Source organism: Bradyrhizobium sp. CCBAU 53340 (genome assembly GCF_015291645.1).
GTDB lineage: Bacteria > Pseudomonadota > Alphaproteobacteria > Rhizobiales > Xanthobacteraceae > Bradyrhizobium.
This window is the reverse complement of record NZ_CP030056.1, coordinates 861,834-919,504: the sequence shown is the minus strand read 5'-3', so window position 1 is coordinate 919,504 and position 57,671 is coordinate 861,834. Positions and strand designations below refer to the sequence as shown.

The following is a 57,671-nucleotide window of genomic DNA, read 5'->3' as shown; positions in this document are numbered from 1 at the left end:
CATCAAGGCCTATGCAGAAGGTCAACGGCGCGGCCTGCTTCTGGGGCACGTCGGCCGCGGGACGTTTGTCGCGTCACAGAGGCCGACCCCTGCGTCCGGTGGCAAGGTTGTCGATCTCAGCCTCAACATCCCAGGGCCGGCGTTACTGCCCAAGGTGCTAGCTGAGAGCCCATCTACGTTTCCAACGGCTGACATCTCCGACTACGTGGGATACCTCTCCCACTCTGGTGTTGCCGAACACCGGGCCCAGCTCGCCGGCCTATTTCGTCAATCGGGCTTCGAAGCCAATCCGGACAACCTCGTTATTACGAATGGAGCACAGCACGGGATAGCGCTGACCTTCAGCTCGATCTGCCAGCCTGGTGACAAAGTCTTCGTCGAGGCCGGCACTTATCACGGCATGAAGTCCTATGCTCATTTCGCAAAGCTCGACCTTATCGGGCTGCCGATGGATGGCGAAGGATTGCTGCCGGGCGCTTTCGACAAAGCGGCGGCAAGCGGGGCAGCGCGGGTGCTTTTTGCTATTCCCACCATCCAGAGCCCAACCGCGAGAATCATGAGCGCGGCACGCCGGCGAGAGATCGTGCGGATCGCGCGTAAGCGGGACATCCTGATCATCGAAGATGACGCATACGGCTTCCTGGACGAGACCAGCGAGCCGCTCGCCTCATTGGCGCCGGAGCGGACCTTCTATGTCAATACGCTGTCGAAGTGCCTGGCGCCGGGTCTGCGCATCGGAATGCTCGTCGCGCCCGAGCCTTATCTTTCGCAGATTCATCAATCTATGCGCGCGACCTGCTGGATGGCCTCGCCGATTTCAACCTTCATCGTATCCGAATGGATCCGCACGGGAACAGCCGCGCGCGTGAAGCAGTCTCTGGTCCAGGAGGCGAAGAAGCGCGTGAAGCTTGCCTCCCAAATCCTCCGGCCGCATATACGTGCAGATCATCCGGCCAGCTTTCACATCTGGATGGACCTGCCAAGCGACATTGCTCAACAGGTGGCAGCCCGTTCATTGCAACGGGGCGTCATCACAACGCCGCCCTCGGCGCTCGTGGTTGATCCCTCCTTGATCTCGGGGCTGAGGATATCGATCGGCGTTCCCGAAAACATCGAAGATCTCGAATGGGCGCTCCGCCAGGTCGCAGCTTCGCTCGAAGTCGGCAACGAAGCCAGCATGTCAATCATCTGAACGTGCAGAACTGTTCAACTCGGGCGCTTTCAGGCGGCCGCCATCACGCTCATGGTGGACCTCCATCAAACGCATAGGCTGTCTTCACAGTCGCATAGAACTCTGCAGCGTAGCGCCCTTGCTCACGTGATCCATAGGACGAACCTTTGCGGCCGCCGAAGGGCACGTGATAGTCGACGCCCGCCGTCGGCAGGTTGACCATCACCATGCCAGCCTCCGCGTTGCGCTTGAAATGGCTGGCATAGTTCAGACTTGTGGTGCAGATTCCGGAAGATAGTCCGAATGGGGTGTCGTTGGCGATCTCAAGGGCCTCGTCATAATTTCGCGCCCGGATCAGTGCTGCCACGGGCCGAAAATTTCTTCGCGCGCGACCCGCATCCGATTGTCGACTTCTGCAAACAGCGCGGGCGACAAGTAGAAACCGGGCGCATCGCGTTTCAATAGCTCGCCCCCAGCGACGAGCTTGGCCCCCTCGTCCTGGCCGAGGCGGATGTACATCAAGTCTTGCTCCAGCTGCTTCTGATCAACCACCGGCCCAATCTGCGTTCCTGGCTTGCAGGCGTCATCCACGACCAGCGCATCCATCCTTTCCGTGATAGCTGCCAGGAAGGCGTCGTAAATGCCATCTGTCACGATGAGGCGAGATGAGGCCGTGCAGCGCTGGCCGGTCGAAAAGAAGGCGCTGTTGATCGCGCATTCGACGGCCACCTTTAGGTCGGCGTCGTCGAGCACCACCATTGGATTCTTGCCCCCCATCTCCAACTGCATCTTCTTCATGGGATCGGCAGAAATGCAGGTTTGGGCAATGCGCCGGCCGGTCGACAACGAGCCGGTGAAGGAGATCGCGGCCACCTTCGTACTGGCGAGCATTGTTTCGCCCACGACCGAGCCGCTCCCCATGACGAGGTTGAAGACGCCGGGGGGAACGCCGGCGCGCGCAATGATGTCGCAAAGGGCGTTTGCCGAGGCGGGGACCAGTTCTGCAGGCTTGAACACGACGGAGTTGCCATAGGCCAGTGCCGGGGCGATCTTCCAGGCCGGAATGGCCATAGGAAAATTCCATGGCGTGATCGCCGAGCGGCTCGCGGGACATCTCAACGTCTATGCCGGCTCGCACGGAGAGCAGCTTCTCGCCGCTCAGCCTCAGGCACTCACCCGCGAAGAAATGGAAGATCTGGCCGGCGCGAGCGACCTCGCCGATCCCCTCCGGCAAGGTCTTTCCTTCCTCACGTGAGAGCAGGCGTCCGAGTTCGTCCTTGCGGGCCAATATCTCGTCACCCACGGCTTTCAGAACGTCGTGGCGGCTCTGGATCGTCGAACGCGCCCAAGCCGGAAAGGCGCCATGGGCCGCATCGATCGCACGCTTCGCCTCTTCTACAGAGGCTTGGGCGTACTCGCCTACGATGTCGCGAGTATCAGACGGGTTGATGTTCGCGACTGCCTTGGCTGCCGCAATCCATTCACCGGCGATGTAGTTCTTCGTCATCAGGCCCCCCGTCACCAAGCCTTGCAGAACGTCTCAGGACGTCCAACTGCGTCGGCACCTGCTTTTCGGCGGCAGGGAGTGATCCCCTTTCCGGCAGGTGCTGGCCCAAACGCCTGTTCGGCGCCTCGATTCGGCAATCGCATTCAAAGCCGGTTTCGCAGCGCATTGCAATATATCAATTTTATAATGGGATATAGTAATCTTGACGGCGACGATCGCGCGGCATAGTATCGAGCGTTCCAATCTGAGGGAAAGGCCTGTCGTGAGCGATAAAGCAACTGCCTCCGTAGCGCGTGGCGCCCTTGACGGCTTGATCGTTCTGGAAGTCGGCATGGTGATGCAGGTGCCGCTTGCAGGACAGGTGTTGGGGGATTTTGGCGCGGACGTCATCAAGATCGAACGTCCCCAAGGTGACATCACGCGCGGGCTTGATTTTGAGGCCACCCGCGTCGGCGGGATGAGCGCGTATTACGCTGCGATGGGCAGAAACAAGCGGACACTCGCCTTGGATTTGAAGAACCCGGCCGCCTTTGAGATCTTGCTGACCCTGGTCGACCGCGCTGACGTGTTGATGCACAACTTCCGCCCCGGCGTGATGGAGCGGCTGGGCCTCGGCTATAAGGATCTTAGCACACGCAATCCCCGTCTCATCTATGCTGCGGGGTTTGGTTTCGGGGAAACAGGTCCGCTTGCAGATCGTCCGGGCCAGGACATGCTGGCGCAGGCATTTAGCGGGTTGGCACGGGGAGGACTGCAGGAGCACCAGCCTCCGCAGCTGACGAACTCTCCTATTGTCGACTATGGCGCGGCGATGTCGCTCGTCCAGGGCATTCTTGCCGCCGTCATCGAACGCCAGACCTCGGGCCGGGGACAACTGGTGTCGACGTCGCTGTTCGATGTTTCGCTCGCTATGCAGCTGTGCGAAATCGCCAGCGAGAGCATCTATGGTGTGAAAACCGACTGGACGCGTCAGGCGATGCTCGTCAGGACCGCGGACGGTTGGGTAGCCGTTGTAATGCTCTTTCGCGACAACCCGCTTGGCCTGCTTTGCCAGGCGCTCGATCTACCGGACATAAGCACGCGGCCTGAACTCGCTACACGCGAAAAGCAGATCGAAAATCTGACCGCCATTCAGGAATATTGTGCGCCGGCTTTGATGACCTTGAACACTTCGGAGGTACTCGATCGTCTGGCTTCCGTGGATCTGCTCTGCTCACCTGTGAATGAAATTCCAGAAGCGATCAGCCACCCTCAGGCAAGCCAAAACGGCATCATGTGGCAGGTTGAGGTACCCGGGCGAGGAGTCGTTTCGCTCGCCGGACTGCCAGTCCGGCTCTCACGCACACCTCCAGCCGTCCGGATTCACCCCGCGCCGATCGGTGCCGCTACCGAGGAGGTCCTGACTTCCTTTGGCTTCTCGGAGCAGGCGATTCAGGAGGCTCGAAGCAGAAAGGCTTTCGGATAGCCCGCCCAAACCACAATGTGGTGTCTGTTTTTCCTGGCCTTGCTCGCACGATAGCAACCATATCAACCTCGGGTCCTCGGCAGCTTGCCCGGATGAATGGCAGCGAATTGTGTGCAACGCAATGATCTCTCCGAAGCTCGCTGCAAGCCAGCTTACGCAAGGTGCATCCCGATCCAAGTCGAGAAGAAGTTCTGGTTCTTCTCCCATTCTCCAGGAAGAATTCTCTCGTGATCCAAAAATCCGAACTCGTGCTATCCACTTCCCCTCTCCCGCACGTCCGCCTGCTGAGCATGAACAGGCCGGCGAAGCGAAATGCCCTGAGCAATGAGCTTATCGCGGCACTTGCATCGGCCTGCCGAGACGCAATTTTGGATGAGGACGTCCGCTGCATCGTGCTTTGCGGCACCGACACGTTCTTTTGCGCGGGCGCGGATATCAAGGAGATGCAACAACGCGGCTTCGAGGCCATTAACAATCTCGCCCGACGCAATGATTGGCGCGACCTCACCAACTGTCTCAAGCCGATCATAGCTGCCGTAGAGGGCGTTTGTCTTGGGGGCGGTCACGAACTTGCAATGCTGGCCGATATCATTATCGCAGGCGAAGGCGCGCTCTTCGGTCAACCTGAAATCAACATCGGCGTTTTGCCGGGTGACGGCGGAACCCAGCGGTTGACACGCGTGGCGGGCAAATCGCTTGCCATGCTGATGATCCTCACTGGCCAATCAATTTCGGCCCGTGCCGCAATGCAGGCAGGAATGGTCTCCGAGGTTACAGAAACGGGCCAGGCGCGGGCACGCGCGCTCGAGATTGCGGAAATAATCGCACAGAAGCCGCCTCGATCGACGGAGCTTGCGAAGGCTGCCGTTCTGGCCGCCTATCAAACGAACCTCGATGCCGGTGTGGAATTTGAACGGCAAGCGATCCGGGTTGCTTTCACCACTTCTGATCAGCAGGAAGGGATGGACGCTTTCTTCGAGAAGCGGCCCCCAAATTACCAGGGGAAATAGAACCCCTTTGCAGAATTCTGCTCTTAGGAACACAATACAAAGCGAGCAGATTTGCGAGCGCCGCACGAGAGCCGTCGGGCTGCTTGTGGTGCTGAGGCATTGGAAGCTACGATGGCCTAGCCGGATCATCGTTGATCGTCTCGATCACCCTGTCATCTTCGCTCCCGGCGAGAGCCACGAGTTCAATCGGCGGCGCAACCGCGTCGCTCTGAGCTAAAGCTGGCCGCCGGTTTGCTTCTGGTCGCAATGGTCGAATTGCATCGGTACTTAGATATTCTGGGTACGATTGTCCCGGCTGAGAATATCGGGACTGCTAGGAAGGAGAAATACAGACCGCCGCGCCGTATATGCTTCAGACAAGAGGGTGCCCAGTTGGATCTAGTCGATTGAGGCGAGCCAGTCGAAGCTCAGTCGTAAGGCGACTAAGACGATGCGGCATTTGCGACCGTCGACCTTACTCGTTCGCGCGGATCTGTGCGGTTGCAGTAATACATCTCAAAGCGGCTACCGGTTTCTTGGAATAACTTGTGACCTTCCAGCGCCCGTCGGTCACTCAGCGCAAACGCCAGTACGTGACTCGTGATCCCCCGAGATCCCATCGCGCTGTTGGAGCCGTAGCGAGGGGTGCAGATGCCGGGAGAGGCTACCACACTGCCGCTGTCGGGGCGGTGGGCGGAGTCACCATCAGCCGCCGCATTTGCACGTGGGGGACGCGTTAAAGAACCGAGAAGGAGCATGCGGCGCACTGTCGGAGTCACGACACACCCGTTCTACCTGAGACACGTGCCAGATGAGAATAAGAAGGAAACTCAGACTGACGGTTTTGGTATGCTTCTTGAACTCAGAAGCTGACCCGCCGTGTAATGCTCCATCCGAGAATAGGAAATGCTGCAATGAGCGCACCGAATTTGACCAAGCGAGCTAATGCCCTCGGAACCGACAAGGGGAATGAGGTAGGCGACGCCCACGGCTACACCAGCTTCTACTCTTTTCTGTTCGAAGAATTCCGCCAGCAACCTTTCACGATGGTCGAGATTGGATTACAACACGGAAACGGCTCTCTCGATCCCGATGTAGTGGTCGGTCGCAAGGTTGACGACATTCCGTCTATTAAGATGTGGCTGGAGTTCTTTCCCAAAGCCGAGATCATCGGATGCGACGTTGCCGATTTCAGCGCCTTTAAGATGGACCGGTTCCGTTTCGAGCGCCTTGACATGGGCGATACGGTAGCCCTGGAACGCCTAGCGAACTCGCTCCCGCCCGTAAGGATCATCATTGATGACGCTTCGCACGCAGCTTATCACCAGCAGCTTGCTCTAGCGAAGCTGTTTCCCATCGTCGAGCCTGGCGGTTTCTACTTTATCGAGGATCTACATACCACGCACGGGATTGCCGCACGATTGCCTTCCTGCAATTCAACTGAGACCGTAGTTGAGAAATTCGCTCAGACACGTCGGCTCGACATTCCGTTCCTGCCCGCGATCGAGCGTAGAAACCTCGAGACTACAATCAGGAAGATGTTCATTCATCGCGACGACAAGGGGGGTGTCAGCCGCTGGACCATGAAAATGGTGGGATTTGAAAAGTACTAAAGAGTCAACCGAACTTTCCCGCGACCAACATGCCTATCTAGTCGGCGGTCTTCGCTCGCGCACGTGAGACCACTAAAATGTTGATCTCAGAAATATGAATGGGTTCACAATGGTGGAAAAATGGCGATAGAGGTGATTTGCTGGCTGGAGCGGCTTGGCAATTCCCGTGCCTCGCTGCCGCGCGATACGGCGGCTCGAAGTCTTTGTGTTGGAGTTACAAGCTGCGGGCCGTCTAGCTACTTGATCGACGATCGCCAAGCTTTCTCGACAACAACGTTAGATTGAGGCCCTGGCTCTTTACGGACTTCAAGGCCAGGCTGTACAACGAATTCGCTGGCCATGAGCGACACGTCACGCAAGGCCTCGACAGGTGCGCCGACGACGACAATAAATTTGGAGAGGCTGCGCACCTCGAGCCGCCCGTCGACGTCAACATCGCGCCGAGTCGGCCAAATTCCTTCGTCCGCTTGGCCTGCACGCGGTAGCTCTCGATGATCGATGCATCAATGATCTGCGTGTTGCGGTACTTCCGCTGTTGACCGGAGAAGCCAAACCGACCGCCGAGTCCAGTTCGCGGCGGTAGGTCGGATAGCACCTCCCAATTGGCGTAGCGCATGCTTCTGTCCGAAAACACACTCGTCTGATGTCAGGAACCCGCCAAGCAGTTTGCGAACGCGAGAGTCGGCCGAGAAACCGCGAGGGATTCCTGCGATTTGCATTGGTCTAGATCGTGCACTGCGCTACGTGCGGCATCTAGTAATCGGATCGCCGCGCTGGGGTCACGCTGCTAGTGCCGAGACGGTCGTGGGTATGTGGAATGCAACCTTAGACCGACGTCGAGCGCGAGCGGTGCCAGAATCGATCCACGACGATTTCCTATTCGCATCTTTCTAAGTTCGATTCGGTCTTTGTCAATCGAATTGCCGGCATCAGACAAGGAGGCACTATGCGCATCTGCGGTATCAAGCTGACACATGACGGCGGGATTGCTCTTGTTGAGGACGGACGGCTTATCTTTTGTATCGAGCAGGAGAAACGGAGCAACAATCCGCGGTATCAAACAATCGACAACCTCGATGCAATCGTCGTCGCTTTGACCGAACACGGTCTGGATCCGCAAGAAGTTGATCAGTTCGTCATCGATGGCTGGGCGGGGGTGGCGGAGTCGCAGTTCCAGGTTCTCAGCGGGACGACACCGATCACTCTCAAAGGGGCGCCCTATGTTGAACGCCATGCCGACGGCCTTCTCACCTCGTGCGATGGCTCTGGTCTTAGGCTCGATGGCAGCGATTTCCCTTATAGAAGCTATCCGCACGTCACAGGCCATGTAGCCTCCGCATACTGCACCAGCCCCTTTGCCAAAGCTGGACAGCCCGCCTTCTGCCTCGTGTGGGACGGCGGCACCTTTCCACGTCTTTATCACGTAGAACATCGAGGCGCTCAGTTCATCGAATGCCTGTTCCCGGTGATTGGGCATGTCTATGCCGCCGCGGGACTTCATTTTGGACCGTATAAGCAGGCGAACCGCGCTAACTGGGACCTGGGTGGCCCCGGCAAGGTGGACCCGGGCGGTGCCGGCAAGCTTAACCTGGGTGTAGCCGGCAAGCTGATGGCGTATATCGCGCTCGGGTCTGTCATTGAAAACATTGTCACGGTCTTTGAGGAACTCTACCAGGAGCGCTTTGCGGCCGACACGAAACTTGCCAGTTTCCGTACAGACATTGAGAGCATGGAGTCCGCGCTTGCGGCTGTGCATGACTTCTTCGACGCCAGCGCGCGCCACCTAAAGGCCAGGGCCCCCGAAGATGTGCTGGCATCGTTTCATTGCTTCCTCGAGCGTCTCCTCGTCCGCAAAATGGCGCTTGCTTTGCAGCGGCATTCATATCTTGGGGCGCGCAATCTGTGCGTAGCAGGTGGCTGCGGTCTCAATATCAAATGGAACAGCGCACTACGTGCGACAGGCCTGTTCGATGCCGTCTGGGTGCCCCCGTTTCCGAATGACAGTGGCTCGGCAATCGGTGCCGCTTGCTGCGCAATGGTGGTGGAAAAAGGCTTCTCGCCGTTGGAATGGTCGGTATATAGTGGTCCAGCCTTGCAACGTCGAGATGTACCCCCCGAATGGAAGGCCGCGCCGTGTAGTCTGCATGAACTTGCGACCATTCTTGCCGGCAACAAGCCCGTGATTTTTCTTACCGGCCGCGCCGAGCTTGGGCCTCGGGCGTTGGGTAGCAGAAGCATTCTCGCCCCCGCGACCTCGCCGCGAATGAAGGATTATCTCAACGACATCAAACTTCGCGAACACTTCCGGCCAGTGGCTCCGATATGCCTAGAGGATCGTGCGCCGGATATATTTAGTCCCGGAACACCGGACCCTTACATGCTTTTCGATCACCAGACACGACCAGAATGGCGGGACAAAATCCCCGCTGTTGTACATCTCGATGGATCGGCGCGATTGCAGACGATTTGCAGGACCTCTCAGCACAAAGTCGCCGAGCTTCTCGTCGAATACGAAAAGCTCACAGGCATTCCGCTGCTTTGCAATACGAGTGCAAACCACCATGGACGTGGGTTCTTCCCGCATGTCGCAGCAGCCTGCGAGTGGGGACGCGTCGAGCACGTATGGGGCGACGGCATACTGTGGACCAAAGCTCGATAACCGTGCGGCGCGACAATCAGTGACAGTGCTTCCCAACCAGATTGTCGCGCTATAATAGCCTGTTCTAGAGGGCGCACAACGCAATTTGAGTAATACTCGGTAGAGCGGCTCCGGCGACGAATGCAGCCTCCCTGAGCGTCGCCCTCATCCAGCCGCCAGGATTTGACTTGTGTCGCAGTTGGCGCGAGCGATTAGTTTTTGTAAGGCGGCACGAGTACACCAACGTGATCACTTAGAGTTGCGGCATGGCCGCAATCTGACAGTGCAACGCAATACGCACGTGGCCTCGCTTGCCAAGGGAAACGCCAACTGTTTTGGCCGGGATCAGCACAATCCACGCGCTGTAGTAAGCGGATGTGTTCGGAATGGCTTGACGCATATCCGAGTCCGAAAAGAGTACGGCTGCTTTTCGGGTGCAGCAGTCGCAGGACCAACGGCCTATGAGCTTAGCAGGGTGCGAGTGGGCATCCTGGATCCCCGACCTCAGAGGATGACACCTGATACGAATGAAGTTCGCATAGCGCGCTCGGCGATGGTGTTGAGGTGGCGGGTTCGCGCGCTTCGGTGCTTCGGTAGTACCATCGATCGGATCGAGAACGAACGCGGCGCCTCGGTGACCGACAACGTCCCTTGGTCAGCATCCCTCCTGCCGATGAACGAAAGCACGTCTGGGCCGCGCTGGCAGTGACAGTTCAAATTGACGGCAGACCTGATTCACGATTAACCCCCGCCAGCGACCGACCATGTACGGATCGTAAGCGAACAAGCTCACTTGCCGTCCGCACTCGAAGATCCTGTCGTCGCCGATTGTCCTGCTGCACCTGTCTGTGGCCGCAGCAAACCAGAGGACCGCTTAACCCTACATTGCCATCCATGTTGAACGAGCGTGGCTTATGCCGCACCAGAGCTTCCTCTGCGCTCCCCGTTGGAACAAGCCGCCGCCGCTAGTAAGGACTCTTATGGTTCGGATCGAGTTCGATTTTGCAGTTTATGACTGGCCCACGTTAGACGTTTTGAGCTCGACTCTTGAGTGAGACTCACAGCGATGCCCTTATCACGGACCAGATCAGGAGATTGATCGCCAGAAGTGGCGGCATCGCTAGGGCTTAATTTTGAAATAGAGCAATCTCGCCGTTAACAAGATATCGAAAGCCCTATCCGCCGCTTAGCGGCAATGGATGAGGTGAACGACGGACACTCAGCTCAAATTCCTTCATTTCTGATGCGGTTAGGTCCCTGGCTGCCCGCGCCTTAGACCGTTGAGCGCCTCGACGATGCGTTTGAGCCCCATCTCCAATAGCTCCGGTGGAGCACCGAAGGAGAGACGTAGGCCGTTCGCGTCGCCGAAAGCGTCGCCTGGAACACATCCTACATTAGCTTCTTCGAGGAGCACTCGTGCGATGTCATCGGCAGATCGCACTGAGCCTTCAGTCCGCAAAGCAGACAAAAGCCGACTCAGATTGAGATAAAAACAGAACGAACCATCGGCGCGGGATGGAGTTACATCGCGTAGATCAGAAAGGATGTGAAGACCTATGTTGCGAGCGTCGACAAGACGCTGATAGATCTGCTCCTCAAAGCTGCCATCGCTGGCTTGAAGGTGGTGCAGGATCGCCTGCTGCGCGATTACATTCGGAGTTGCGATTGCATGGCTCTGAAGCTTTCTTACCGCGGAAACGAGCTGCGCGGGCGCGGCGAAATAGCCCAAGCGCCAGCCGGTTATCATCAACTCCCTTGAAAACGACTTGACTATGATCGTCCGCGAACGTACCCGGGGGTGCGCCATGACGATCGACTCGTGGTGACGAAAACCAGTGAATACCAGTCCCGAGTAGCACTCATCGGAAATGATCCATATCTGGCGTTCGATAGCGAGTTCGCCGATATCTTGTAGTATCGTTCGATTGTAGACTGCGCCGGTCGGGTTATTTGGCGAATTGATTATTATAGCTTTCGTCTGCGGTGTGACAGCAACTCGGATTGCACTGATATCGGGAATATATCTCGGGCAGCGAGCATCAACGAACACTGGTGCTGCACCAGCGAGAACGACCTGGGACAGCAATATCGGCCGCCAGGGGCGAATAATGATAACCTCGTCGCCCGGCGCTAGGACAGTCACGGCCGCATAGAGCAGCGCTTGCTGCGCGCCCGTAGTGATTACGATCTCTTCCGCACTCCAACCAACGCGCGTTTCGACCGAGAGCTTTTCGGCGACGGCCCTGCGAAGGGGCGTAAGCCCAATGAGATCGACATAGCGGTTCGCTTCGGCGTTGACCGCAGCCATCGCTCCTTCGCACACTGATGAGGACGGCTCGACGACGATTTCGTCGGTTGCCAGATCAATGAACCGGCGCCCAATCACAGCTACCGTGGCTAAGTCGTGGCCGGCTTTTCGGGATCTAGAAAGGAAGGACATCGGGCGCGACGGCATAGGCGCTCTCCTGCAAAGTTGTCGCGCTTGTGAAGTGATCCCAGCCGCGTGACCGGACGTTCCTTGATCTGTTTCGGAGATATCGCTCTTCGGGTTGAACAAGCTCTTCCCAACCGCCGAGAGTTCACCGAAACCACCAAGCCCTTTCTCAATATGCACAACACGTGGTTGCGACTACTCCGGAATTGAAGCCGAACACGCACAAGACGCGGACCAGAGCCAACCGCAGCCGACCTTCAGTAGTATTGGCACGGCGATAATGCTGGGAACAAACAGATCGACTTTTGGACCCCGATGTCGCTCGGCAGGACGCCACCATGCAATGCGGGCTGGTGAGCGCGCCACGAGTCGTGCCATCTGCCAACTTGCCGAAGCTCCTGTCTTCATCAACGAGCGCATGGCAGCGTTCAGCCTCAACACGCCACAACCTCCATGTGATCGTTCTGCGACCCGCCTTGCCGCCTCGACTAGCCCGTTGACGATAGTCGATTGTGGTTGATCTTAATTGCCGACCTCCTCCCATCTGCCTTGCGATCAGCGCGTGATCCGCAGCAGTTACCCACCGTTCATTGCCAAGAAACCATCTCTTGATCAATCACTATTGTTGGTAGTTCATCCGGGCAATACTTCCTTCTGCTGGATGCCAGCAAAGCCCCGCGGCCGGCTTGGCGCGACTCGCATTGGTCATGCTCGCTAATGTGAGGACACTGCCTCGTACCCACGCGCGAGCGTGAGAGTCTCAGACCAACGGTCGGCGCCTGACACTTTTCGGACGAGCTCGTCGCACCTTAGACAGAATGTCGGGATTCGGACACGGAGCTCATCGCGGGTCGCCAAACTGTTTGCGTATCTCGACCTTCGTTGTTGCATCAGCGCGAGCCAGCTCGTCTGAGGAGTGGTACGGCGCTTGCTTAAAGAGAGCAGAGCCACGTCGTCACGCCGTGGTGCATTCGCCAATGATGCGAGCCGGGACATCGGTTCTTCGACAAGAGGGGTAAAGGCATGTCCGGCGTTGCTGCTGCGTTTTTTTGTCCTTCAAGCAATTCGCAGGCGGATGTTTATGATCGACTCGAGCACATGATCCCGAAACTTGCGCTTCGTGGCCAGGCGGCGGTCGGCGTTGCGGCTTTCATGCACAAACAAGGTATTCGATATGGGAGAGCGTTTCAGTCATCGAGCGCTTCAGTGCGCATTGATCCCAACGAACAAGATCGGCGTTTTCGGCCTCATGTTGCAATCGCTCAAGTCCGTAGCCGATGCCGCGAACTCAGTGATGGCGTCGACCTTCAGTCAATTCATAACAATGCAGGCACCAGCCGCCATCTGGCCATTTCTCTGGATGAGGCCTTGGTCAATGCTCGTGAACTCAGGGGAGCCTTTCTTGCCCAGGAGCAACGATCAACCGTCAACACAGATGCTGAGCTCTTGCTCAAGTGTATTGAACGCTGTTGTGAACGACACTACTGGCGCCACGGTCTAGCGGCCAATTACGAAACCGTTTTTCGAGAGATTGACGATCGTATTGACGGCGCTATTAGCGCGCTTTTCCTGGACGGAGACGGAAATCTCATTGCTTACCGCAATCGAAGCGGCTTGCGACCGTTGGAGACCATGCAAACAGATGACGGGTTCTTGCTCTTCGCCTCTGAAAATTGTGCCTTTGCCGCTCTCGAGGGTAAGACGCGGCAGATCTCGCCGGGCCACATAACGTATGTGGACGGAACGACGGGGGGCAGCGTTAGTCGTGCCGTGCACAACGGGCGACATAAAGCCAGGCTCTGCGCGTACGAAGCTCTCTATTTAGGAAGTCCGAATACGTCGGTCGAAGGCCATTCACATTTCGAAACCCGGTACAATATCGGTGCTGCCTTGGGTGGGATTGTTGCGCAGCGACTGCAAGCTGAAGCAGATCCTACCTGCACACTCGTTTCCTCCAAGCCGCGTACAGGTGGTCCGTTCGCCGATGGCCTGTACGCATCTCTCGCGGAATACGGGCTGCTCGCCGAGCGTCGTGAAGTGGTCGCCACGACGTTTCTTCAGCGAACGCTCATCGGCACGACCGACGAGCGAAAGTCCCGCATTTCTCAAAAGTACCGAGTACTGGAAACTGACCTGACTAAAACCAGCGTAGTAATTGTCGACGAAGCACTCATTCGCGGCGATACCAGTCGAGCTGTCACGAGCATGCTCCTTACCGCCGGAGCCAAAGCCGTGCATTGGGCGATCGGTTCGCCGCCTATAGTGGCTCCGAACTACTACGGCATGGGTATCAACACACTCGATGAGCTCGCATTCTGGCAGATTTGGAAACGACTGCCGTCCGAGCAGCGAACGCAAAGCCTTCGCTTTCACAAGATGGAACCCCACGTTTTGAGACTCATCGAAAGCAACATCGCGACATCCATCAACGCAGCCTCGATAACGTATCTGCCCTTCCCACTGCTAGAATCGTTGCTGCCCCTGAGACCGGAGAGCTTCGATCTGTCACCCTTTACATTCGAGATGCCAACTCGGGCGGGACAGGAGCGGGCGGACAGGAATCTGCGCGAATTGGTGGCTGATCTTCCCCGCATGCAATCAGTTCACGCTTGAGGTCATTAATGAAACCCGTTCTCGTCTTTGATTGGAATGGAACGTTGCTCGATGATGCGCACGCACTGCTTCAAACGACTAATGCTATTCTGAACCGCTTTGGTTACGCGCCGATCAATATGGAGACGTTTCGGGAACATTGCGACCTCCCGCTATCTCTTCTTTATCGCAATCTCGGAATGTCGCAGGACGAGGTTGCGGCCGTGGATCGCGATGGCAGCGCTGTCTTTCACAACACCTATGAACCACTTGCGGATCGCGCCGATCTGCGCGAGGGCGCGCGTAGAGTGCTGGAGCTAGCGCACCGAGAAGCAGCTTTGTCCGTCATCGTGAGCAACCATATCGTTGCCCCCCTTCGGTCCCAATTGAGAAGACTTGGAATCCATGACTACATCAACGAAGCTCTCGCCTTTGAAAGCCGCGCCACTCAATACAAATCGATGAGCAAAGGAGAGCGGCTTCGCCTCTACATGCAGAAGTACAGCCTCGACCCGGCGTCGACGTTTATCATCGGCGATATGCCGATCGAAATGGACATCGCACGCAATCTCGCACTCATAAGCATATCGATCACCGGAGGTTTTGTTTCGGACTCGCGCTTGCGGGCGGCAAATCCTGACTATTCGATTAACAACCATCATGAGCTGTTGCCTATCTTACAAAGGCACGGCTTTTTCTAGAGTGCATGAACCATGTTCAGCGAGGCATCATCACCAAACGCAGGTCCTAGCACTGCGAAACAGAGAATAGGTCTTGTCGGCGTCGGGCGAATGGGAACTGGAATGGGTATTAGCCTGATGCGTCATCAAATTGAACTGCATATCAAAGCCAACAAGAATCGTTTCGGTGCGAATCGATTTGCTTCAGCCGGTGCCCGTGAACATCCTTCGATCGCTGAGTTGGCGCAACATGTAAGCGCTGTGGTGTTGTCCCTACCGTCAAGCCGCGAGGTTGAGGCAGTGTGCCTTGGGCAGGATGGGCTTTTTGTCCATATGTCCCGTGGCGGTTTGATAATTGACTGCACGACATCTTATCCTGCTTCGACAGTTACACTGGCGGAGCAGGCTCAAGAACATGGCCTAGGTTTTGTAGATGCCCCAGTAACACGTAGCCCCGAACAAGCTGAGTTCGGCCTTCTCAATGCGATCGTTGGATCGAACGAGACGCTCTTTCCTGTGGCGGAAGGCATTCTTGCTGCATTTTGTGAGACCGTTCTTCATGTCGGAGAAGTCGGACAGGGTCATAAGCTCAAGCTTGTTTACAACAGCATGACTATGGGCATAGCGGCCGTCGCAGCAGAGGTCTGCCAATTCGCAAAGGCTCTTGACATTGATCTTGTAACACTCCGCTCTCTGGTCAGCCGCGGTTCCACTAACAGCGGAATATTCCAAGCCTTCGCTGCCTTTTTGTTGGGCGAAAAACCCGATGTTCTGGCCGTCTCAATTGCCAATTCCGCAAAGGATATTAATTGCGCTGTGCGCCTAGCGGGCGAGAACGTAGTTTCGGTGCCGATCCTAGCTGCGGCTGCGAACAAGTTAAACGCCTCGGTTGCCTCGGGCAAAGGCGAACTGACTCTACCTCATTTGTCTCACTCATAAAGTCTTCGGTCTAATCGAATTTTACTATCTCACTGCCTTTGGAGGTACGGGCGTGTTCCTTCAATGCCGAGAGCGTGGAAGGGTCCCGCCCTTGAGGATTGGCGCGCTCGTTAGCGACACTCGCGCTTCAATGAATGAGATGCCTAGTGTCCTTTAAGAAAAAGCCGCTGTCAGATTTCTCCAACAGCGGCTTAAGTTGAGGGAGGAAGGCAGACGAACCGGTCTGCCAGCGGAGCCGAAGGCTATCGTTAGCAGGCGACAAATCGGATAGTTGGTCGCCCAACGCATCGACATAGGACGCCGGAGACCACCGCGACCAAATTACCGATTGAATTAGATTTTCCTGGTGCCCCCCAGTTCGGAGAGATTCCGGACGAGACGCTGGACCAGGCTGGAGACTTGCGCCGCCACTCTCGCATTCGGAGAGCGAGGGTCGGCACGGGCTTTGGCGCTTGCGCGTGATCCAGACCATTGAAGGTTGCGGTGAAGCGGAACACCTCTTTCCCATCACTGGCGGCCGCGAGATTTCCCCTTAGTGGCCGCGAAAGGATCCAGCGGGTGATTTTTGCTTCAGCTTCAACCAACCACCGACAAGGGTGACGCCGGCTTTCACACGCACGGATTGAAACATTTACAGGCGAGGCTCCATCCGGGACCGACGCTTGGCCGTCCGCCAAATAATGAGACACGAATTTCCTCCCGGAGCATTCTCAACAATAGGAGGTCTAGACCGGGCTGAAGCATTGTATAACATCGGCGATACTTCCGGGTGGGTAAGAATGGGTATAGTCAGCTGCAAGCTTGCCACGCGCTTAACGGCCGCATCTAGAGGCGCGCCCTTGGAAATCTACGCGCCGTCCCTGCGGAGCTTTCCAGCAGACTCGATGCTCGTAATGGCGACTTTACCTGTCGTCGACTGGAATGACTGTCTTTTGCGAGATTTGCGCAGCCTCGACAAGCAAGCGTCCATTCGCGCCTACGCGGCGATGGTCATGATCGATCCCTTTGCCTGTTGGGAGGATTTTGCCGACTTGCTGAAAGAGGCGAGAATCTCCGGCGTCACAAATTTCCCACCTGCATCTATCATTGAGCAGGCTACGGATGGCATGCCAATTAACTCCGGACTGGAGCTCGAACTTCGACGTATGGAATGGTTCGCCAGCCTGGGATTCAAAATCCTGTTTGTTGCTGCCAAGGATTCTGAGATCACGATGGCAGAGACGAGACTTGGAGCGCATCTCGAAGGTATTGTGTATTTGCCCGAAGAGGCTCTTGCGCGTAGGATTTGCGACGAAATGGGGTTGATCAGCCTTGGCCAACAGGCATCGTCGATGCCAAGGTTCTCGTTTTTGCATGCGACTACGTCGCAGCAAACCCGACGCAAGAAATGAGGGTAGGCTATTCTAGGATCCGCAGTTTCTTTATCTTGTTGTAAAGCGTCTTCCTTGAAAGCCCAAGAGATTGTGCGGTCTTGCCACGGTGGAGCCTGTTTCGTTTTAGGCCTTCGATGAACCACTCGCGCTCGGAGAATGCTCCTTTGGGCCGAGCGGGCGACGTCGAGTTCAGAAGCGGCTTGAGGACGTCAGCAGTTATATGCGCGTCTTTCACCATCACCAGTTGATTGACGATCTGGCGCAATTCTCTCAAATTTCCGGGCCAATGGTGGCCCGCTAACGCCAAGAACGCGGACTTCTCTATTGCCAGCGTTTGTGCATTCGAATCCCCCTTGGCTTCGACGGCAAAATGCTGAATGAGCTGTGGAAGGTCCTCCAGACGGTTTGGCAAAGCGGGTTGTTCTATGTCAAGCCCGGCAAAGAAGGCAAGAAGGCGGGGACATAGAACACTTTCCAAGCTTGCTCCGCGGGTCACTGTCGCGGTTGCGATGATCCGGGCGTTTGACCTTACAACGGATACGCCGTTCAGCGGCGTGAAAGTACCCGTCTCGAGATAGTCCGCGAGACGCTCTTGCCCATCTCGCGACAGCTGATCGACATGCGTCAGCAGGAGCGCGGAATCACTTGCGGCTTCGAGGAGCGACAGTTGGCGCCTCCTATTCTCAGCGCTCTCGGCACCGAACAGCGCACCGACCGTGTCGATTGCCGGCCCTCGGCGGCAATGAAACAGCGCGGCCTTCGTGTGTCTCCGATCGCTAAAGGCATGGACGAGGTTCGCTATCCTTCGCTTTCCCGATCCCGCCTCGCCCCACACCAGCACAGAATTGGGATTACTTGCCAAGCGCCTTGCAGTCTCAAGCACGTGCTTCATGATCGAGGACTGCGCGATGACGCCATGCCGGAATCCGCTCAACTGGAGCTGGCGCTCGAGGAGATCGACCTTCTCTCGCAATAAGTGGATGGTCTTAAAGCCCGAGGTTACCTCGAGAACTGACATTTCGAGCGGGATGCGGTCGAGCGACGAACCGCCAATGAAACCCTGCACACCCGTTTCTCGGCAGATGTCCAGGAGTTCGTCAGGCTTCGTGATTGGCCCGCCACCAAGCAGGCAAATTGCGTTCACGTCGACGGATTGAGCGACACGCGCAACAGCGCTCGTTCGCGCGGCAAGCTCCGACAGGCTGATCGACAAGTCGCATCCGCTTTCGACAGCGCGGTTGAGATTGAAGTTGATACAGATGGCTTCAGCTCCAGCTTCAACCATGCGCCTTGCTTCGGACTGGGTGCGAGTATAAGCGATGGTCATTAGGCCGCGTTTTGCGGCTTTGACCAGGAGTTCGATTTCCCGCTCGTAGCCGAGCCCGCAACTTTCAAGCAGTGATCTCCTGTAGTCATCAATGTGGATGACGGACGGGAAATTGGTGACGCCTGAAAAACCCCATCGCATGATGCGGTCGAGAAAGCGGTCGATATCCAGCTGCGGATCGAAGGTACAAGCGCCAAAAAATACCGGCAATTTCGTTGAGGGCAGGATCTCGGTCCGGCCGAAGCCCGCCACGAATTCGTTTGTATTGCGGATTGGAAGAATTGAGGCTGGCGAAGAGCCCCCCATCGCGCGAAATCGGCCGGCGTTAAGGGCGAGAACGAAATCCGCGCCCGCCCGTTCGGCCGCTCGCGCGGTCATGCCCGATCCTATTCCAGCCCCAAGCATAAAGGAGCGGGAGTTGCGGAAGAACCGCCTGATGCCGCCGCCCTTTGCCTGGTCTGTCCGCGTGTGCATGACTTGCCCGCCTCCTGCACGGCGGTTGCGAAAACTAGCTCCAATTTGCGGGCGCGTGCAACCGGCGCAGCGCCTTTCCGTTCGTCACGAACAGGTGGCAGTCCGCCGGCGACGCCGCAAGACGAACCTTGCCAGACCTCTTCTGTGACTCCGGCTTTGGCGCCTTTGCGACCACCGATTCCTTGCCAGCGTTTCCGTAGATGTAGGTGACGCTGCCAAGATGCTCGACGAAATCGACGTCGAGTTCGATCGCGATCTCTTTCCTCTCCGCCGCAGATGGAGAGAAGTCATCGGGGCGAATTCCGAGTGTGATCGGCTTGCCGACGAGCAATTGATCCGGCTGCACGGGGACGGAGACTGTCGCCCCGGCGTCGAGCCTGACGTCCATGCCCGCCTCGTGCGCCGCCTCGATGTGGCCGCCCAGGAAATTCATCTTGGGTGAGCCGATGAATCCGGCCACAAACCGGGATGCCGGATTGTGATAGAGATCATGCGGGCTTCCCACCTGCTCGATGTTGCCGTCCTTGAGTACGACGATCTTGTCGGCCATTGTCATGGCTTCCACCTGGTCGTGTGTCACGTAGATCATGGTATTCCCAAGCTGCTTGTGGAGCTTGGCAATCTGAACCCGCATCTGCACCCGCAATTCGGTATCAAGGTTCGACAGGGGTTCGTCGAATAGGAACACCTTGGGTTCGCGAACAATTGCGCGGCCAATCGCAACGCGCTGACGCTGGCCGCCCGAGAGTTGTCGGGGTTTTCGGTCCAGAAGATGATCGATCTGTAGCAGCGACGCAGTCTCGGCGACCCTGGTCTCGATCCCGGTCTTCGCAACCTTTGCCATTCGCAGAGGAAAGGCAAGGTTCTCGCGCACAGTCATGTGCGGATAGAGCGCGTAGCTCTGAAACACCATCCCGAGGTTTCGATCCGCCGCATCGACATCATTGACGAGCTCGTTGTCAATCAGAAGCCGGCCGCCGCTGATTCGTTCTAGTCCTCCAATCATTCGCAACAGCGTCGACTTGCCCGATCCCGAAGGTCCGACGAACACGACGAACTCGCCGTGATCGATGGTGAGATCAATGTTCCGCAGGATCTGGATTGTCCCATAGGCCTTGTTGACGCCTTCCAAACGAACATCGGCCATCACGAACTCCTCTGTCGAATCCGTTCGACCAGCGCCGCCGGGACCTCAATCTCTGCCAGGCTGGAGACGATAAAATCAGGTGGCACCAGGGATGGGTCTTCGCGGGGCGGCACGCCGGTCGTGACCAGCACCGTCGGTAGCTTCGCTCGCTTTCCGGCCTGGATATCCGTCTGGATCTGGTCGCCAATCATCAATGTGGCGTTGCGCGCCGTCCCGAGACGGGAAAGTGCCGTCTCGATCATGTGCGGCTCAGGTTTCCCGACAATCAAGGGCTTCACGCCTGTGGCAGCAGCTACAGCTGTGATCGTTGCTCCTGCTCCAGGTTCGAAACCGCCTGCGGTCGGCAGGAGGAGATCGGGGTTGGTGCCGACGAATGCGGCACCGTTCAGGATCGCTTCGACCGCAATCCGCAGCTTCTCATGCGTTATCTAGCGATCGAGGCCCATGACCACGGCATCGGGTTCGCGATCGGTCACATCGAGCCCCGCTTCGGTGATGGCCTTCACCAGCGATGGCGCGCCCACGACGAATACGCGCGTTGCATCCTTGTATGTCGCGCGAATGAGCTCGGCGGCAGTGATGGCGCTCGTGACAACGTCTTTCGGCGTGACGACAAGCCCGAAACTCGCAAGTTTGCGGAGACATCTTCGGGGGTATGGGTGGAATTGTTAGTCACGAAGCAGAACGGCAATCCTGCCGTCTGCCAAGCTCCAAATGTCTGGATAGCATCTGGTATCGCCGCGTTGCCGCGATAAACCACGCCATCGAGATCCGAAATGATACCTTTGACTTGCGGCCAGTTATGGGCCGGGGCGGTATTAGCCATTCATCAGCATCCCGCCGTTCACGTGAAGAATCTGCCCGGTCATATATGAGGCCGCGGGGCTTGCGAGAAAGACAGCAAGACCCGCGATATTCTCCGGTAGACCCACGCGTCCCAGCGGGATCCGGCCACTATGGCGGGCTTCGGTCTCCTCCCGGGGACGCCCGTGCATGGGCGTGTCGATAATGCCAGGGGCGATTGCGTTGACATTGATCTTGAGCGGCGCGCATTCGTAGGCGAGCAGCTTGGTGAGATCGTGGACGATCGCCTTGGACAAGCAGTAGTCGGCGCCGCCAGCCTGATAGTTGAAGACTGCACCTTGCGAGGACAGCGAGGAGCCGACGTTGACGATACGGCCACCTTTCGCCTTCATGAACCGGTCGACCACCAGTTTGGAGGAGCGCAGGACAGCGACTGAGTTGATCTGGATCGTGCGCTCGATCTTTTCCGAATTGCCGTTCAGGAGCGGCTCGGCAGACTTGATGCCGGCGTTATTCACCAGCACATCGAGCCGGCCGAAACGTCTGGCAATCTCATCTAGCACCCTTGCGACATCGTCCTCCCGCGCGACATCCATCGCCATTGGCAGTACGCCGTTGCCATGGGGCAGGCCAGCCAAGGTCTCCCTGAGGTTTGCGAGATTAGCATCGGTGGCAAGGACATTCGCCCCTCCCGCCCGGAATGCATTGAAACAATGGCCGACCCGATGCCTCCACCGGCTCCGGTTACGAGCACCGTTCTATCCGAAACTGAGAACTGTTCAGTCATTCCAACTCCAGGATCGTTTGTGATTGCAGAAATTCGCCAACCGCCTCGCGGCTCGGCATCGAGCTTTGAGCACCGCGGCGCGTCACGCACAGGGCTGCCACCGCGAGCGCCCTTCGTACGGCTTCCCTCAAGGGCAGGCTCTCAGCCAATGAAGCGGCGAAGGCGCCATTGAAAGCATCCCCTGCGGCCGTGGTATCCACGACCTTCACCGGGAAGGCGCGCAGAGAAAAAGATTGCTTCTTGTCGGCATAGTAAGCGCCCTGCGCGCCCAAGGTGATTAGGGCGGCAGCTGGACCGAGATCGAGAAGCTTTAAGGCCGCGCCCGCGGCTGTGTGGAAGTCGAGGACTTCGATCCCTGTGAGCTCAAAGGCTTCCGTCTGGTTCGGCGTGACGAAGTCAACGCTTGCCCACGCGGCCGGTGAAAGCCCGGGCCTGACCGGCGCCGGCTTGAAGATGAGTTCAAAACCCTTGTCCGCCTTCATCTCGAAGAGCCGATTAAGGGCCGAGATCGGCATCCCCATTTCCGCAACAACGATTGCATCGCGCGCGATGAACTCGGCCGCGCGCTCGATCATCTCGGGTGTCACGTTCAAATTCGTGCCAGGGTCTATGACGATCATGTTCGAGCCGTCGTCGCCGACCATGACCAGGGCTGAACCGGAGACCTCGCCCGCAGAGATCTGAATGGCATCTGCGCGAACGCCGGCCTGCATCAGGGACTGCAACAGCCAGTGGCCGGCATCGTCATCGCCGAGACGCGTGTAGAAATGTGGCTTGAGGCCAAGCCGGGCGGCAGCAACGGCCTGATTGGCGCCCTTGCCTCCGGGGTAACGGGTCAAGCCGCCCATCAGGCTTTCACCTGGAGTCGGCAGTCGCTCGACGTTGAAGCAGAGATCGAGATTCGTCGTTCCGAAGAACATCAATGGCCGGGTGTTCATTTTACGGCACCGAAGGTGAGGCCGCGTTCGAGGTGACGCTGGCCAATGACGATCAGGATGACGGGAATGATCATCGTCACGACGAGCCCGGCCGCCATGACGGGATAGAACTGCACGCCCGGATTGAGAAGCTTGAGCAGAGCGACCGTCACCGGCGCCTTGGTCGAGCTCAGCATTAGACCGAGGGCAAAATTGTGCCAGGCGAGCAGGAAGATGAGCAATGAGGCTCCGATCAGTCCTGGCTTCAACAGTGGCAGCACGATGTGCAGCACGACGCGAACGGGTTTGGCGCCGTCCATGGCAGCCGCCTCCTCGATGTCCTTGGGGATGTCCTCGATGTAGGAGCGGCTCAGCCAGACGATCATCGGCAGTGTGACCACCTGGTAGACCCAGATCATGCCGAGATAGGTGTCATATAGCCCGATGGTCTGGAATACGCTGAAGAGCGGGATGACGACCAGGAGAACCGGGGCAAAGCGGAATCCAAGAATGAAGAACGCAATGTCCTCTTTGAGAGGTATGTCGCGCCGCGCCAGCACGTAGCCGGCCGGCACGCCCACGAGCAGAGACACGATGACCGAGCCCAGCGCTATGACGACGCTGTTGGTGATCGGCGTCAAGAAATCGACTTTGATGGTGCCATAGCTGGTCGCCCCCGCCTGGGCGACATCAAACAGCACGCGAAAATTCTCCAGGGTCGGCGAGAACAGAAAGGTCGGTGGCCAGGTCATGACTTCGGCCTGCTGCTTCAGCGACATCATCAATATCCAGATAAGCGGAAAAGCTAGGATAAATGCGCAAACGCCCACGAGCAGGTTGAGGATCAGATTGGCGGGAGTCGAACGATTGACGCGCATGCGCGGCCTCTTCAGCTGACGCGCTGGCGAACAAAGCGCCAGAGCTTGACCATGGCGAACGTCCCGACTAGCACGATCAGCCAATTGACCACCATCAGTGCGGCGCCACGCCCAAAAGCGAGATTCTGGAACGCGGTGATGTAGGCACGTACCGAAAGAACCGAAGTGCTGTTGCCGGGCCCGCCTTGGGTTGTCCCGAAGATGATGTCGAACTGGTTGAGAGACTCGATCAGCCGAAACACCGCCGCGATCAGAATGTAGGGAGCAATCAGAGGCTGCTCGATGTGCAGAAAGGTCGCCAAGCCCTTCGCACCGTTAACGCGCGCGGCTTCTCTCACCTCTTCATTGATGCCCTGAAGGCCGGCGAAGATGATGAGTGCGAAGAAGGGCGTGTAGGTCCATACGTCGATCAGGACCAGGGAGAACATTGCGGTCACGGGATCTGAGATCCAGGCAAATCGGCCGATCCCGACAAGCGACAACAGATAATTCATGATCCCGTTTTGTGGGTCCATCATGGTCGTCCACATGAGCGCTACGCTCATCGGGGGTAGGACGAGGGGCAGGAGAATGACCGGCCGCATCACGCGGGCCAGGAAGACTTCGGTCGCGAACAGCTTGGCAAGCGCGAGACCGAAGGCTGCCTCGGCAAGGACGGCGGATCCAGAGTAGACCAGCGTCGCGCGAATGCTATTCCAGAAATCCTCTGTCTTAATCAGCGCCGCGTAATTGTTGAGGCCGATGAAGTGGACCAAGGGGCGACCGAACCTGAGGTCAGTCAACGACTGATAGACGCCGTAGAAGAACAGAAGCAGAAATCCTACAAGTATGACGATGGCTGGCGCAATTGCTGCAATGCTCCACCAGTCAAGACGCGGCTCCTCAGCGCTCTTGATCCGCCGATCCTGTGAGGAGGCAAGTTGGCTGGCCGAAGACTGCAGCGTCACGATTGCGTCGTATCCTCGAAGTTCCATATGACTACATCTCTAATTGCAAGAAGGGGCAGCGGGTCGCCGCCGCCCCCTCGGCACTTCACATGGTCGATCGGATTTCGGCCGCGAGGTCTGTCAATGTCGCCTTCACGTCAGCTCCGTTGACCATTTTCTGCATGGCAACGGCCCAGGCATTCATTGCTTCGGCAAAGCCGACGCGAGCTGTAAAGGCCAGCTTTGCCCGGTCCTGCACGCTCTTGAACGTGTCGACAAAGTTGTTGAATTCAGGCTTTGCCGCGTATTCGAGCCATGCCTTGTCAGTCCAGGTCGAGGTGCGCGGAGAGTTGACGAGCTTGCCGGCCACGGCACCGTTGAGCTTCACTTGCTTCGAAGTCGCCCATTGGATGAAGAGCCACGCAGCTCCCTTCTTTTGCGATGCCGCATTCATCGCCAAAGACCAGATCCAGATGTTGGATTCGAAGTTTTTGGCATTCGGAGCACGCAAGGGCGGCGCAAATGCTATTTTGCCTGAGGCTGGCTTGCCGGCAACGTCGTTCCAAAAGCCAAACATGTTGGAATCGATCGCCATGGCTGTGCGGCCGGAATTGATGCCTTCGACCACCTGGTACCAATTGTCGTTAGCAAAGGAGGGCGCCGCGCACTTCTTGATCATGTCCACATAGTCCTTGTGGAAAGCGATCGACTCGGGTGAGTCGAGGCCGGTGTCGAGCTTACCGTCCTTGACGGTGAAATCGTGCACCCCGTAGGACCTGGCGATCGAGATTGCGGCCGTGTGGATGCTGCTCCAGAACCGCACACCGCGGACGCCAAGGGGCGTAATCGTCGGATCGGCAGCCTTCAGCTTTTCGCATGCCGCGGACATCTCCGGCGGGGTCGTAGGGACCTTGATGCCATACTTGTCGAGGATGTCCTTCCGTTAGAACAGTTGGATATTCTCGAAGCCATGCGGAATGGCCCACACCTGCCCGCTTCCCGGCTCGATCTGGCCTTCCTTGACCTTCCAAGTCAGCGCATCTCGTAGTGCTGGGAAGAAATCCTTGTAATCGTAGCCGGCCGCCGTAAGTTTCGGATCGTTCAGATAGCGGTCGAGGGGCTCAAGCAATTGACCGGGCGCAAGATCCCAAGCCGGTTGAATGCCCGTACCGACAACGTCCCAGCTTGGTGATTTGGTGCTGAGCTGGATCGTCAACTTATTCCAATACGCATCGTCCGGATAAAGCTCCGGCGTCACCTTGATGCCGGTAAGCTTCTCGAATTCCGGCAGCTGGGCTGCAACCGCATCGGCATATGGATGAATATCGGAGGCCCAGACGATCGACTCGCCTTCGAACTGGCGCCAATTGATGTCGTCTGCCTTGGCGTGGGTAAGCGCCATGGCCGTTCCGGCCAAAAGCGTGGAGCAGATAAGGGTAGCTTTCCTAGCAAAATTTGCTGAACGGTCCGGACAAGCAGCGTACTTCCTTGGCATGATTCCCCTCCGGTGAGCTCTTTGGCCCGTAAACCTCGTGCCCCCTCCTCTTCGAGAGGCCGCAGTGTCGGCAAGGCTAGCGCCCGCTGTTCCGTCGTAAGCGGTTTTCCGAACTCTCTTTGGGTAAGATTGGGTAACGTCGAACAATCGGTAGTTCAGAAAGTGATCCGCGGATCGCGTCAGGCGTACTCAAGCCACGTTGTCTACCAATTTGCTGGACTGGCAGCAGTCATCCTCAAGGATCAATTAGCAAACTTATGACGCTGACGCCTCGTAGCTTCGGCAGTCAAACGACAGTCGATTGTCCTGGGATGTGGCGGCTCCGAAATCTCTTGTGCACGCGCCGGTTAGCGAGGTTCACAATGACCGTTCTCGAGTGCGCGATAGGGCAAAGGTTTCAATCCTCCACTGCAGTACTTCACACGGTTTTCCGTCTTCCGTACCGTTCCTCCGAATGCGCCGAGACGGCTTTAAGCTGCAAGAACCGTCATCAGGAATCTCCGGACCTCTGTCTTCAGCCGCGCGCTGTCGTTGGACAGCATCTGCGCGTAGGTGAGCAGTTAACTCGAAGCCGAGCCGGTCTCCGTTGCGCGGCGCTTCACGTCGGCTATGCTCGAAGCCACTCGGCGGGCCCCGTGTGTGCCTCCTGGATATTGGAGGAGATCTCTTGCGTAACAGCTCCTTGTTCGTCAACCGCGCACAAGATCGCCGACCAAGAACTAAGTTCAACGGCGGCGTGGGCCAAGCGTGTAACTCATCAGCAACGCGACCACGAGCAGCACTCCCTGAACGAAGCTTTGCGCGTAGTACGGGAAATTGAACATTGTCAGTCCGTTGATTAGTGTGGCGACGAAGACCGCGCCAACCAGCGTACCGACGGCATTCGCTTTGTTGGCGCCAAGCACGGCATATCCCACGAGCGCGGCGGACACGGCCTGCAGCAAGTACGCGTCGCCCACATTGACGTCGCCCCGGTTGGAGCGGGCCGCTAACATGACTCCGGCGATTGCTGCCAACGCGCCGGAGATCAGGTATGCCGCCATGCGATAACGCGCCACGCGGATGCCGGCCGCCGCGGCTGCGATCGGATTGCCCCCAACGGCGTAGAAGGCCCGCCCCCACCGCGTGTAATTGAGCAGCACAATGACGACGATGAATATCAGACCTGCGACCACGACTGACGCTGGGATACCGAACAGCCGCCCACCACCTAGCCAGCCGAATAGCGGCGAGAACTTGCCCGGAGCGACATTGCCGTTGAACGACATACCCTCCGCGATCGACTGGCCCGAGACGCCGAGCAAGGTCAACCCGTTGATGAGGAACAAGCCGGAGAGCGTTGCCACCAGATCGGGGATGCGGGCGTAGACAATGAGAAAAGTGTTGAATAGGCCGACCGCGACGCCCGCCGCCACGGCGATCAGAATCGCTGGGGCGCCACCGAGGTCGCCGATCACCATCGCCGCGGTTGCTGCCATCACCGCAAGCGACATCGACGCTCCTACGGACAGGTCGAATCCGCCGACCGTCATCGAAACCGTGGCGCCAAGCCCGATCACCGCGACCACCGAGGCCGCTTGCAGGATAAACATTGCATTGGCGAACGTGCGGAAGAACGGCTGCTGCCAGGAGAAGAACAGAATCATCAGCACCAGAACGGCCAAAAGCCCGTAGCGGTAGATGAAGACTTTCAGCTTTTCCGCGCTGCCGCGGGTGGATCCAGGCTCGGCCGGCTGCGCGAGCGAGTTTTGGATTGTCATTGAAGGGTGCCCCCACTTACGCCTTGCCGAGCTGCACCGGTCCGGCTCATGATTTCAGAAAGCTCTTCGGAGCTGAGCGCATCCGCCATAACTTCGCCCGCGATCGCTCCTTCGACCATAATGAGTACGCGGTCGGCGACCTCCACCACTTCCTCAGGGTCCGACGACGAGACTACGACCGAGTTGTACTCCGAGAAAGCCCGCAGCGCGTCCGAGATGATGCCGCGCGCTCCGATGTCGATTCCCCGGAACGGTTCGTCAAGAATTAGAAGTGACCAGCCGTGCTTGAGCCAGCGGCCGACTAACAGCTTCTGCTGATTGCCTCCCGACAGCGCCTCGATGGGGGCATCCCAGCCGGGACACTTGACGTTGTAGTCACGGATGATATCCTGGGTGAATGCCACTTCTTTATGTAGGTCGATGAAGCCATAGCGGCTGAAGAATCCCATTGCGCCGATCGAGCAATGCTTCGCCAGGCCCTCGCCAGGGAAGATCGATTGCTTCGCGCGCTCCTCCGGCACCATCGCCACGCCCCTCGTCAGCGCATCGGCTGCGTCGCGCGGCTTGAAGGGCCGATCGTTGAGCAGCATCTTGCCCGAAACCAGCGGCATAGCACCGTAAATCTGTTCCAGAAGCTCGGTCTTCCCGGCGCCAACGAGCCCGGTGATACCGATCACCTCGCCCTTGCGGAACGTCAGGTCGACGGGCACCGCATCGGGCCGCACACGCAAGCCGCGTCCGACAAACACCGGCACCTGGTCCGAGCGGCGGATGACATGTTTCGCCGACAAGATCAGATCGCCGAGAATTGATGTCGCTATCGCATTCGTATCGAGCGGTGACTGGTGCTCGGAAACGATCTGACCATTGCGCAAAACGACTGCGCGGTTGCATAGTTGCTGGCTCTCGCTCATGCGGTGCGAGACGTAAAGCACCGCGATACCGCGCCGCTTGAGGTCCGCCACCGCCTCGAACAATTTTTCCGCTTCACGCGCCGACAGCGTCGAAGTCGGCTCGTCGAGGATCAACAGCTTAGGGTTCTTCACTAGGGCGCGCGCGATCGCCACCTCCTGCCGACCGCTCGCTGACAGTTCCTCCACCGGAGCTTCCAGCGGTAGCTTGAGGCCCAACTTCTGCTGCACCTGCTGCGCGCGGTCCATGACGCTGCGGCGGTTGAGAAAGAAGGGCGAGTCGGCGGTCGAGAGATCGTCGAGCAGCAAATTTTCTGCCACTGTCATGCCGAACACCACGGCATCGTCGATGTTCTGGTGAACGGTCGCGATGCCGCAGTCACGCGCTTCGGTCGGCGAGCGGATTTCGGTCCGCTCGCCCTCGATCAGGATTTCGCCGGACGTGCGCAGGAAATTGCCGGAGAGCACTTTGATGAGCGTGGACTTGCCGGCGCCGTTGGCACCGAGCAGACCCAGCGTCTCGCCCGGCATAATCGAGAAGCTCACACCCTTTAGCGCTTGCGTGGCACCGAAGCGCTTGGTGATGTTGCGGAACTCGACGAGGGCTCTCGTTCGCTCGGACATAGGGCAACCTCCAGCGAGGCTTTCCTGCGTGGACCGATTCATTTCATCTTATCCATCCAAGGGGCCTTCGCCACGTCCGGCGTCTTCAGATCCGGAAAGACCGCACCAAGCTGTTCGATGTTCTCGACTTTGTTCGTGCGCAGCTCTTCCTGAGTGATAACCAGCGGCGGCACGCTCAGCGTGTTGCCGATGAGGTCGCCGGCAATCCTGGCCGCGGCCACCCGCAGTACGACCGAGCCGACATTGGACTGGTTGGTGGTAGCCGTGACCACCCAAGGACTGTGTGGCTTCGTCATTACCGCGATGTCGGCAGTTGAGATGTCCATGCCATAGGTCTTAACCTTGTCCGCCAGACCGAGTTCGCTGATCGCTAGCGATGCGCCTTTGGTGAACTCATCATACGGCGCGACAATCGCCTTGACGTTTGGATGGGCAGTCAGCGCTGCCTTGGCCTGATCGGCCGTCTGGGCGGCAGTGTTGGCGTTGACGACGCCGATCGTCGCTACCGTATTGACGCCAGGGTTGGCCCTCAAGAATTCCTTCCAGACTTCGTTGCGCAGATCGAGCGCCTGATAGCCTGGCACATAGACATAGATGACGTCAGCCTTTGCACCGTCGCCGCCGATATGGGCCTTCAGAGCACCAAGGATGCCGGTCATCATCAGCTTGTCGCCCTGATCAACGGTGATGACCTTGTCCGACGGCTCGACCGAAACGTAGTAGGTCACGACAGGAATATTGGCGTCAGCGGCCGCCTTGATGCCGTCGCGCAGACTATCACCAAATCCCCAACCAATGACGATGGCATCCGGCTGAGTGGCTACGGCCTGCTGCAGCATCAGCGCCTGCTTCGCATTGTCGCCGTCGGCGTTGTAGACCGTCAGCTTGACGCCGAGCTTCTTCGCTTCAGCCTCAACGCCGGCAATCCACTCCTGATACACGTCGCCAGTGTTGAGCTGGCGGACAACCGCGATCTTAACCGCGTGATTCTTAAACTTTTGCGGTACCTCGGCGTGCGCGTCCGACTTAACTCGAATCGGAGTGGGCCCGTCTGCGAACGCTACACTTGTAAGGGCGATCCCCGCGACGCCTGCGAGAAATGCGCGACGAACAATCCTTGCCACAATCATAACGTTTCCCCTTTGCTGACGTGGTGCTTGGCCGCGGAGTTCTCCGTGCGGCTTGAGTTCTTCAATAGGATTCTAGGGTACGTTGAGCACCCAGTCAGGCTCGAGCGTCCTTCTTGGCATAAGCTTCAGCACGCCGTTCCATACGAAGCTTTAGACGCTCATCGGCTTCAGGGCTGCCGTCGTGAAAGCTGCCAAACCACTTGTCTAGTGGGACCGCCCCATCAGCGTAATTCACCTCGAAAAGCTTGTGGTGAAGATAATGAGCGTAGACTCCAGATGGGACGGTGCGCTCGCCCCCCAGCTCGGTTCGATCGAAACCGGTATGGGCAATTGCTGGAGCGAGGCCCGCGCGCATCACCATGGCAAGCATATGTATTGGATGTGAATTGAAGACAGCGATCAACACGATGACAGAAAAATACAGGATGTGTTCGACCGGGTGCATCGCTAATCCCGACCAGGGAAGCACGTTCGTATTATTGTGGTGCAATGAATGAACGTACTTGTAGAGGAGACGAGTATGAAGCAGGCGGTGAACCGCGTAAAAGTGGACCTCATGAATGAATGGGACGAGTAACAGCAGGACGATGAACCATATTGGGTTGTCTGACAAGGTGATGAGAGGCACGTAGCCGTTGGCATAAAGATAAAACGCCGCGACCTGATATGCTGTAAAGACCGGAACGCCGCTCGTTATCGTCCAGAAAATATTGTCCAAAGCCTGTTTGCCGAAGACGAAAACAGTAGCTCTGGCCGTGGGCCAACGCGGGTTGTACTTAAAGCGCGTCTCCTGCCGTCGCAAAACGTAGAGCCAAGAGTGCCAGGCGCCATACCAAAGGACGACGATGGCATAGTTGAGGAGAACGAGATAAAGTACCCAGCCGATCTCGAGTGTCTTCATTTGTTCAAGAGACGGCGCAAGAAAGAGCCAATAACCGATCCCGAACACGATAAGCAGCAGGTTCCAAGGCAAAAAGTACCCTGGCAACCACTTTATCACCGCCATAGGTTTCGGAGGCAACGTGAACAACGGCCCATAACTGATGAGCTCCTTAGGCGCGTAGTGACCAAACTCGTCGCGACGGCCGAATTTAGTTTCCTCCATCATCGCTTCCTCCTGGCGCGCAATCCACCCCTATATTTTCTTCAGTATATGGCAGAGCGTTGGATGGCTCGATGGTTAGGTTGATTGAAATCCATCAAAATGTCGAGCTACGGCTTACTGCATTGTCGCCACGGCCGCTAAACGCTCGTCATTGTACGGCTCGTTTGCTCCCCTGCACGCTACGTATAGCGGTCGAGAGTATAGATTGCAGATCGGCAACTGATGCAACTTAGCGTGCTCGCTATCGAAACACCGGTACACCAGACATCACTGCCTTTCGAACCGCGATGCAGCATCTGAGCGGCCACAACGGATTGCGCCGGGCGCCACTTCGAGGTGAACGACTTCGCCGCGAACCGGTCGCTCGCGTTATTAGCAGCGAACCGTTGTACGCTGAGGGCTGCGCCACCGGCGACGAACTTTGGCGTCTTGCTCACAACGGACCACACGACCTTCACCGCCGCGGCCGAACTCTTCGCCAACTTCGACCACGGCGCCGCAATGTTCGCGTTGTGTCCGTCGTCAGATAATTTGAGACCGCTCATGCATTTCGAGAAGGGAGGCTCCGGATCATCTTGGGCTAGAGGTTAAGCTGCCTGCAGTCGATGCCGCAAGCGACGGATTGCGATGGTCTCGCGCTTGATGCGCTCAGCAAGATGCGGTTCTTCAAGGTCTGATGCCAGTGCCCTGGGTCTGGCGATGATTGGCGCACCGCGCACAGGCCGTATGTCCTTGCCCTTGAGCCAGGTGGCCAGATCATCCGCGACGTAACTTGATCCGTTGTCGCTGAGAAGCCGTGACCGCTGCTTTATATTGATGTACTCCAGGCCTGAGGCGACAAGCGCCCGGTCGAGCGTGGCCGTAACGTCGGAGGCGCACATGGTTGGGCTCATCCTCAACGCCACGATATAACGCGAGAAGTCAGCGAGCACAGTGAACAGATAATACCAGCCCCAGCCGGTGATCTTGAGGTAGGCGAAGTCAGTCTGACAGAGCTGGTTGATCGCCGTGGTCTTGTCCTTGAACTCGTTGGCCGTCTTGATCACCTCATAGGCGGGGCTGGTGATCAGGTCGTGCGCCTTCAGCAGCCGATAGACCCAGCGCCTCGGAGACTAAGTACTTTCTGTCATCGGTGAAGCGCACCGCCAGCTCGCGCGGCGACAGCTCGGGAATCTCCAGCGCCAGATCGATGATCTGACCGCGGACTTCGTCAGGAACCCGATTCCAGACCATGTCCGACTTCGAGCGATACTCAGCCAGTACCTCAACGCCAACCGCACGGTAGCGATCGTACCACCGATAAAATGCGGCTCGCGGGATGCCGAGCTTCTCGAGCGTGCGTCTGGCACGCAGATGGTGATTGCTCGACCAGCGCGATGATCTCGGCCTTCGCGAACGCAGGATACCTCATGCCTCGTCCTCCCCAGCCGCGCTCAACTCTTTTTTGTAAGCGGTTCTCCAGGGTACGATCGGCGACCACCTCCTTCAATTCGGAGGCTTCACGACGAAGATCCTTGACCTCGCCGGACGTGGCTGAGCGGGCAGTGTCGCCCCCCAAGGCGGCGTTTGCCAGCCTCAAGGAACTCCTTGGACCGGCCATAATACATCGAGGCCACACAGCTCGGAGATATTCTCCTCGTCGCGCAAATCCTTCCAACACGATACGGATATTCTTTTCCGCTGAATACTGCCGAGGTGCCTGGCGTCGGTTGTCCTTCAGCACTTGTTCTGCCGGGGCTTTGTCCGGCCCGGATTTCTGCTTCAACTTCGCTCCGTACGGCAACGATGAACCAGAAATCCTCCTTCGTGAAGTCCTGGTCTCAGAGGCGCTGACGGCGAACACGCCACACTACATGGCGTTGATCCTACGCCGGCAGGCCGCCGACTCGGGGCGCCCCGCACACGAGCGAGTCTACGAATCGTAAACATGATGGAAAAACATCAGGTTCAGAATAGCCTAAATCAGATGTCGGCGACTAACCTCCAAGCTCGCACAGTTCGGACTTGATGTGATGGCTCGAAGAATTGTCATAGTTGGTGCTGGACATGCTGGGACGAGTGCAGCTCGCGCACTACGGGAGCATGGGTGGTCCGACGAGATTGTACTCCTAACGGAGGAACGGTCCGCCCCTTATGAGCGTCCGCCTCTGTCCAAGTCAGTCCTTACTCAAGAGGAGAGCTTCAGCGGCGTAGCGGCTCTTGCCCCAGGTTGGCTTGACCAGAACGGAATCCTTTTCCGCTCTGGGGTCAGAGCGGAAGCAATCGACCGGGACGCACAGAGCGTTACACTCGCTGGAGGAGATCGTTTTCGGTATGACTACCTCCTGCTCGCGACAGGAGCAAAACCGCGTTTTCCGCAGTTGCCTGGCGTCGGCTCGAAGGGAGTGATCGCGCTGCGGTCGTTGGATCAATCCGCCGTTCTCCGAGAGAGATTGATGCCGGCACGAAGGCTTGTCGTTATCGGCGGAGGACTGATCGGATTGGAAGTCGCGGCGTCTGCCCGGGCAAGAGGTGTTGACACAACAGTTTTGGAAAAGGCACCCGCTCTGCTGTCTCGCGTGATGCCGATCTCGACGTCCGATAGAATCTTAGAACTGCATCGTTCCAACGGCACCAAGGTTTTCCTCGGAGCGGACGTGGAGGCGATCATTGGTTGCGACATGGTCGAGGGCGTGCGACTCAGATCAGGACAGGAATTCGTAGCCGACACAGTTCTGGTTGCTGTTGGCGCGGATCCCGACGTTGAATTGGCGCAGAAGGCTGGCCTTGCCACTGACGACGGCATTCTCGTCAATGAATACCTCCAAACTGCAGACTCTCGGATCTTCGCCGCCGGAGACGCAGCAAGATATCCGGCGTCGACGGGTAAAGACACGATACGATTGGAGGCATGGAAGAATGCGCTGGACCAGGGGGGCACTGCCGCGTTGAACATTTTGGGACGAAAGGTTTCCTATAGGGCAGTTCCATGGATGTGGTCTGATCAATTCGACAAAGTATTCCAAGTTGCTGGCATTCCGAACAAATCGCAGGTCGAGGTAAATCGTAGTTTAGACGATGGGGGTATAGTAACGTTTCTCCTAGACAGATTTGGCGTTCTAGAGGCCACGGCGGCGTTCGGTAGCCTATCGCAAGTAGCAAAGATCGTCCGAGTCGCGACCTCGATAATTGAGAGGCGCCTTCGCCCGTCGCCTTCCGTCCTGCAGGACCCAAGCTACGATTTGAGAAAGCTCTTGCAGTCAGATGCCGTCAACGCCCACTCAACGCATGAAGCCGCTCTCTCAGCAGTTCGAAGGTAGACACTACATGAACACCATCCTGTTCTTTCAGTCGCTTTGGGCCATGGAATTGCGAAGCGCGACGGAGCCAGAACGCGGGCTTGAGGAAAACATCCGAATGATCAAAGATGCCGGCTATGACGGCGTTAGCGCAGATTGGCGGAGCCGGGAGTACGTACGCGAGCTGCATGGCCTGTTGAAGGCGAACGGGTTGACAGCCGAAGGCCAGTGTTTTCCGAAGACCATCGATGAGCTCAAGCCAGTGCTCGAAAATGCAACGGAATTCGGTCTTCATCATCTTGAGATTCAACCAGATGTACGGCCACGTCGCTTGGATGATTGCATCCCGCTTTTAGAAGGATGGCTGCGGCTTGCCGAGGAGGTCGATTTTCCCGTCTATATAGAGACACATCGCGACCGGATGACGACCGACCTGTTCTTTACACTCGATCTACTTGAACGAATCCCCGATCTCAAGCTGCTGGGGGATATTTCGCACTTCGTTGTTGGGCGCGAGTTCTCATGGCCAATTACCGAGGAGAATAACAGCCACATCCATCAAGTTTTGGATAGGTGTTGGGCGTTCCACGGTAGGGTAGCAAGCCGCGAGCAAATACAAATCGAGATTAGCTTCCCGCAGCACCAAATGTGGCTCGACCAGTTCTTAGAGTGGTGGGGCTACGGCTTTCGGAGTTGGCGCCGGCGCGCGGCGGACGGAGAGGCATTGGCGTTTACTTGCGAGTTGGGGCCGCGGCCGTACGCGATAACCGGTCGAGATGGTGAAGATACAACGGATCGCTGGAGCGAAGCCCTGATGCTTCGAGAATGCGTCAGGAAGGCTTGGGACAAGTCTGGAGCCCACCTGGAAGACAACGCGTAGAGCACAACGACAGCGCTTGAACTCAGGAAACGTTACAGCCCACTACTGCTCCGCTGCTGAAGACTGCAAACTGTAGACTGCAGATGTAGGTGTCCAGATCAAGGCGATCGCGATTTGTTGTATCGTCGATACACGCTTCGTGTGCTGATCCAGATGGCCTCTTTCTGTTGATTTGAGCTATGAGAGCGCTGGGATCTTGGTCGACATCGGTTTGGGGGGCCCGGCCGGAAGCGGCGCATGCATACATGGTCTATTGAGAAGATCCAAAGGTGCAATGAGGTCGACGGGTACGCGGGAGAACTAGAAGTCGACCTAATGATAGCCCGACTTTGCCGCCGGATCGATCGACGAAGGGTTCGATGTCAGGTGCAAAAGTGATGGCGCCAGACGTTCAGCATATTCTAAAGAGGGAAGAGAAGTTCAACATGAGCCTAGATTTGAAGATGGTTGACGACACCGCTCGTACATGGGTGTTTGCGTGCAAGGTAGAGGATATTCGGCTTCAAGACGTTCGTCGCTGGGAGTTTGACGGGCATTCATACGCAATATTTCGCTCCCCGAAGGGCGAAATCTTCGTAACAGACGATATTTGCACTCATGAACACGCCCACCTGTCCGATGGTTATGTTGAGGGCCACACGGTGGAGTGCCCCCGTCACTCTGGACGGTTCAGCTATATGACGGGAAAGGCACTTGGCGCTCCGGTATGCATAAACCTGCGCACGTACGAGGTGAGAATCGAGGATGGAGCGGTCACCGTTTTGGTACCTCGACGGGCTTAACCCGCAACGACCTCTAACTCGGCTCCGTCAAGCGTGACAGAGTTGCAGATAGCGCGTGAAGCAATCAGCTGACGCATTTTTCTCAGCTCTCGCCCGATGAGCGCCGTGGGTCCGATGGCGGTCGCGCCGACGAGTCGTTCAAGTGCGTCGCAGTGAAGCAAGATCGCGCTTCCAGACGCTGTCGGTTTTCGCCTTGTCGACGTACCGAGATGAGGTAACCCCATTATTTGAAGGGAGAGGTCGTACTGGTCAGACCAAAAGAATGGGACTGACGGCGCCGTAACTTCTTCGCCCAGCAGTACGGCGGCTAGGATTCTTGCGTGATCCTCCGCGTTTTGCCACGACTCCAAACGTATATGCCGTTGGTAAAGTGGATGCCAGAAGGCGGCAATGTCGCCACAGGCGAATATGTTGGGATCAGAGGTACGCAGCTGCTCGTTAGTTATTACACCAATGTCGATCTCCAAGCCGGCGCCAATCGCAAGGGATATCTCAGGTTCAACACCAACGGCAACGACGGCGACACTGCAGTCAACAGCATCTCCATTGCTGAGAACAGCGCGCTTTAGGCTACCATGGCCATTGGAAACGAACCTCTCGACCATGGCCCCGTACGTCAATTGCACACCAGCGTGGAGGTGCGTCTCGGCAAGGCGATCTGCTACCAGTCGCGGCACCAAGCGAGAAAGCAGTCGGTCGGAAGCTTCGATCACTCGTGGCTGGATGCCGCGCTGTGCGGCGGCCGCCGCGACTTCGAGGCCGATAAATCCGCCACCAACGACGGCCACTCGGTTTGATGCCAGGAAGTACTTAGAAACGGTTTGAGCATCGGCGTAACTTCGAAGGCTAAAGACGCCGCGGAGCTGACTTCCTTGCACCGGAAACCCGCGAACTCGAGAGCCGGTAGCGAGAACCAATCGATCGTATCTAATCACTTTACCGTCGCTAAGTCGGATGTTTTTCCGGACGCGATCAACATCTTCAACGGCGACGCCGAGATGGGTCTCTACACGCTCCCAAACTGGGTCGTTAGGCTTCCACAACACGCAGTCATCGAGCCCGCTGGTGCCCAGGAGAACTCCTTTAGATAGCGGAGGTCGTTCGTAGGGATAGATAGGCTCGGCCCCGACGAGGGTCACGTGGACGCGATCGGGGCCGCGAGACAAGAGTTGCGCCAATCTGCCGCCGGCGTGCCCCCCTCCAACGATGACTATTCTGCATCGCTCAGTCATCAGTTATAATCCTGTGCATCCATGACATCTTGGTGCGAAGTGCGGTGTTGACCTGCGATGGGCTATCGTCAACAAACATACCGCAAAACGAAAGCCGAAGCGAATGAAACCTGGGCTGAACGAGGTAGCCAAGCTCGCTGGCGTCGGAATTGCAACGGTCGATCGCGTCCTCAATGAACGAGCTAATGTATCCCCGAAGACGGCGCTGAAAGTCATCGAAGCTGCTCGTCAGCTGGGGATCAGTCGGACTCTTCCATCGCCCCATCGTCGGCTCTTTCGAGTCAAGGTAATAATGCCTTCGCAAAGGACGCCCCTTCTGTTGCGGCTTGCCCGAGCGTTTGAAAGCCAAATCGCGCAAACTACAAAATCCCTTGTGATCGAACGCGTCCTATTCGAGGAGCGGCATGCGGAAGCGGTCCCGGGTCTGATTCGCGCGGCCAAGGCAGACGCGGTGATAGTGTACGGACCCGAGACAGATCAAATGATAGATGCGATTGCCTCGGTGACCTCATCGGGGACCCCTGTCATTACTCTCGGATCAGACCTGCCGACGACACCACGGTTGGCCTACGTCGGGATTGACCACTACGGAGCCGGACGAGCTGCGGCATTCTTCATGTCCCGGATGGTCAATCGGGGAATCTACTTAGCGGTCTGCTCCGATCTGAAATACCGAGCGGAGGCCTCTAGGATTAGTGGATTTCGAGACGGTGTGAAGGCAGAACTTTCTTCTCCGATACACGTCGAGATAATGGAGAGCGATGAGTGCCCTAAAGGAATGTCCGAGGATGCTGTCAGCGGTATCTACGTCGCGGGATCAAAAAATGGGCTTGCCCACACAGTGGCACCGTGGTTGGCCAGAGCACCAATCGTGATCGCGCACGACCTTAGCGACGAGGTCAGACAGATGATGAAGACCGGCGTCGTTGCTCTGGCGATTGATCAGAACCCGGAAGAACAAGCATCGAGGTCGGTAGCTCTTCTCTTAGCCCGCTTCGGCCTAACGGCTCACGCGCCCGAGGCCGGGATAGTATCGTTTACCGTCCACACGAAATACAACATCTAAGACTGTGCAGTATCCAGAGTCCTGCGAGGGCCGCTCTTTTTCATCGCGACCGGCGCGTTCTGCGCGCTAGCGGCAATGCTGCGTTTGGCGCGGCTGACGAGCAGCCTGCCCTCGGCCGAAAGGCGCCCGAACTCGCCGTGGGCCAAGCTTGATGGTATCCGTCCGGTGATGCTTGCGATTACCCACATTTTTTGAGTCAGAGTTTCGCTCCCGTTGCGATATCGATGAATCGCGATAATCCGCGCCATATGATCAGATTCCCTGGTGGCGGATCGTTGGCGCGGGCGAGATAGCCGCCGAGCCTGGCGATCTTGATAAGATAATGCGACAATGTCTTTCGTTGTGTGTCGACTGGATTCTTGTCTTCGACGAGCCGATCAAGCAATTGGCTTTCAGCCTTGGTCAGCACAAATCCGGTGAGGCATTTGGCGCTGAACGATTAAGCATCGTCATCCAAAAAATGCGCCAGCTCACAATGCAGAATACCGAGATCAGATTCGTCAATCGCTGAGCAGTCCGCAGTTGCGAGTCCTCCTCTGCCCTACAGCCGGATTTGAGTATCTTGTGGAAGACCTCGATCTTCCATCGCAGGGAATACCATTCGAGTTTCTCGATCGCAGCCCTGCGCCGATTGCACTGGAAGATCGGTCAGGAGTTTCCATTCAATCTTCTTTCTGTTCTTTGGCGCTCCTCTTTCATCAGCGTGGATCACTGTCATAGTCAAAGTTGGATACCGCGACTGCTTGCCGATCGGTAGCAAAGTACCGATTTTACGATACCGGATTTCAAGAACAGACTGGTCTGGATTGCCCTTGCTATCCTGGACTTCGATCCGGTGGAGGCCTTTGACCACGACCTCGTCCATTATCGTTGCAACGGTATGATCGCCATCGCCTGCCAGGCGATTGACAAAGGTCCTTACCAAGAAATGCGTTCCAACCTCTTGGGCGGCGCACAACAAGTCATAAATATCGGCCTCACGATCACCGATATGGATGCACTGCGTGGCTTCTCGAAAAGCTCCGTGGATTGTTTGAGGTTCTCCAGCCACCGAATGCTCTCCTTGGTTTCAATGGGGATCCGTGTCAGGTTGACCTCGCGCCTGAGCGCGGCGCCCCCTCTGAACTTCTTTCGGTCCAGAACTTCACGGCGCTGAGCCCCAGTGGAAGCCCCTCGAGGGTCACCGCAAAGCTCGAATGCATCAATATTCCGCATGTCGTGTACGTTTGGGTTTTCCGTCCAATCTTCGGGAGTTGCTTTTGGGGATGCGCTTAATCATCCCGATCAGATCCGGGCGCTCTCTTTGATAGGTGAACTCGGTCGTATCATGCGGGACAAGAACAGGACCTTTCGCAGCCGCGATACGTTCCCGCGTCGATTTAAAGAGACCAGACAGAATGTCGGCCTCGCTTACTCGTTCATTGGAAAAGAAACGATAGGCCGCCTTGGTATTCGCCCAGTCTTGGCAAACCATCGGAATGCTCTGGCCGATGTCTCCACCGATCTGCTTCAGTAGCATGTAAATCTCTCGCCAAGTCCAGCGTCCTGGAATTCGCAAAGCGCTGCTTCACGATCAAACCAGGTCATCGCGTCGGACGCCTCCCGATGCAAGGCTCAGCCTCACAATCTCGCGCACCTGGCGCATGATAACCCTCCTCGTCGGCATCCAATCCTCCCAGCTGCTTCCAGCCGGAGAATTGGCCCAACGATCGGGCCTCACACCATCCGAATCTGCGCGCGATCAAATCCGAATGCTGCGCGGAAAATGCTCGGAATGCTGGGCGCGATCATTTCGGAACCCTGCGCGCCATCAAGTCGGTACGGTGCGCACCATCATCTCGGAATCCGCACGCATTGTCTGGGTGGTCTTGAGCTCTCTACGAACGCAGAGATCCTGCTTTCACCTGACGCTGGCTTCGATTGCATGGCTCGGGAACAGTGATGACGAAACAGTGGATCAACATGCCGTAAGGCCTGTGCAAAAAACGGGCTTCGTGCCCGAACCATTTATTGGGAACGGCGTGCGCAGATCTCATCATGGCCTGGCTGCAACAGCAGTCCACTCACGAGAGGCCGGATACATTTATGCAACTGGAAGTGTCATTTTCGTTGTTACGAACCCTTACACGGACGGGGTGAACCATACATTTTTTGACAAAAGCTCGCGCAGTGCCGCCGCATCGAGCATCTGCTCGGCCAGCAGCTTCTTCAGCTTCGCGTTCTCTTCCTCGAGCGCTTCAGCCGCTTGGCTTCGGAGACTTCCATGCCGCCGAACTTGGCCTTCCAATTGTAGATCGTCGCCTCGGAGACCCGTGTTTGCGAGCCAGGCCTGCTGTCGTCGCTCCAGCCTCATGCTCCTTCAACACTGCGATAACCTGCTCTTCCGTGAACCTTGCCCGTCCATCTTCTGATCTGAGGCCGGCAAACTGGACCATTTTTGGCTAGAGTTTTTCGCACCGGTTCCCTGGCTGGGAGGAGCGAAGGACGATGAAGGCTTCGAAGTTTTCGGACGCCCAGAAGGCGCTCATCCTGAAGCAGGGCAGTGACGGGGTTGCGGTGGCGGAGATCTGCCGCAAGGCCGGGACCAGCTAACTTATTCTGGTAGGGGCAGTTGCCAGTCCGTCCGCTCATTGATGTATTGCTTGTAGGCGGGGTGATCGAACAGGTGCAACACAAAGATCTGGTCATGCCACTGCGTTGGTGCGCCAAACTTCCAAGACAGACCGTTTATCTTTGCGATTTTCCGCGCTGCGTGAGCATCGTTAAATTCCCGGATTGCCAGAAGTTCCCCAACCCATTCGCAGTGTACTTCATCAAGATCACCGACGATATCGTCAAAGTAGCAGAAGGTCCGTGGTAGAAAATGAGATGCAGCAGAGTTGAAAAGGTTTAGTGCCGGCTTAGTACTTGTATAGAGGTCGAGGTCGAAAGACACAAAGCCGATAACAGGTGGCGAATAGCGTTCGATAAACGCCAGAACCGTCTCGCCGACGTTGCCGATTATCAGGGTGGCGCGCTTTAATTGACGCTCCAATTTAGCCCTATCCATTTTGAAAAAACCGGCGCGCCAGAGGTATGGCAGATCTCGGTAATCGTCAGAGGGTGGCAAGCCAGTTTCCAGATCGAAGCCGTAGAGTCGGAAGCGAACTCCCGTTTCAGCCTGAAGACTCTCAGCGACTTGTTCCATCTCCAGCAGTCCCATACCGCCAGCGACGCCAAACTCGATAGCGGCGATTTCGGGAATTTGGAGTGCCTTTGCTTGCCTCGCGGCTTGCCTCATTCCGAAAAGATAATTCGGGCGCATGCGTAGTCCTCGCTTTTAGTGTGGCGGCTTAATCCTGCCACCAAGCATAGGTCCTATTGTACTCAGATCGCCCCATTGGGACACCCCTTAGCGTTGGTAGGTTCGCCTTCTCGAAGACGACCTGCGGGACTTACGGCGCTCCGGATCCGCAAACCACTCCTTCAGCGATTTGCAGTAGGCCTTCCGCGTCTTCAGAGCCACGACGATCAGCAGGACGGGAGCCGTGCCTTTGGTCCAGTATTCGATGTCAGCGTCGGCGCACGCGAATTCGAACGTTTCCTCGGTCTCCACCTGCAGTCGTTCGCGCTCAGTGGCCTTGCCCTGGACCCGCAGGAGCAGGTTGCGTACAGAATCTTTCGCTCTTTCAGCACTGACGGCTTCTTCTAGAATGAAGGAGCTTTGGATGAACGATGGGAATGCCATGGGTCAGGTGATCCAGATAGATGAAGCCCGGATTCGCGATCACCTGGGCGAGATGGTCCGCGGAACGGTAGAAGAGACGCTGAATGCCATGCTGGAGGCCGAAGCGGACCTGCTGTGCGGTGTCGGACGCTATGAGCGGAGCCAGGCCCAGCAGGACACGCGGGCGGGCAGCTACGAACGAACGCTGCAAACCAAGGCGGGCGACGTCAATTTGAAGGCCAGAAGCTACGGCGGCAAACCTTCGAGACGGCGACTATCGAGCGCTACCAGAGGCGGGAGAGCTCGGTTGAGGAGGCGCTGATCGAGATGTATCTGGCCGGGATTTCAGTTCGCCGGGTCGAAGACATCACGGAGGCGCTGTGGGGCACCCGGGTCAGCCCGAGCACAGTGTCGAACCTGAACAAGAAGATCTATGCCAAGATCGAGGCATGGCGGAATCGCAGGATCGAGGACGAGCATCCGTATCTCTATCTCGATGGCATTGTGATGAAGCGCAGCTGGGCCGGTGAAGTTCGCAACGTGTCGCTGCTGATGGCCTCGGCCGTCAATGCCGAGGGATTCCGGGGGATCCTCGGCATCTGTGAAGGTGCCACGGAGGCAAGTCCGGCTGGTCATCGTTTTTGCGGCATCTCGTCGATCGTGGTCTCAAGGGCGTGCAGTTGGTGGTTTCCGATGCCTGCCGAGGTCTTGCCGAAAGCGTTACGGATTACTACGGGGGGTACGCTATCAGCGCCGCATGGTGCATTTTTATCGCAATGTCTTCAGCCTCGTGCCGTCGACCCGGGTCCGCGAGGTGAGCCACATGCTCAAGGCCATTCATACCCAAGAGAGCCGCGCCGCGGTTGGCGCGGGCGACCTCGTGGCGAAGAGCGGCGTGTCGGCTGGAAGCGCGGCCAGGCAGCCTATTCAAGCCTTATCGGGTTGAGGCGTCCGCGCGCCGCGCCCTCGGCGGACATACTTTCCAGTACGTTACAAATCGTACGTAACTCTTCTCGGCGAGTTCGGCGACCTGACGTTCCTGGTCGCGCAGAGACTTGACGTTATAGGCGTAAGTGGTCCCCCCGGCGATTGCCTTTCTTCTGCGGCCGCCCCGCCTGAGCCTCCATCCATGGCGCGCATCTTGCTCGCCACCGGAGCCGGCCGCGCCCAAAGATAGTCTTCCTGCTTGGTCAGCAGATGCCTGCATAGGACAGTGAGCTTACGGGCAAGCGCGACCGCCGCGATCTGATGCCCCCGCTTCGCCCTGATGCGAACGAACAAGGCCTCTTTGCAGCACCCCATTCCGCCTCGACCAGCATCGCCCGCGCGTGGCTGCGACCAACCTTGCTGATGCGCCCATGATGGGCAGCGCCGAGGCCCGACTGGCGTACCCGTGGATTCAGGCCGAAGTAGCTCACCAGCTTCTGTGGGCTCTTGACTCGCGTGACGTCGCCGACCGCCGCGATGATGCCGACGGCCACCGTTAGGTTGACGCTCGTGATCGTCATCAGCCTTCGCACGGGACTGTCGCCCATGACACTCAGTGCGATCTCGCGGTCCAACTCCGCCTGGTCTTCGGCGAGCCGATCGAGTTCACGGATATTCCGCTCAAGTGCCGGCTGCTCATCTGCCGGCACGACCTGCCGTGCAAGCCACACTCGGCCGCGCTGGTTGAGCAGGTCAGAGTGAAGGCACTTCGGAACAAGATGCGACGCAAGGATCGCATGCACCTCATTCTTTACGCGTGTTCGACGACGTACAATCTGGTAACGCCGCGCCACCAGCCGGCGCAATCGCTCGGTAACCGCGTCCGGCGTCCACACTTCGGGCAAGTAGCCCGCGACGTAAAGGTTCGCGAGAGTGCCTGCATCAACCTTGTCGGTCTTCACATGCGCATGGGCGATCGCCTTCACCTGCAGCGGGTTGGCGATCACCTCCCGGGCGACGAAAGGCGACAGTACGCGCGACGCTGCCATGCTATTGCCAGTCGCTTCCAGAACGACCTCGTCCGTCGGCTTAGGCGTCCTCCCGAAGCCTTCAAGTGCCACGCGGGTCATGTCGACCCGGCCTGCGTGCCGCAGCACGCCTCCTTCCCAAATCGCCACCTCCCAGAAGGTGCGGTGGATATCCATTCCGATTACGCGTCGCATGTCCGTCTTTCCTACCCGCCACGTTGATAACGAGAGCGGCGGGCGACACGACAACTACGGATTCGCGCTCTCGGCGCAACCGGGCGAGTCGTAAGAGGCGGCCACCTAACAAAACGAGCTCGCAGCTCATCGTACGAACCGGCCGCCCGCACCTTCGTGCTCCCGGAGCCTCTATCCCGGATACTCGCAGCATATGCCACCAGTTCGAAAAGCCAGTAGCGGAAACAGTGACCGCGCCATCCTCATACCGGTTAACAATCCGCTCGAGCGCATCATGAAGGAGATCCGGCGACGAACCCGTGTCATCGGCGCCTTTCCTGACGGTCAATCCTGTCTCAACTTGGCAGTGGCACGGCTGCGGCACATTGCCGGAACGCGTGGTCGACCAAATGCTACATGAATATGCGACCGCTCTATCAGCAGCAACTCTCTGAGACCGGAGTCGTCGCCTGATCAATGTGCGAAAGATACTGGACACTACCAGTTGCGACCTCGCCCGTTTCGGCGTCACGCAACTCGATGAAGCCGTCGATCTCCGCTTCGACGCCGCCGGTCGGATAGAACATGAACTCCAAGAGAACGATTCCCTCGATGAGGGACATTCCCTGCTGTCCGATGACATCGCTTTTCACGACCTTCTTCATGGCCGTATGTTGGGCGCGGGATCCGACTCCTGTCCATTGCTCGACGCCGGTCGTGCACTCCTTCGTCGGTTATCGGCGATCGACAATCCGCTTCGACCGCGGGCGCGCTCCGATGGTATGATGCCATCGGAAAGAGTCGGGAAATCGCTGGTGATGTACGTCTACTGCAATGGAACCGCCCGTATCAGACATCGACGTTTTGGCGAGATACACGAAATCGATTCGGACCTGCTGGACTGGAACGCCGTTTGCAGCGACGAGCGACAGATGGGACCGGAGCTCCACCATGAAGCCGTTATTAAGCATCCGGAATTGGGAAGACTTTCCCTAGGGTCTGGGAGTATCCGGAGGGCGTCGAGAACCATCAGGAAACCAACACCGGCTCCCACCACGTGGTCGAAGATTTCGACTACGGACTCGAGCACGACCGTCCCGAGTACGACGACGAGTGGCTGGAGCTCCCTCCGCCCGACAATCCGTTCGCACAATTCCAAACGTCGTACCGGGAAAGCACCGATCTTCTCGCGCGAAGCGGCTCAGATGCCGGCAATCGCCTGGTCAACAAAAGCGGCGGCCTTGCCGCACTTAGGTCGCCTCGTGGAATGAAGCTGCCAATCAGATGTACTCGCGCCGGTCGCCAATACGGTGAAACGCGGACGTGGCGCGGATGCATCATGTCTCGACACGATGCAACTCATGCCAAAGGCCGGCACTGTGACAGGATGTCGGCCTCGCTTACTCGTTCATTGGAGAAAGAAACGATAGGCCGCCTTGGTATTAGCCCAGTCTTGGCACACCATCGGAATGCTCTGTCCGATGTCTCCGCCGATCTGCTTCAGCAGCATGCGAATTCTCTCGCCAAGCCGAGTGTCATGGAATTCGCAAAGCGCTGCTTCACGGTCAAACCAGGTCACCGCGTCAGACGTCAACCGATCCGCCTTCTCATCCCGCGCGCGTGAAGTCAGTCCATAGAGCACCTCTTCTCGAATCAGGTACCCGTCAAAGAATCACAAGCGTTTCTGGCGACTCAAGTTTTTCGGCACAGTACACCTCAAAAAATGTGGGTAATCGTAGGGTTGCCCGGATGCGTACACTGCATCGATGAAAATGCGCAGACCGATAGAGGGCCGCGGCCCCGCCAGCTACACCTCTCCATAACGACGATCTGCACTCGCTCCGCGGTTAGAGCCCGCTCTCGATTGCTATGAATAGGCCGAGGAGCTCATGGGCGAGACAGATGAGGTAGTGTGAGTTCGCCTTTGCCCGCAACAACTGAGACATTTAATTTGTGTGCGGCGGCAGCCAAGACCGGCACCGGAACTGCGCTCTCGCCTGCCAGGCGCACAGCGCACTCAATATCCTTTGCGGAATTCGCGATTGAGATTGCCAGAACATCGGGTTTCTCGCCTAACAAAAAGGACACGAAGGCTTGAAATATTCCGCTATTGGTGGAGCCCCGACTAACCAGAGAGCGGAGTGTTACGAGATCGACGTCAAGGCCGCACGCAAACTGGCAAACCTCCGCGGCTACCGCCGCTATCCCCATAGTCATGCTGTTGTAAACAAGCTTGAGCTTGTGACCTTGTCCGACATCTCCGACATGAAGAACGGTCTCACAAAACGCACCAAGAATGCCCTCAGCGACAGGAAAAAGCTTTTCATTCGATCCAACGATCGCGTTGAGAAGGCCTAGCTCTGCTTGTTCGGGGCTCCGCGTTACTGGAGCGTCCATAAAGCTTAGGCCGCATTTTTGCGCCTGCTCAGCCAGTGCGACCGTTGAAGCAGGATAAGACGTCGAGCAGTCAATTATCAACCCTCCTCGGGGCATATGGACGAACAGCCCATCTTGCCCAAGGCATACTGCCTCAACCTCGCGGCTGGAAGGCAAGGATAACACGACGGCGTTTACATGCCGCGCCAACTCGGCGATCGAAGGATGTTCATGGGCACCTGCACCAGTCAAGCGATCCGCACCGAAGCGAGTTTTGTTCGCTTTGATATGCAGCTCGATTTGGTGACGCAATAGGCTGATACCGATACCGGTTCCCATGCGTCCAGCTCCGATAAGGCCTATTCTCTGCTTCGCCGTTTTAGGAGCGACGTTGGGTGATGATTCCTCGCCAATCATGATTTATGCATTCCGAAAAAACCCGTGCCTTTGTAAGATTGGTAACAGCTCATGATGGTTGTTAATCGTGTAGTCAGGACGCGCCGCGCGCAAGCGCGACTCCGAAACAAATCCACCGGTAATGGATATGCTTACGAGTCCGAGATTGCGCGCGATATCCGTTTCGACCGGCATATCGCCGATGATGAAGGTTGACGCCGGCTTCAGGTTGTTTTTCTGCATGTATAGACGAAGCCGCTCTCCCTTGCTCATCGATTTATATTGGGTAGTGCGGTTTTCAAAGGCGAGCACATCGTTGATGTAGTCGTCGATCCCAAGTCTTCTCAATTGGGAGCGCAGAGGATCGACTATATGGTTGCTCACGATGATGGACGAAGCTGCTTCTTGGTGCGCTAACTCCAACACCCTGCGCGCGCCCTCGCGCAGATCGGCTTTACCCGCAAGAGGTTCGTACGTGTCGTGAAAGATTGCACTGCCATCGCGATCCACCGTCGCAACCTCGTCTTGCGACATTCCGAGACTGCGATAAAGAAGAGATAGCGGAACATCGCAATGTTCCCGGAAGGTGCTCATGTCGATTGTTGCATGACCAAAGCGATCTAGTATGGCATTTGTCGTTTGGAGCAGTGCGTACGTATCATCGAGCAGCGTTCCATTCCAATCAAAGACGAGAACCGGTTTCATGATTTGACCTCAAGCAAGGATCGATTCCGAATAGGGAAGATCGGCCGCTAATTCGCGCAAGTTCCTATTCGCGCGCTTCTGCCCCGCAGGGGTTGGCATCTCGAATGTAAACGGTGACAAATCGACGCCGTCTTGCCTGCAGGGCAACAACGATACTAGAAGTGGAAACGGCAGATACGTTATCGTGGCCGCGTTGATGGATGCCGCGATATTGCTTTCGATGATTTTGAGATCTTGCGGCTCCATCTTGTGAAAGCGAAGGATTTGCGTGCGCTGTTCAGGCGGCAATTGTTTCCATATCTGCCAGAATGCCAACTCATCTAGTGTGTCGATACCCATGCCGTAGTAGTTAGGAGCCACTATGGGCGGCGAACCGATCGCCCAATGTACGGCTTTGGCCCCAGCGGCAAGCAGCATATTCGTGACAGCCTGACTGGTATCGCCACGAATGAGGGCCTCGTCGACAATTATTATCGCGGCTTCAGCAAGGCTCGTTTCCGATACGCGGTACTTTTGAGCAATGAGACATTTTCGCTCGCTGGGTGTACCGATTAGAGTTCGCTGAAAAAATTGCGTTGAGACTACTTCCCGACGCTGGGCGAACACGCCGTATTCGACGAGAGATGCAAACAGACCATCAGCGTACGGCCCGCCAGTATGCGGCATGGAGGAAACGATTGTGAGTGTGGAGCCTAGTTCTCCTTGCAGTCGCTGCGCAACAAGGCCACCAAGGGCGGCTCCGATGTTGTAACGGGTTTCGAAATGTGATTGGCCTTCGACCGATGTGTTCGGATTTCCTAAGTAAAGAGCTTCGTAGGCGCAGAGTTTGGCTTTGTATTGCCCGTTGCTCACGGAACGATCAACGCAGTACCCCATTTTCCCGTCTACATACCTGATGTGCCCTGGTAAGATTTGCTGTGTCTTACCCTCCAGATCGGCAAAGGCACAATTTTCCGAAGCAACCAGCAAGAACCCGTCATCTGTTTGCATAGTTTCCAATGGACGCAAACCACATCGATTACGGTATGCAACCAGATTTCCTTCTCCGTCCAGGAGAATCGCGCTAATAGCGCCATCAATTCGGTCATCAATGTCGCGAAAGATGTTTTCGTAATTGACGGGCAGACCGTGCCGCCAATAGTCTCTTTCACAAGAGCCTTCAATCCACTTGAGCAAGAGCTCAGCATCTGTGTTGCTGCCCAACCTATAGCCCTGGGCAAGCAATTCTCCCCTGAGTTCACGGCCATTGACCAAGGCTCCATCTAGAGAAATTGCCAAACTGCGGCTGGTGCCCGCATTGTTGTGAATTGGCTGAAGGTCCCCGCCATCGCTGATTCCGCGGCATCGGCTACGGATATGGGCGATTGCAACATGGGGCCTAAAATTCGGATCCTGTTCATCGTGCTCAATGCGCACTGAGTCGCATGAGGACTGAAGCGCTCTCGCATATCGAACACCTTCCTTGTGCATGAAAGCTGCAATGCCGACCCCCGCCTGACCGCGAAATGCAAGTTTCGGAACCATGTGCTTGAGCCGATCATAAACCGTCGCCCGTGACTTGCTTGAAGAGCATAGAAACGCAGCAGCAACACCGGACATGCTATTAGCTCCTCGTGCTAAAGAACCGATCTCCTAGGTCCATCGCAGGCGAAGGTATTTAATCGCCAGGGGGCGTAGACGTGGTTCCGCCTCTCTTTAAGCAAGCGCCATACCAGCCCTTAGATCACTCGGCTCGCGCCCCCAGAGCCGACGGAATTCGAAAAGAGTTGGCCATTTGGTTTGCCAGCGATGATTTCGCGTCGTCCGACTCCCGACACGTTGTCTGAAGCGCGACGCGTTGGTACGAAAAGAGCCAAGCTCTGACTGTTGGTTCTCGGTGTCCTATGGTCCCACGGACCCGCTCGAGCTTGCCTGCGACGCAGTCCCCTCACATGCGCGAGCATGACGATTTCGAGCCGCACCAGGCCTTCTGATCCGGCGACCGAGTCGTAATCGAGCACCTGCTTCAGGCCTACCGCCTTTTCAAACACCGCAGGATCGGAATCAGAGGCTCCAGACAGATGGCGAGCAGGTCTTGGACGCGGTCGCCGACATCTTCAGTTTCCGACTGGGATGCGAGTGAAGAGCCGCATTGAAGCCGACGCTGACGATCTCCTCTCGATGATCAACGTCCTTCGCCGCGCCGAACGGTTGTGCGCGAGCGCGACGACAACGAGCAGGCTTAGAAGCGCTCGCAACGGGGCAACACGGTAGCGACGTTAAGATCGCTCAATTTCGAGCGCTTCATGACCGAAGGCAGGGCGCCAACACTTAACCCTTTCGGTGAAACCATCGTGCGTGTCGGTTCAACGACATGATCTGAGGCCGGCAAGCTGGACCACTTTGGCTAGAGTTTTCGCTGCCGAATCCCCTCGGCTGGGAGGAGCGAAGGACGATGAAGGCCTCGAAGTTCTCGGACGCCCGGAAGGCGTTCATCCTGAAGCAGGGCAACGATGGCGTCCCGGCTGCGAAGATCTTCCGCAAGGTCGGGATCAGCCAAGCGACCTACTTCAACTGGAAGAAGAAGTGTGACGGACTGCTGCCGACGGAGATGCCGCGCTTGAAGCAGCTCGAGGCCCAGAACGGCAAGCTGAAGAAACTGGTCGCGGGCCTGTCGCTCGACAAGGAGATGCCGCAGGACGTGATCCGCCGAAGGCTATGAGGCCTTGCCGGAAGCGCAAGCTGGTTGACGAAGTCCGCAACGAATGGCAGGTCTCGATCCGCAGGGCCTGTGCGGCGTTTTAGTTTGACAGGTCGACCCACCACTACAAGTCCCGTCGCTCCGGCCAAGCTGCCCTCGAGCAGAAGATCAAGGAGACCTGTCATGCCCGCATTCGCTACGGTTATCGCCGCGTTCACGTGCTGCTGCGTCGTGAAGGATGGGCGCCGTGCCAGAACAAGACCCGGCGCGTCTATCGCGAGTTGGGCCTGCAATTGCGCAACAAAAAGGCCCAAGCGCCGCGTCAAAGTCAAGCTGCGCGATGATCGCAAGCCGGCGACGCGATCCACGAGACCTGGGCGATGGACTTCGTCCATGACCAGTTGGCAACAGGACACAAGCTTAGCGTGCTGACAATCGTCGATATCTTCTCACGGTTCTCACCGGCGCTGGCGCCACGGTTCACCTTCCGCGGCGCCGACGTCGTGGCGGTGCTGGAAAGGGCCTGCAAAGAAGCGGGCTTCCCGGCCACGATCCGCGTCGATCAAGGCAGCGAGTTCGTGTCGCGCGATCTTGACCTGTGGGCCTACCAGCGCGGCGTCATGCTGGACTTCTCGCAGCCCGGCAAGCCGACCGACACGGATGTTGTAGACAAGCCCTATGTTGCAGAAGCCTTGCTGTGTCGGGATCGCGGCTTTGGCCGCCAATCTCGTATACTCCTTCTCGGCGCATTCCACGCCTGCTCGTTCCTCAGCCCTCTTCGCGGGGATGTTGTATCATAGGCCGATCCACGCTTGGCATGGCTGGTGGGTAGTCCAGCGCGCAGTTCGATGCTCCGGAACTTGTGCGCCAGCAGGGCCGGCCTCGTCCAGATTTAGTCAGTGCTCTTGGTCAGCATATGCCAGATGATCATCGCCAGCTTCCGCGCCGTCGCGACTGCCGCGATGTGCTTGCCGCGTCGTGCAGCGACACGTTGAAGGAATGCACGCAGCGGTCCCGCCGAACGGGCTACAGCCCATGCTGCTTCGACGAGCATTCCGCGAGCTTGGCCGCAGCCCTGCTTGGTGATCCTGCCATGGTAGGGGCCCTCGCCAGACTGCCTGACGCTCGGGTTCAGCCCCAGGTAGCTCACCAGCCTGGTCGGATCGGCAAAGCGCCGAATGTCGCCGACGGCACCTATCGAACCGCGGCGCTCGCAATGCGCGCGGCATCCAACACTTGGCGGCCGATTTCGGTCACTGATGAGCTCATCTGCTCAGTGGCGCAGGCAACCGACTCTAGGTTAGCCGAAGCCTTCTCGGAAGCGACAAAGACTACGGTATTGCCGGCCAACTCGGCACTGGCGATCGCAACCGGCGTACGAAGACCCACCATCTCATTGACGGTGGTTGAGACTCCGCTAACTGCGAAAACCGCATATCCGAATGAGAGCGCTATGATCGCACATTCCGCTGCAAAACCCGCAATCAGCTGACCACGAACGCGAAGCATCAACTTGGCAAACATCCAGAACACTCCACGGTCTTCAATTGCCCGCGGGCACCGTAAGAGAAGAAATTTAGAATCTCGTTAGCCAAAAACTCGTCCATGCCAGGTCAATTCCACACAAAATCTGTCACGTCTCAACGCCACGAAATTTGTCTCGATCGAGAGGGGCAAAATTTGCGACAATTTTGCGCTTGCAGACCATGTAGATTCTGCGAGGAGGCTCGCTCCGTGAGACCTTGGACAACCCGCCTCTTCCGAGTCGTGTGATCTGAAGTACGCTGCGGTCGTCTCTCTCCGGCGTTCTCCGGAACGCGACCATGGATGAAAGCGCTCTGCTGGCGATGATCCAGCTCGGCCCAGAACCCGTCAGTCGCCACGAGCACTGGCGTGTCGTCCAGCGCAATTGAACAGAAAGCTGGCTCGACGAATTCTCGCGAGCGGAAGCTTCGCGTGAGGCGATGACGACCGCTATCGTTCGCAAGGTCGCCGATCGTCATCTGCGACACCGAGTTGGCAAGCGTGTGCGGCTGGGTTAGCCAGGACATCGGACCCGCCGGCGCCTGACGGCCAACCAGGCAATCGCCTGCGTGCAGAACGAGAGCTGTTTGAGCAGCGCCGACATGCATCAGAAGGTAACTCGCCGAATCCCTCCGAAACTGTTTCGACAGTTTAGCATGCGTCGCGCGAAGTTGAGCTGTGAGAACCCCCGCGGTGATGTTTTCGTCGGTCGACACGTACCAATCGACCATCCGACGCGCAATCTCGTGGGCAAAGGCTCCGCTCTCTGCTCCAGAGGTCGAACCGTCGAGCACTATGGCGAGGGCCGACGTCTGGCGTATGCCGATCCCGGCGCAATCCCGGTTGTCGGTCGTCCTCGTTCCCTGCTGGCTGTGCCATTGGATTGCAAACGCCATATCAGCCGTTGCCCAACTGGCTCAATGCAACGAATCGGTCGCGAACAATGTCAGCACGCCCCACCGGGCCGCGAATATTTCCTTCGAGGAAATGATCGAAGTCGCGATCTGCGAGCAGCGCTCCGAATTGCTCGGCAATGTATGAGCTAATGTCTGCATCGGAGGCGGCAACTTCGTCAAGCAGTTCCTCCCGCCCGTCGACGAGCAGGAGAATGTCCTCGGCGTCGCGGCTGCCGATAAGGTCCCACTACCTCTTCCGCGATAAGCCTCCAGCTTCGTTGCGATGAACAAGGGCGGCGTGAGGCGACGAATCGTAATGGCATCATCCAGGGGCGTCTCAACAGCTGTTTCGATGCCCTTTGCGTACCAACGATTGCTGAAACCGAGGATCTTCTCGTCGTCGGGCATGAAATCGACCTTGAGTTCATTAAGCTTCATCCGACAGATGACATTGTCCTCGGGTGTCTCGGAAAAACCCTGCGTTCGCAACTGATCCACCAGCTTTGCCCACTCCGGGAAGCCGACGAGATCCACGATCAGGTCGACATCATCTGTCGATCTGACTCCTTCGAGGGTGACCGGATCCGTTATGTAGAGAGCGGTTGTGCAGCCTCCGACGAAGACCAATCGCGCACGCAGCTCATCGCCGAGTGCGCCGGCGACTGTCTTCAGCATTTCCTTGAGATGCCCCTGGATGGTCACCCTAGTCTCTCCTTGAGCAAGTTGGCCGCGAGACTCGCTTCGCGCTGATTGCCGAGCCGTATTGCGTCGACGAGAGCCAGATAGGCATAGAGGCGATCATCCCTCTCGGCGGCTTTCGGCACAGTCTTGAACAGCGGCGCGACGGACTGCCCCATCTCGCGGCCGCGCGCATAAGGCCAAACATGAATCAGGCTACCCGCGCTGTAGAGTAAGTCCTTCAGGACCGGGGCGGCGAATGCCGTTGGCATGCCGCGCTGCATGGGACCCGGGCTTGCCGGAAAAACGAACTTCAGGCCGTATGTGATGAAGTCGCGCAGGTTCCTGCGATTGGGATCGGGACGGCTCGTCATCGGGCGCTTAATTGCCATACCCGATGCAAGGCTGCGCTTGATCGAGGCGGCGACTTCGGTTTTGCTGATTCCGAGGGACGTCTCGAGTCCCCGCACCGAGTATGGGTCTTCGCCATCTTGGCCAAAGGGGCCTACCCCGCCGGCGTGCTCATGATCCTGCAAGCACACGAGCTTCAGCAGGACGACAATATCCTGACTTTTCATGGGTTCCGCGCGCATGTCCTCTGTCCTAGGACTGAGGACAGTATGCGTGCAGACGGGTGTCCGTCAACTGGTCCGAGGTCTTAGGTCCTTTGACCGCTCAAAACGGGCGAGTTCCAGTCAAAGATTCCATCGCAGCTGAGTTGCTTCCGACCGAAATTTACATCATATTTCGGACACGCTCAAGGAGCCGACCCCGGACCTCCGATCGCGGCTCATTGCCCGCATCGACGCGGCACCCACAGAGGTATGGACAATTTCGCCGACTTCGGAAGCCGTGCGACCGTCGACAAGGCGTTGCAGCGCCTGGTCGTGGCTGGCGAACTACGCCGCTTCGATCGTGGCCTCTACGACCGGCCGCGAAAGAGCAATTTCACGGGCAAGCTGGGAATCCCCGACTATCGCGCCGTCATCAAGGCCGTGGCGCGCCGCGACCAAGCCCGCGTCGTGGTTGACGGGATGACTACCGCGAATGATCTCGGCTTCACCAGGGCCGTCCCATCGCGCATCGAGGTCCTGATCGACGCCCGCCTGAAGCCGATCATCCTTGGAAAGCAGGTCATCCATTTCAAGTCGGCAGCGCCCAGCCGTCTCTATTGGGCCGGACGTCCAGGCATGCGCGTCGTGCAGGCGCTCTATTGGATGCAGGACATGATGACAAGTAGGTATGATCGACAGCCAATAGTGAACCTCCTGAACAGACTGTTTGCAAATCCGCAGCATGGAAGGGTGATTCGCGACGATCTTCGCGCAGGTCTGTCAGCTATGCCGATCTGGATGCAGGATTTCCTTAGGCCCTTGCTCGAGCGTGACGACGCCATACCGGAGGATGGCTCGTGAGCAGCGCAGCTTGCAAGGAGGTCATCCGGCGAGAAGTTCGATCTTTTCTTAACGACAGCGAACCGGCCTCGTGCGCCGATCGACGCGCTCGCGCGTGACTATGCGAACATGACGCCAATGATCTTGCGGCGGGGCTTCGGTTCGAGCACATCCTGGCGTCAATGGAAGAGATCGAGCGCGCGGCGAAACAGGCTCCGATGATGGGATCAAGTCATGGATGAGCCTCCGGAGAATGTTCCGCACGACTGCCCGATCCCGCCACGATCGAGGCGGTCCTCGCCCGTCTTCCGATCGGAGCTAACGAAACGGCGCTGGCGGCCGCGCTGACAGAGACGTTTGCTGGATTCCCATTTTCGACGGCGGCCATCGATGACCAGTATTGGCGCGACAGACGCTCGGTGATCGCCGCTGACGGGACACGGATCGCAGAATACCGGTCGTGGATGGAAGCCGAGCTTGCCAAGAACAACGGCGACATCGGCGCGCTCTGGACGCGATTGCGCCAGAGCGATCTTCAGACTTCTGAATGGCGCGGTAAGACGGTCTACGCCTTCGCGCCGACTGGATCGGGCGCGGCGGACTATGTGCAAATCCGTCTCGGCCGGGAAGTCGAATCGCGTGCGGGGCCGATCGTCAATCGACGTACCGCCCTTGGGGCAAGGACGAATTACTCGATCCGTCATGGATCACGCACGAAGAGATGTCCGACAACAAGGTCATCGCGGGTCCGCTCTATCGGATGCTTGGGCGCGCGGGCAGCAGCGTCATCTACGTTCGGAGTTACCTTACGCGGTGCGCCCGACTCGAGCGCGAGAGGCGCGAGGCGCAGCGGCCGGAGATGGAACGTCGTGCGGTGCGTGAAGTGACACGGGAGGGCACAACCGAGACGCCGTTTCTTGAACTGGTGCCGGACTGGTTCGAGTTCGTACCGCGGGAGAACCGTTTCTTCCAGGACTGGGACGAATCGAGCGCCTCGGCTGAACGCGTCTACGCGCACTGGGCCCTCGATATTTGCGACTACGACCACAAAGGCACGCGCGAGGTTGGATTTGTGCCGCGTCCCCTTCATCTGCCGGACGAGAGGCTTGGCGTGGGAGGTGCGTCCGTCCATTTCTTGATGGACCGCGTGGAAGCGATCGACCGTGAAGTCGGCGTTCCATTCGGCTGGTTTTTTCTGATTACGCATGGCAATCGCGTCGAGCCGGAGGTTGGTCAAACCATCGCCAAGGGCCTCCGCGATCAGCGTGTCATCTTGCCCAATCGGGATGCTCGAGTGCTTCTGCGCTGGGCCGAACGGCCGTATGGATTCTAAGAGGACGACGGCTGCGGGAAGCTGGCTTTGCTCGACTTGTCGGGACGGATGTCCGTTGCAGGTCCTGCGATGATATCGACCGCGTCCTCGTTAGAGCGTTTCACATTTTGATTGAAGCATAACCTGAGTTTGCGAAGTAGTTGGCGCATTCGCGGGGCTGGACCTCCTGGACGAGGTGACCGATATGGCGCCAGGTGTCCTCGAGGGTGCGCTTCTGGGCTTGCCGCATCCAGTGTTTGATCTTGGAAAATGCCTGCTCGATCGGGTTGAGGTCGGGCGAGTATGGCGGCAGGTACCAGAGCCTGGCGCCAGCCGCCTTGATCATCTGTCTGACAGCGTTCGACTTGTGGCTTCCGAGATTGTCGAGAATGACGATATCGCCCTCGCGCAAGGTCGGCAGGAGCAGGTGCTTCACGTAAGCGCGGAAGCATTCGCCATTGATCGGGCCGTCGAAGACGAAGGGTGCCGTGAGTTGTCCTTGCAGTAAACGATCTGCGTCTTCGTCGGATGCATCTGAAGTCCGCACACTTCCAGCCTCGCTTGAAGCTCCGCCTTAATGGCTTCTGCTTCTTGCTCGGTCCGGCAGTGCACCAGTCCGTCATCGGCATACCGACACCAAGGAAGGTCGGGATGTGTCCGCGCCATCCAGAGATCAAACGTATAATGCAGGAACAGATTGGCCAGTATTGGGCTGATCACGCCCCTTGAGGGTTCCGCGGATCCGCTCAACGAGCTTCCCGTCCTTTTCCCTTGATGCCGTCAGCCATCTTTCGATGTAGAGCAGCGCCCATTTGCATTTCACGTGTCTCCGGACCGCCTTCAGCAAGAAGATCATGCGGGAGATTGTCAAACAGTCCTTTGATGTCGAACTCCAGGACCCAATCATATTTCCAGCACCGCTGACGCGTGACGCCCACGGCGTCCAGAGCC

40 protein-coding genes and 17 pseudogenes (2 of these 57 cut by a window edge) are annotated in these 57,671 nt (G+C 57.5%); 20 read left to right on the top strand and 37 right to left on the bottom strand.

What is annotated here, in order from left to right; translation table 11 throughout:
- A protein-coding gene (locus XH89_RS40830) for a PLP-dependent aminotransferase family protein (RefSeq protein ID WP_128929756.1) crosses the window boundary here: on the top strand, positions 1-1,192 show its 3' portion. 164 nt of this gene lie to the left of the window's left edge; the window shows 1,192 of its 1,356 coding nt (coding positions 165-1,356); its start codon lies beyond the left edge, outside the window; the stop codon is at positions 1,190-1,192.
- A gap of 49 nt (positions 1,193-1,241) precedes the next feature.
- Here XH89_RS40830 and XH89_RS40825 read toward each other — a convergent pair.
- Positions 1,242-2,678, bottom strand: a pseudogene (locus XH89_RS40825) (aldehyde dehydrogenase family protein).
- A gap of 202 nt (positions 2,679-2,880) precedes the next feature.
- Between XH89_RS40825 and XH89_RS40820 the strand changes: the two are divergent.
- From XH89_RS40820 to nodU, 4 genes are all read left to right on the top strand, one after another.
- Positions 2,881-4,143, top strand: coding sequence for a CaiB/BaiF CoA-transferase family protein (locus tag XH89_RS40820; protein ID WP_128929757.1), 1,263 nt, complete (start codon positions 2,881-2,883; stop codon positions 4,141-4,143).
- Positions 4,144-4,370: 227 nt separating this feature from the next.
- Positions 4,371-5,153 (top strand): enoyl-CoA hydratase-related protein, encoded by a 783-nt coding sequence (locus XH89_RS40815; RefSeq protein WP_232995601.1) that lies wholly within the window; start codon positions 4,371-4,373, stop codon positions 5,151-5,153.
- Between the two features lie 893 nt (positions 5,154-6,046).
- A complete protein-coding gene (locus XH89_RS40810; protein WP_128929758.1) occupies positions 6,047-6,745 on the top strand; it encodes a hypothetical protein in 699 nt (232 codons plus the stop codon).
- Between the two features lie 946 nt (positions 6,746-7,691).
- The gene (gene nodU, locus XH89_RS40805; RefSeq protein ID WP_128955098.1) at positions 7,692-9,404 is read left to right on the top strand and encodes a nodulation protein NodU; all 1,713 of its coding nucleotides are present in this window, start codon (positions 7,692-7,694) and stop codon (positions 9,402-9,404) included.
- A 1,228-nt stretch (positions 9,405-10,632) separates the two neighbouring features.
- Here the strand turns inward: nodU and XH89_RS40800 are convergent.
- Positions 10,633-11,838 carry a pyridoxal phosphate-dependent aminotransferase gene (locus XH89_RS40800; protein ID WP_128929760.1) on the bottom strand — a complete coding sequence of 402 codons (1,206 nt, stop codon included), beginning with the start codon at positions 11,836-11,838 and terminating at the stop codon, positions 10,633-10,635.
- Positions 11,839-12,840: 1,002 nt separating this feature from the next.
- Here XH89_RS40800 and XH89_RS40795 point away from each other — a divergent pair.
- The 4 genes from XH89_RS40795 to XH89_RS40780 all read left to right on the top strand — a co-directional run bounded on the left by XH89_RS40795 (position 12,841) and on the right by XH89_RS40780 (position 17,419).
- Positions 12,841-14,430, top strand: coding sequence for a hypothetical protein (locus tag XH89_RS40795; protein ID WP_232995602.1), 1,590 nt, complete (start codon positions 12,841-12,843; stop codon positions 14,428-14,430).
- An 8-nt stretch (positions 14,431-14,438) separates the two neighbouring features.
- The gene (locus XH89_RS40790; protein WP_128929761.1) at positions 14,439-15,110 is read left to right on the top strand and encodes an HAD family hydrolase; all 672 of its coding nucleotides are present in this window, start codon (positions 14,439-14,441) and stop codon (positions 15,108-15,110) included.
- 102 nt (positions 15,111-15,212) lie between these two features.
- Positions 15,213-16,028 (top strand): NAD(P)-dependent oxidoreductase, encoded by an 816-nt coding sequence (locus tag XH89_RS40785; RefSeq protein WP_164934142.1) that lies wholly within the window; start codon positions 15,213-15,215, stop codon positions 16,026-16,028.
- Positions 16,029-16,867: 839 nt separating this feature from the next.
- Positions 16,868-17,419 (top strand): hypothetical protein, encoded by a 552-nt coding sequence (locus XH89_RS40780; protein ID WP_232995603.1) that lies wholly within the window; start codon positions 16,868-16,870, stop codon positions 17,417-17,419.
- A 7-nt stretch (positions 17,420-17,426) separates the two neighbouring features.
- On the opposite strand, the gene XH89_RS40775 is transcribed toward XH89_RS40780, so the two are convergent.
- The 16 genes and pseudogenes from XH89_RS40775 to XH89_RS40710 all read right to left on the bottom strand — a co-directional run.
- On the bottom strand, positions 17,427-19,202 hold the full coding sequence (locus tag XH89_RS40775; protein WP_188637435.1) for a phosphoenolpyruvate hydrolase family protein: 1,776 nt from the start codon (positions 19,200-19,202) through the stop codon (positions 17,427-17,429).
- A gap of 34 nt (positions 19,203-19,236) precedes the next feature.
- On the bottom strand, positions 19,237-20,349 hold the full coding sequence (locus XH89_RS40770) for an ABC transporter ATP-binding protein (protein WP_128929765.1): 1,113 nt from the start codon (positions 20,347-20,349) through the stop codon (positions 19,237-19,239).
- Positions 20,349-20,591 (bottom strand): HAD hydrolase-like protein, encoded by a 243-nt coding sequence (locus XH89_RS41775; RefSeq protein WP_232995604.1) that lies wholly within the window; start codon positions 20,589-20,591, stop codon positions 20,349-20,351. The genes XH89_RS40770 and XH89_RS41775 overlap by 1 nt, the downstream gene beginning before the upstream one ends.
- Positions 20,592-20,888: 297 nt before the next feature.
- Positions 20,889-21,175: pseudogene (locus XH89_RS41770) on the bottom strand (phosphotransferase); the annotation flags it as partial.
- Positions 21,168-21,800 (bottom strand): annotated as a pseudogene (locus tag XH89_RS40760) (SDR family NAD(P)-dependent oxidoreductase); the annotation flags it as partial. The pseudogenes XH89_RS41770 and XH89_RS40760, both read right to left, overlap by 8 nt.
- 136 nt (positions 21,801-21,936) lie before the next feature.
- A complete protein-coding gene (locus XH89_RS40755; RefSeq protein WP_128929766.1) occupies positions 21,937-22,878 on the bottom strand; it encodes a ribokinase in 942 nt (313 codons plus the stop codon).
- On the bottom strand, positions 22,875-23,735 hold the full coding sequence (locus XH89_RS40750) for a carbohydrate ABC transporter permease (RefSeq protein ID WP_128929767.1): 861 nt from the start codon (positions 23,733-23,735) through the stop codon (positions 22,875-22,877). Before XH89_RS40750 ends, XH89_RS40755 begins: the two co-directional genes overlap by 4 nt.
- A gap of 11 nt (positions 23,736-23,746) precedes the next feature.
- Positions 23,747-24,682, bottom strand: a complete 936-nt coding sequence (locus tag XH89_RS40745) for a carbohydrate ABC transporter permease (RefSeq protein WP_232995606.1) — start codon at positions 24,680-24,682, stop codon at positions 23,747-23,749.
- Positions 24,683-24,767: 85 nt separating this feature from the next.
- Positions 24,768-26,063: pseudogene (locus XH89_RS40740) on the bottom strand (extracellular solute-binding protein).
- 563 nt (positions 26,064-26,626) lie between these two features.
- A pseudogene (locus XH89_RS41765) lies at positions 26,627-26,868 on the bottom strand (hypothetical protein); the annotation flags it as partial.
- A gap of 13 nt (positions 26,869-26,881) precedes the next feature.
- On the bottom strand, positions 26,882-27,802 hold the full coding sequence (locus XH89_RS40735; protein WP_245478061.1) for an ABC transporter permease: 921 nt from the start codon (positions 27,800-27,802) through the stop codon (positions 26,882-26,884).
- Positions 27,803-27,912: 110 nt separating this feature from the next.
- Positions 27,913-29,451 carry a sugar ABC transporter ATP-binding protein gene (locus tag XH89_RS40730; protein ID WP_164934141.1) on the bottom strand — a complete coding sequence of 513 codons (1,539 nt, stop codon included), beginning with the start codon at positions 29,449-29,451 and terminating at the stop codon, positions 27,913-27,915.
- 38 nt (positions 29,452-29,489) lie between these two features.
- Entirely contained in the window at positions 29,490-30,581 is a 1,092-nt protein-coding gene (locus XH89_RS40725; RefSeq protein ID WP_128929771.1) for a substrate-binding domain-containing protein, read from the bottom strand.
- 94 nt (positions 30,582-30,675) lie between these two features.
- On the bottom strand, positions 30,676-31,689 hold the full coding sequence (locus XH89_RS40720; protein ID WP_128955099.1) for a sterol desaturase family protein: 1,014 nt from the start codon (positions 31,687-31,689) through the stop codon (positions 30,676-30,678).
- A 176-nt stretch (positions 31,690-31,865) separates the two neighbouring features.
- Positions 31,866-32,231, bottom strand: a complete 366-nt coding sequence (locus tag XH89_RS40715; RefSeq protein ID WP_128929773.1) for a hypothetical protein — start codon at positions 32,229-32,231, stop codon at positions 31,866-31,868.
- 104 nt (positions 32,232-32,335) lie between these two features.
- Positions 32,336-33,451: pseudogene (locus XH89_RS40710) on the bottom strand (DDE-type integrase/transposase/recombinase); the annotation flags it as partial.
- 247 nt (positions 33,452-33,698) lie between these two features.
- Here XH89_RS40710 and XH89_RS40705 point away from each other — a divergent pair.
- The 3 genes from XH89_RS40705 (at position 33,699) to XH89_RS40695 (ending at position 36,626) form a co-directional block, all read left to right on the top strand.
- Entirely contained in the window at positions 33,699-34,985 is a 1,287-nt protein-coding gene (locus XH89_RS40705; RefSeq protein ID WP_128929774.1) for an NAD(P)/FAD-dependent oxidoreductase, read from the top strand.
- Positions 34,986-34,992: 7 nt separating this feature from the next.
- Positions 34,993-35,844 carry a sugar phosphate isomerase/epimerase gene (locus XH89_RS40700; RefSeq protein ID WP_128955100.1) on the top strand — a complete coding sequence of 284 codons (852 nt, stop codon included), beginning with the start codon at positions 34,993-34,995 and terminating at the stop codon, positions 35,842-35,844.
- A gap of 443 nt (positions 35,845-36,287) precedes the next feature.
- The gene (locus tag XH89_RS40695) at positions 36,288-36,626 is read left to right on the top strand and encodes a MocE family 2Fe-2S type ferredoxin (protein ID WP_128930174.1); all 339 of its coding nucleotides are present in this window, start codon (positions 36,288-36,290) and stop codon (positions 36,624-36,626) included.
- Here XH89_RS40695 and XH89_RS40690 read toward each other — a convergent pair.
- A complete protein-coding gene (locus XH89_RS40690; protein WP_232995607.1) occupies positions 36,623-37,858 on the bottom strand; it encodes an NAD(P)/FAD-dependent oxidoreductase in 1,236 nt (411 codons plus the stop codon). The two genes, XH89_RS40695 and XH89_RS40690, sit on opposite strands and share 4 nt — an antisense overlap.
- 103 nt (positions 37,859-37,961) lie before the next feature.
- Between XH89_RS40690 and XH89_RS42360 the strand changes: the two are divergent.
- Positions 37,962-38,039 (top strand): annotated as a pseudogene (locus XH89_RS42360) (LacI family DNA-binding transcriptional regulator); the annotation flags it as partial.
- 192 nt (positions 38,040-38,231) lie between these two features.
- A complete protein-coding gene (locus tag XH89_RS40685) occupies positions 38,232-38,924 on the top strand; it encodes a substrate-binding domain-containing protein (RefSeq protein ID WP_232995608.1) in 693 nt (230 codons plus the stop codon).
- A 196-nt stretch (positions 38,925-39,120) separates the two neighbouring features.
- Here the strand turns inward: XH89_RS40685 and XH89_RS41760 are convergent, their stop codons facing one another.
- The 4 genes and pseudogenes from XH89_RS41760 to XH89_RS40675 all read right to left on the bottom strand — a co-directional run.
- Positions 39,121-39,333: a hypothetical protein gene (locus XH89_RS41760; protein ID WP_232995609.1), complete on the bottom strand. Its 213-nt coding sequence runs from the start codon at positions 39,331-39,333 to the stop codon at positions 39,121-39,123.
- Positions 39,334-39,465: 132 nt separating this feature from the next.
- The gene (locus XH89_RS41755) at positions 39,466-39,975 is read right to left on the bottom strand and encodes a hypothetical protein (protein ID WP_232995610.1); all 510 of its coding nucleotides are present in this window, start codon (positions 39,973-39,975) and stop codon (positions 39,466-39,468) included.
- A 150-nt stretch (positions 39,976-40,125) separates the two neighbouring features.
- Positions 40,126-40,443, bottom strand: a complete 318-nt coding sequence (locus XH89_RS41750) for a transposase DNA-binding-containing protein (protein ID WP_232995611.1) — start codon at positions 40,441-40,443, stop codon at positions 40,126-40,128.
- Positions 40,444-41,067: 624 nt separating this feature from the next.
- A pseudogene (locus XH89_RS40675) lies at positions 41,068-41,359 on the bottom strand (transposase); the annotation flags it as partial.
- A 52-nt stretch (positions 41,360-41,411) separates the two neighbouring features.
- Between XH89_RS40675 and XH89_RS42355 the strand changes: the two are divergent.
- Positions 41,412-41,513, top strand: a pseudogene (locus tag XH89_RS42355) (transposase); the annotation flags it as partial.
- 4 nt (positions 41,514-41,517) lie between these two features.
- Here the strand turns inward: XH89_RS42355 and XH89_RS40670 are convergent.
- A complete protein-coding gene (locus XH89_RS40670; RefSeq protein WP_128929777.1) occupies positions 41,518-42,228 on the bottom strand; it encodes a hypothetical protein in 711 nt (236 codons plus the stop codon).
- An 87-nt stretch (positions 42,229-42,315) separates the two neighbouring features.
- The gene (locus XH89_RS40665; protein ID WP_128929778.1) at positions 42,316-42,651 is read right to left on the bottom strand and encodes a DUF4365 domain-containing protein; all 336 of its coding nucleotides are present in this window, start codon (positions 42,649-42,651) and stop codon (positions 42,316-42,318) included.
- Here XH89_RS40665 and XH89_RS40660 point away from each other — a divergent pair.
- Positions 42,632-43,492: pseudogene (locus XH89_RS40660) on the top strand (IS256 family transposase); the annotation flags it as partial. The gene XH89_RS40665 and the pseudogene XH89_RS40660 sit on opposite strands and share 20 nt — an antisense overlap.
- 328 nt (positions 43,493-43,820) lie before the next feature.
- Here XH89_RS40660 and XH89_RS40655 read toward each other — a convergent pair.
- The gene (locus XH89_RS40655) at positions 43,821-44,780 is read right to left on the bottom strand and encodes an IS110 family transposase (protein WP_232995613.1); all 960 of its coding nucleotides are present in this window, start codon (positions 44,778-44,780) and stop codon (positions 43,821-43,823) included.
- 244 nt (positions 44,781-45,024) lie between these two features.
- On the opposite strand from XH89_RS40655, the pseudogene XH89_RS40650 reads away from it, so the two are divergent.
- Positions 45,025-45,233: pseudogene (locus XH89_RS40650) on the top strand (transposase); the annotation flags it as partial.
- Here XH89_RS40650 and XH89_RS40645 read toward each other — a convergent pair.
- The 5 genes from XH89_RS40645 to XH89_RS40625 form a co-directional block, all read right to left on the bottom strand.
- Positions 45,197-45,424 carry a hypothetical protein gene (locus tag XH89_RS40645; RefSeq protein WP_188637434.1) on the bottom strand — a complete coding sequence of 76 codons (228 nt, stop codon included), beginning with the start codon at positions 45,422-45,424 and terminating at the stop codon, positions 45,197-45,199. The pseudogene XH89_RS40650 and the gene XH89_RS40645 overlap by 37 nt on opposite strands.
- Before the next feature lie 743 nt (positions 45,425-46,167).
- A complete protein-coding gene (locus XH89_RS40640) occupies positions 46,168-46,401 on the bottom strand; it encodes a transposase (RefSeq protein ID WP_246767936.1) in 234 nt (77 codons plus the stop codon).
- Positions 46,402-46,646: 245 nt separating this feature from the next.
- Positions 46,647-47,474 carry an NAD(P)-dependent oxidoreductase gene (locus XH89_RS40635; protein WP_206733206.1) on the bottom strand — a complete coding sequence of 276 codons (828 nt, stop codon included), beginning with the start codon at positions 47,472-47,474 and terminating at the stop codon, positions 46,647-46,649.
- An 81-nt stretch (positions 47,475-47,555) separates the two neighbouring features.
- Positions 47,556-48,236 (bottom strand): HAD family hydrolase, encoded by a 681-nt coding sequence (locus XH89_RS40630; protein ID WP_128929780.1) that lies wholly within the window; start codon positions 48,234-48,236, stop codon positions 47,556-47,558.
- A gap of 9 nt (positions 48,237-48,245) precedes the next feature.
- Positions 48,246-49,835: a hypothetical protein gene (locus tag XH89_RS40625; RefSeq protein WP_232995614.1), complete on the bottom strand. Its 1,590-nt coding sequence runs from the start codon at positions 49,833-49,835 to the stop codon at positions 48,246-48,248.
- Between the two features lie 835 nt (positions 49,836-50,670).
- Here XH89_RS40625 and XH89_RS40620 point away from each other — a divergent pair.
- A pseudogene (locus XH89_RS40620) lies at positions 50,671-51,587 on the top strand (IS3 family transposase); the annotation flags it as partial.
- 51 nt (positions 51,588-51,638) lie between these two features.
- On the opposite strand, the pseudogene XH89_RS40615 reads toward XH89_RS40620, so the two are convergent.
- The 4 genes and pseudogenes from XH89_RS40615 to XH89_RS40600 all read right to left on the bottom strand — a co-directional run.
- Positions 51,639-52,120: pseudogene (locus XH89_RS40615) on the bottom strand (transposase); the annotation flags it as partial.
- Positions 52,111-52,440 carry a hypothetical protein gene (locus XH89_RS40610; RefSeq protein WP_128929781.1) on the bottom strand — a complete coding sequence of 110 codons (330 nt, stop codon included), beginning with the start codon at positions 52,438-52,440 and terminating at the stop codon, positions 52,111-52,113. The gene XH89_RS40610 and the pseudogene XH89_RS40615, both read right to left, overlap by 10 nt.
- Before the next feature lie 917 nt (positions 52,441-53,357).
- The gene (locus XH89_RS40605) at positions 53,358-54,038 is read right to left on the bottom strand and encodes a hypothetical protein (protein WP_308421722.1); all 681 of its coding nucleotides are present in this window, start codon (positions 54,036-54,038) and stop codon (positions 53,358-53,360) included.
- Positions 54,035-54,592, bottom strand: a complete 558-nt coding sequence (locus tag XH89_RS40600; RefSeq protein ID WP_128930177.1) for a hypothetical protein — start codon at positions 54,590-54,592, stop codon at positions 54,035-54,037. The genes XH89_RS40605 and XH89_RS40600 overlap by 4 nt, the downstream gene beginning before the upstream one ends.
- 166 nt (positions 54,593-54,758) lie before the next feature.
- On the opposite strand from XH89_RS40600, the pseudogene XH89_RS40595 reads away from it, so the two are divergent.
- A pseudogene (locus XH89_RS40595) lies at positions 54,759-55,429 on the top strand (DUF6088 family protein).
- Positions 55,430-55,674: 245 nt separating this feature from the next.
- Positions 55,675-56,741 (top strand): annotated as a pseudogene (locus tag XH89_RS40590) (hypothetical protein).
- Positions 56,742-56,841: 100 nt separating this feature from the next.
- Here XH89_RS40590 and XH89_RS40585 read toward each other — a convergent pair.
- Both XH89_RS40585 and ltrA read right to left on the bottom strand, forming a co-directional pair.
- Positions 56,842-57,216: pseudogene (locus XH89_RS40585) on the bottom strand (IS630 family transposase); the annotation flags it as partial.
- Positions 57,207-57,671: pseudogene (ltrA, locus tag XH89_RS40580) on the bottom strand (group II intron reverse transcriptase/maturase) (its annotated part continues 350 nt past the right edge of the window); the annotation flags it as partial. The pseudogenes XH89_RS40585 and ltrA, both read right to left, overlap by 10 nt.

Bases quoted from the DNA above. Each gene is read 5' to 3' on its own strand.
- XH89_RS40810 (WP_128929758.1), top strand. From the start codon at position 6,047: ATGAGCGCACCGAATTTGACCAAGCGAGCTAATGCCCTCGGAACCGAC.
- XH89_RS40785 (WP_164934142.1), top strand. From the start codon at position 15,213: ATGGGTATTAGCCTGATGCGTCATCAAATTGAACTGCATATCAAAGCC.
- XH89_RS40665 (WP_128929778.1), bottom strand. From the start codon at position 42,651: ATGGCATTCCCATCGTTCATCCAAAGCTCCTTCATTCTAGAAGAAGCC.
- nodU (WP_128955098.1), top strand. From the start codon at position 7,692: ATGCGCATCTGCGGTATCAAGCTGACACATGACGGCGGGATTGCTCTT.
- XH89_RS40600 (WP_128930177.1), bottom strand. From the start codon at position 54,592: ATGAAAAGTCAGGATATTGTCGTCCTGCTGAAGCTCGTGTGCTTGCAG.
- XH89_RS40790 (WP_128929761.1), top strand. From the start codon at position 14,439: ATGAAACCCGTTCTCGTCTTTGATTGGAATGGAACGTTGCTCGATGAT.
- XH89_RS40610 (WP_128929781.1), bottom strand. From the start codon at position 52,440: ATGTTTGCCAAGTTGATGCTTCGCGTTCGTGGTCAGCTGATTGCGGGT.
- XH89_RS40720 (WP_128955099.1), bottom strand. From the start codon at position 31,689: ATGATGGAGGAAACTAAATTCGGCCGTCGCGACGAGTTTGGTCACTAC.
- XH89_RS40770 (WP_128929765.1), bottom strand. From the start codon at position 20,349: ATGGCCGATGTTCGTTTGGAAGGCGTCAACAAGGCCTATGGGACAATC.
- XH89_RS40750 (WP_128929767.1), bottom strand. From the start codon at position 23,735: ATGCGCGTCAATCGTTCGACTCCCGCCAATCTGATCCTCAACCTGCTC.
- XH89_RS40645 (WP_188637434.1), bottom strand. From the start codon at position 45,424: ATGAAGAAGGTCGTGAAAAGCGATGTCATCGGACAGCAGGGAATGTCC.
- XH89_RS40700 (WP_128955100.1), top strand. From the start codon at position 34,993: ATGAACACCATCCTGTTCTTTCAGTCGCTTTGGGCCATGGAATTGCGA.
- XH89_RS40655 (WP_232995613.1), bottom strand. From the start codon at position 44,780: ATGCGACGCGTAATCGGAATGGATATCCACCGCACCTTCTGGGAGGTG.
- XH89_RS40630 (WP_128929780.1), bottom strand. From the start codon at position 48,236: ATGAAACCGGTTCTCGTCTTTGATTGGAATGGAACGCTGCTCGATGAT.
- XH89_RS40670 (WP_128929777.1), bottom strand. From the start codon at position 42,228: ATGCGCCCGAATTATCTTTTCGGAATGAGGCAAGCCGCGAGGCAAGCA.
- XH89_RS40690 (WP_232995607.1), bottom strand. From the start codon at position 37,858: ATGACTGAGCGATGCAGAATAGTCATCGTTGGAGGGGGGCACGCCGGC.
- XH89_RS40730 (WP_164934141.1), bottom strand. From the start codon at position 29,451: ATGTCCGAGCGAACGAGAGCCCTCGTCGAGTTCCGCAACATCACCAAG.
- XH89_RS40725 (WP_128929771.1), bottom strand. From the start codon at position 30,581: ATGATTGTGGCAAGGATTGTTCGTCGCGCATTTCTCGCAGGCGTCGCG.
- XH89_RS40705 (WP_128929774.1), top strand. From the start codon at position 33,699: ATGGCTCGAAGAATTGTCATAGTTGGTGCTGGACATGCTGGGACGAGT.
- XH89_RS40775 (WP_188637435.1), bottom strand. From the start codon at position 19,202: ATGCACACGCGGACAGACCAGGCAAAGGGCGGCGGCATCAGGCGGTTC.
- XH89_RS40625 (WP_232995614.1), bottom strand. From the start codon at position 49,835: ATGTCCGGTGTTGCTGCTGCGTTTCTATGCTCTTCAAGCAAGTCACGG.
- XH89_RS40715 (WP_128929773.1), bottom strand. From the start codon at position 32,231: ATGAGCGGTCTCAAATTATCTGACGACGGACACAACGCGAACATTGCG.
- XH89_RS41775 (WP_232995604.1), bottom strand. From the start codon at position 20,591: ATGATCGAGACGGCACTTTCCCGTCTCGGGACGGCGCGCAACGCCACA.
- XH89_RS40800 (WP_128929760.1), bottom strand. From the start codon at position 11,838: ATGCCGTCGCGCCCGATGTCCTTCCTTTCTAGATCCCGAAAAGCCGGC.
- XH89_RS40635 (WP_206733206.1), bottom strand. From the start codon at position 47,474: ATGGGAACCGGTATCGGTATCAGCCTATTGCGTCACCAAATCGAGCTG.
- XH89_RS41750 (WP_232995611.1), bottom strand. From the start codon at position 40,443: ATGCTACTGAAGCAGATCGGTGGAGACATCGGCCAGAGCATTCCGATG.
- XH89_RS40755 (WP_128929766.1), bottom strand. From the start codon at position 22,878: ATGAACACCCGGCCATTGATGTTCTTCGGAACGACGAATCTCGATCTC.
- XH89_RS40735 (WP_245478061.1), bottom strand. From the start codon at position 27,802: ATGATTCTGTTCTTCTCCTGGCAGCAGCCGTTCTTCCGCACGTTCGCC.
- XH89_RS40795 (WP_232995602.1), top strand. From the start codon at position 12,841: ATGTCCGGCGTTGCTGCTGCGTTTTTTTGTCCTTCAAGCAATTCGCAG.
- XH89_RS40695 (WP_128930174.1), top strand. From the start codon at position 36,288: ATGGTTGACGACACCGCTCGTACATGGGTGTTTGCGTGCAAGGTAGAG.